Below are 57,003 nucleotides of genomic sequence, written 5' to 3'. Positions count from 1 at the left end.
ACGCATCAACGACCCGTTTGGTTTTATAGGCTTTGATAATCAAGTGCGCGATGAATGGCTGACACGCCCCAGCGTGCGGGTACAAGCCGCCTACGCTCTGGCCGAGCAACTGGAAAATTACCGCCCGCCGCATGTAGGCGGCGAAGGCCTGCTGGAAGTGGCCAAGCATTTGCCACGCGAGCGTTCGTTGGTGCTGCTGGTATCGGATTTCCATATGCCGCTGGATGTGATTGAAGAAACCCTGGGCTCCATGATGCGCCACCATGTGGTACCCATCGTGCTGTGGGATGTTGCCGAGTACAAGGCAATTCCCGAATTCGGCCTCACCCACGTCACCGATAGCGAAAGCGGCGAACGCCGCACACTGCTGCTGCGCAAATCCACTCATGCGCGCATCCAACATGCCTTTGCCGAGCGTCATGCCGCCCTGACCGCATTATTCATGCGCTATGACAGACCACCCTTCTTTATAGAACAGGGCTTCGACGCCGATGCCCTGACCGACTACTTCTACCAGTTTGTAACGGCATGACCATGACAAGACACCTGCGATTGATTGCCCTGCTTCTGCCACTCTGGCTCATGCACGGCTACGCCCATGCTGCCGCTGAAGATACCGGCCAGGTCAGCAGCAAGGAGCTCCCGGTAGACATCACTGCCATCAACCCCGAGCGTGAGGTGGGTTACCACGTCGGCGATGTGCTTACGCGTACCCTCATACTCAAGGTCGCGGACAAATATGAACTGCTGCCCACCTCTATCCCCATCCCCGGCAACCAGAAACGCTACCGCAACAAGGAACAAGGCATAGAAATCTATGCCAGCGATCTCAAGCACGAGCATAGTGGTGACCAAAACATCTACACCCTGCGCTTAAGCTATCAGGTCTTCACCTCCAGCATCGTCGCCAAGCCTGCCGCGTTACCACCGGAATTCGTCAAGTTCACTGGCGAGGGCCAGTTGTACCGTGTACGCCTGCCAAGCTGGAACTTCCGTATCTCGCCACTGGCTGTCTATGGCTCAGTGAGGATAGAAAAAGACATGAGCCAGTTCCGTGGCCCCTTGCTGCTGGATGATAAGAGACAGCAACTCACCCTGCGTATTGCCCTGGTGGTGCTGGGCCTCAGCCTGCTGGGCCTGCTGTATATCTTGGGCAATCGTAGCTGGCTGCCGCGCATGGGCGGACCATTTGCCAAGGCAATGCGCATAGTGAGAAAAACCCCGCAGGATGCGGCTGGCGTGCAGTTGGCCGTGAGCAGCCTGCATCAAGCCTTCAACCAGCATGCGGGCCACAGCGTGTTCACTGCCGAGGAAGTGCTGGCCAAGCTGCCGCAATTTGGCGTCATGCAGGCCGAGATTCAGCAGTTCTTCCAGCTATCGCGCGCGGTGTTCTTCGATGCCAAAGCCCCCAGCAGCCTCAATGAACCTGCACACGTCTGGCTGCGCAAATTCAGCCGCCGCTGCCGTGACGTAGAACGAGGGCTAAAGTAATGCAACGAGGACTTAAATAAGTGAATTTCGCGCACTCCTGGCTGCTATTGCTGCTGCCGCTAAGCCTGGTGCCGCTGTTGCTGGAGCGCCAGCACAGCCGCAGCTATTCCTGGCTGGGCCTGCTGCCGCGTGACCGCCTCTCCGATTTACTCGGCCTGCTGCTCAAGATCATGGCTGCGCTAGCGCTGGGCTTGATGCTGGTTGGTGCTGCAGGCCCAGCCACCGATGCGCAATTCATAGAGCGCGTTGGCCAGGGCGCACAGCTGGTGCTGATCATAGACCGCAGCGCCAGCATGGATGAGCCTTTCTCCGGTGCCGAGACCAGTGGCGTTGCGGGTGAATCCAAGGCTGCCGCTGCCGAGCGCCTGATCACGCACTTCGTCAAAGAGCGCAAGAACGATATGTTCGGCATGGTCACCTTCAGTAACTCCGCCATGCATGCCATGCCACTCAACGACAACCGCGAAGCCATACTGGCCGCCATACGCGCTGCCGGCGGCACTGCCCTGTTCCAGACCAATATAGGCAGCGGCCTCACCACTGGCCTTGCCCAGTTCGACAAAACGCCGGATTCTGGCTCGCGTGCGGTGATTTTGCTGTCTGATGGCGGTGGCCGCATGGGTGCCAACACCCAGCAAAAGATACGCGACTGGCTGGAGCGCATGAATGTGACGCTGTACTGGATTGTGCTGCGCCAGCCCGGTGCCACCAGTATCTTTGACACCAGTTATGTGCCGCCCGAGGACAAACCCCTGCCCCCGGCGCTGGAACTCAACGACTTTTTCAAGACCCTGCGCACTGGCTACCAGGCTTACGAGGCAGAAGACCCGAAATCCCTGGCAGCGGCGATTGAAGATATCAACCGCAAGGAAAAGAAACCCATACGCTATCAGGAAGAAATTCCTGGCCGCGATTACGCCCCGCTGTGCTATCTGCTGGCAGCACTATTGCTGGCCGGGCTGCTGGCAGCCAAATTCATAGAGGTAAGAACATGGCACTGAGTGCAAAGAAACTGACCTGGGGACTGCTGACCCTGGCGCTGGCGGCCGCAGGCATTGCCGCCTGGCAGCTAAAGCAAATTCAGGATATCCGTGAATTCAATCAGGCTGTCCAAGAGGCCAAAACGCCGACTACACACAAGGATAGTTTCGAGGCCAAGTTTGCCGTGGCCTACTGGCAAGCCAAGAATGCCCGCTATCAGGAAGCCACGCATTTATTTGGCCAACTGCTGGAACAAGGCAATGCCACGCAGAAATCCGCCGTGCAGTTCAACACCGGCAATATCTTCTTTTTGCGCGGCCTCATCGTCAATGGCAGCAATATCACCGTGCGTGATGAAACCGAATATCTGCTCAACCAGGCCAAGACCGCCTATGAGCAATCCTTGCGCCTGGATCACAGCTTCTGGGATGCGCGCCATAATCTGGACCGTGTGCTGAGCATGCTGCCCGCCACGCCAACACCGGGTTCAGGTGAGTCTGATTCGCCTGGCCTGATCATGGGCAACATTCCGGTTGGTCTGCCTTAAGAGCTGATGATGCCATTGCTGCGCTTTTTAAAACCCTATCTGCACCGCGATACACTGTTGCCACTAGTGGCGCTGCTGTTATTGCTGCTGGCCGCCTTCAAGCCCACCGTGCCCATTCCGCGCAATATCTACAGCTATATGCTGGTCATGGATATCAGCCAGAGCATGAACACCAAGGGCATGCACTGGCGCGGTAACGAAGTCTCGCGGTTGGATTACGCCAAGCATCTGGCGCATGACCTGGTGGCTGGCATGCCATGCGGCACCCGCGTCAGCCTGGCGTTTTTCTCCGGTGTCAGCGTGGCTGCGCTCTATACGCCTATCGAGGTATGCGCTAATTACGCGACCATACAAGATACCATTGCGCGTGCCGAATGGCGTCAGGCCTGGTCCGGCAACAGCCGCCTGCGTGAGGGCGTAGACTCATTAAGCCGCTTGCTGCGCACCATGCCCGAGCAGACCCAGGCCATATTCCTCACCGATGGTGAGGAAGCCCCGCGCCTGCATACCTTTAACACCCGCGATCTGGCCAATTTCCAGGGCGCGGGCGATTGGCTCATGGTCGGCATAGGCAGCAAGGAGCCACAGCCTATCCCCAAGTTTGACGAAAACAACAAGCTGCTGGGCTATTGGTCAGCAGAAAACTTTGTCATGCAGCCGGGTGTGGCGCAGATCTCGCAGCAGAATCTGGGTGCGCGTGATGAACGCACAGCCTCCTCGGCCAATGATCGCTACCAATCCACGATGGATGAGGAATACATGCTCAAGCTCAGCCAGGAGATAGGCGCACGTTACGTCAATGGCGATAGCCTGGAAGATGTGCGTAGCGAGATGGGCAAGCTCAAACCCAGCCGCCGGGATTTCTCACCCATGCATGTAGATTGGATACTGGCGCTGATTGCCGGGGCACTGCTGCTGTCGTCATACGCGCCGCAACGCTTGAAGAAACTACTCAAGCGACTCTCGCATCGACTCTCACATCCCCCCAGCGCCAAATCTTGATCTGGCATAGCAGACCTGGCATTTTTCGCCGTGGCTGCAATGCCCAACAGTTACGCTGACATACATTACAATTCCCAACCTTGTACCAGTTGGGAGTTTGTATGAAGTTGTCTATATTCACCTTATCCGCATTGCTGCTAACGCTCCAGACCCAGGTGATGGCCAGCCCGTTTGCCGACAAAGCCGCATTCGAGCAAGCCGCCAAACAAGAGGTATTGCAAGGCCGCGCCAACCTTAAGCTACAAGGCTTGATCGTGACAGAGTTTGACGACAGCCTGAATCTCTGTGGTGAACTGCAAGAAGACCTTGACGCCCCCTGGACGCGCTTTATCAAGATTTTTGACAAGCAGGCGCAGCGCTTTGATGCCGTGTGGATAGAACCTGCTGAGTCCGCCTATGAGGTGGAAGAGTTCAAGAAAAACCAGTTTGAAAGCTATTGGGATAGACGCTGTTCCAGCATCAGATAGTGCACAGGTATTTTACGTTAGCTCAGTCAGCGATACTTGCTCATTTTCCAAGGGCCCCCAACGCAGCCACACGCGCAAACGCCTGAAAGCATCGGCGTCCACGGCGGACGGCAATATCAGGCAAGTGATCTTGCCCTTGCCCTGCGCCAGGCGGAAATTCAGCAGGCTCAAGCTGGCAAACACCACGCTGTCATGCTGCAAGCGCACAGCCAACTGCCTGCCATCGCGCAGCGTCAGATGATAAGCCCCCTCTCTATCCAGCGCCAACAGCAGCACCGCATCATCAGACTGCCGCCAGGCATGCCTGAGCAGCGCCTGCCAGCCCAGCACCAGCAACACCGGGCATGCCGTCATGACGGCAAAGAAGCGCCACCACCAGGGCCAGGGCATAAGCCAGGCCAGGGTCAACACCGAAGCCAGTGCCATCAGCATGATGACGAGCAAGAGCAGAGCCAGATGCCTGGATGCGCCCAGCTTGAGCGTAATGGGTTTCACCGCTCTGGGTTTAGGCCGCAAGTGAGTTTGCACCGGGGTTTGCCCTGCTGCTTTCAGCGCTATGCTTTTGAATCCAGCGGCTATCCAGGCTGTGCATCTCCTCGCCGCCACCTTCACGCTATAATGCGCTTTGGACGCTGCTAACGACTTGTCTGCGTTCTCAGGTTTATTCATAGGCAATATTCAAGGATTAAGAAAGGTTCTGCATGAGTGCATGGCAAGAATTCCTCAGTAGCCGCACGCCCACCAGCACGGCGGACGATGCCGAGCAGGCCGCTCTGGCGCTGCCCACGGCCGAGGCTGGCGACAGCATAATGGTTGATCTCTCGCATTATGGCCTGCTCAGCCTGGAGGGTGAAGATGCCCAGACTTTTCTGCAGGGTCAGGTGACCAACGACGTAAAACTACTGAATGGCAGCAGCCACTACAGCGGCTACTGCTCGCCCAAGGGCCGCCTGCTGGCACTGTTTCTGGCTTTTGCCCATGACGGCAAACTCTGGCTGCAATTTGATGGTGGGCTGACAGCCGCCATTGCCAAGCGTTTACGCATGTATGTATTACGCTCTAAAGTGGTGATTACCGAGCACAGCGCTGAAACCCTGGTGCGTTTAGGCGTGGCAGGTCAGCAAGCTGAGGCCGCGCTGCGCGCGCAGTTCACCAGCATTCCTGAGACCGAGTACGCCGTGGTTTCCCAGGATGGGCTGGCCTTGATCCGCCTGCCCGGCAGCCTGCCACGTTACGAAATCATCATCCGGCGGCAGAAGCCCCTGCACTATGGGACAAGCTCGCCGCTACGCTCAAACCTGCTACTCAGGCCGATTGGGATAATCGCGAGATTCATGCCGGGATTCCGGAAATTGTCAGCGCCACTCAGGAAACCTGGGTGCCACAAATGGTGAATTTAGACTTGCTCAACGGCATCAATTTCAAGAAGGGTTGCTATACCGGGCAGGAAATTGTCGCCCGCACCCATTACCTGGGCAAGGTCAAGCGCCGTACCCACCTGGCGCACCTACCCCTGCTTGCGCCTATTGCTGCGGGTTCTGAAATCGTCGATGCCGCAGGCAATGTTGCAGGCCAGGTCGTGCGCAGTGCTGCCAACCCCGATGGCGGCCAGGATATCCTCGCCGAACTACGTCTGGAAAGCGTGGAGGCTGGGGCTTTGAGCTGGCAAGGTATGGCGCTGCAATTGCTGCCTATGCCATACGCGCTGGAAAAATAAATCATGCGCATATGGCTTTTACCCCGGCTCAACATCTGGGCATTGCTGGTTAGCATGGTGCTGGCTTGCAGCACAGCCGCCCTGGCTGAAAGCCCCAAGCGCGATCTGGCCAAGGAAGAAGCCAACCGCGCCCTGGTGCTGAAGTTTTACGATCAGTTCTTTAATCAGCACCAGGTGGCCAAAGCCGCCCAGGTAGTTGCTGAGCAATACAAACAGCACAACCCGGAAGTGCCTGATGGCAAAGCGCCATTTGTGAATTTCTTCACGCAGTATTTTCAGGAACATCCGCAGTCACGCGCCCATGTCATCCGCAGTGCCACAGATGGTGATCTGGTGTATCTGCATGTGCACTCGGTAAGCCATGCGCAAGATAGAGGCCAGGCCGTGGTGGATATATTCCGTGTAAAGGGCGGCAAAATCGTCGAGCACTGGGATGTGATACAGGATGTGCCTGCTGCAGCGCAGAATCGCAATACCATGTTTTGATGGGCGCACTGCATGATGAGACTGGGCAAGGCAATCAGCCTGGACAGCCACATCAAGCTAGATCAGGAATAAGTCATTGCCAGCCCGCTTGTTAATGATTACTCTTTACAATTGCCTAGCCCTGAAGCCATCATGCCCCCCAGCCAGACCCGCTCTAATTCCGCCACCTGGCTAGCCGCTCTCTACCCAAGTTTATTCTTCATGGGCACTGCACTGGCGGCCGAAGAACCCCCGCTGCAGATTGAGGAAATCACCATCAAGAGCCGCAGCAATCAGGGCGCTACCCGCCCCGGCGCTTTGCGGGATGAGCTGGTCAAAACCGAATCCATTTCCGAGCGCCGTATAGAACAATCCGGCGCTACCAATCTCACCGAGGCGCTGGAAAAACAGCCTGGCATCGCGGTGCAGGTGGAGTGCTCCATCTGCAATGTGCGCAATGTGCTGCTCAACAATCTGCCCGGGCGTTACACCACCCTGATGATAGACGGCATCCCCATCTATTCCTCGGTGTCTTCCGCCTATGGCCTGGATAGTGTCAGTGTCTGGGGCATAGAGCGCATTGATGTAGCGCGGGGGCGCGGGTGCCAGCCTGATTGCGCCCGAGGCGCTGGCAGGCTCGGTCAATATCGTCAGCAAGCGGCCACAGCAGGATATGGCCAGATTGCGTGTGCAGGGCGGCAGCTATGGCGCCAGGCTTTATGAAGGCTATCTGGCGCAGGCCATGCAAGGCGGCGCATTAACCGCAACCTTCAGCCAGAGCCGTCATGAAACCGTGGATGACAGCGGTGAAGGCGTCTCTGAATACACTGGCTTTGAGCGCAAGATGCTGGGCCTGGGCGCGTTTGTCGATGATATTGGCGGCTTTAAAGTGCGTAGCCGTCTGGATCTGGTGGATGAGCAGCGCAATGGCGGTGCACTCGGCAAGCATTACAGCGCTATCAAGGCGGATCAGTCCGGCAATCCTTTTGATTTCAGCCAGGGCCGTCATGGCTCGCAGTTCAGCAACGGCTGGCTGGCACCAGATGGTGGCAATTTCATGCCTTACAATCTAGGCCGCGCCGGACTGTCCGAGATTATCTTCACCAAGCGTGCGCAATGGGTAGGTTCGGGCGAAAAGCTCATAGGCCCAGGCAAGCTGCGGCTAGCCTTTGGTGCAGCCCAGCACAAGCAGGATAGCTTTTACGAAATCACCACCTACAAGGCCAAGCAGCAGCAATACTATCTCGAGGCCTCTAATCAATGGCCAGTCGCCGATTGGTTGCTGACCACTGGCCTCAATTACCGCTATGAAGATTTACGTAGCGAAGGCTATTCCGCCGCCAATGATCTCTTTACCAAGGGCGTGGATAATTACCGCTACCGCACGCCCGGGCTGTTCTTGCAGGCCTATAGAACGCTGTTGCAAGACAAGCTGGAACTCAATGCTTCCGTGCGTCAGGATCAGCACAATGTGTTTGGCAGCATCACCTCACCACGGTTGAATCTCTTGTATCACCATACCGATGAACTCAGCAGCCGCTTGAGCCTGGGCCGGGGCTTCCGTGCGCCCACCAGCTTCTTTGAGCAGGATCACGGCATTCTTGATGACATCCGTATCGTGCGTCTACTCTCAAAACCGGAGAAATCCGACAATCTCAGCTATGCGCTGAGTTATGCCGATGAACGCCTGGCGGTCACCAGCTCGTACAACTACAACCGTATTCACCATATGGCCATCATGACGCCAGGGGTGCTTGACCCCAGTGGCGGCCCAGGCACGGTGACACTGTTTGAGAATTCTCCTGACAAGGTGGTAGTGCAAGGTGTGGACATCAACCTTTCCTATCAGCTACGCCCCAGCACCGTGCTCAGTGTAGGTGCCGAGCGCTTTCACTATGATTTTGCCCCCGGCACCCTGGTGTTCTCACGTCCGGATGCACGCGCCTTTGTCACGCTGGATTACGAGCAAGGCCCCTGGACTGCTTATGTGCGCCTGAACTGGACAGGCCCGCATGATCTGAAACGCTTTTACGATTACGCCAACAACCCGCGCTATAACTTCGATGGCAGCCGCAAACTCGACCGTAGCCCTTCTTACACCACCACCGATGTACGCGCTGAATACCAGCTCAACAAAACCGTGGCCTTATATGCGGGCGCAGATAATCTGTTCGATTACACCCAGGTCAGTAAAGAAAACTTCTTGTGGATAGATGGCGCAGGCAATATCGATTTCACGCAACTCTGGGGGCCGGGGCGCGGACGCTATCTCTATGCCGGACTTAAATTCAGCCTTTAGCCCGCTCTGCCGCATGCTGCGCTTCATGGGTCAGAAATCCCAATTCAAACCCCGCTGGCAGCATGCACTGCTGACTATACTGCTATTCACGGTCAGCAGCCTACTATTGCGGCCAGCGCTGGCTGAGGATGCCGCATGGAACTTCACACTCCCCAGCCAGGATGGCCAGCGCTTTGTCAGCCTCGCAGAGCTTGCGGGGCCGGCATTGGTGAATTTCTGGGGGGTGGATTGCCCACCTGTGTTGCCGAGCTGCCCATGCTGGGCGCTTATGCGCGCCAGCATGCCGATTGGCAGGTGTTACTGGTCAATACTGACAGTGCCGCTGCGGCGCAGCGTTTTCTGGAAAGTCATGCCTTGAGTGATATGGCCTTGAGCGACATAAATGCCCTGACCCTGCTACGCCCCGGCCTTAATGTCAGCGGGCTGATGCGCAAGGCTGGCAATCTGCATGGCGTGCTGCCTTACAGCGTGGCGGTGGATAGGCGCAAGCACATCTGCTTCCGCAAGGCGGGTGCGCTCAACCAGGATGATTTGGTCAAGATGCGTGAAGTGTGCCGTTAGCTGCAAGTTAGTACGGCTGGGCGATGGCTAGGCTAGGCGATGCTAAGGCTAGGCGATGCTAAGACTAGGCGATGATAAGACTAGGAAAAATGGCCTGGCAGCGACAAAGGCTAACAGCGATCAGACGCGGCCAAAGTGGACCTGATTACGCCCAGCGGCCTTGGCGGCATACATGGCCACATCGGCACGCTCCAGCACCATATGGATATTGTCACCGGGACGCGCTACCGCCACCCCCAGGCTGGCGGTAATGGCAATCTGCTCACTCTTATAGGCAATAAGCTCGTTCTCGATGGCGTGGCGTATCTTTTCCGCGAGTTGCATGGCGTTGTGTTCATCGCAATCCTTGATCACGATGAGAAACTCCTCGCCACCCCAGCGGCAGACAAAGTCCGCAGCACGCGTGCAGGATTTCAGCATACGCGCAGTCACCGCCAGCACATGGTCGCCACCAAAATGCCCCAGCCTGTCGTTGATGGATTTGAAGTGGTCTATATCCAGCACCATTAGCGCCATGCTGCTGTTGGCGCGGCGGTTTTCATTGAGGAATACATCAATGACGATATCAAATGCTCTACGGTTAGGCAGCCCGGTGAGGCTGTCGGTAGTCGCCATGGTTTCCAGCCTGGTCTGGTAACGGCGCAAGGCCAGATGCGTCAGCAGCGCCACCACGGCGGTGACCACCAGGCATAGCAGCAGGTTGAGATAAAGCGCATGGCGGATATCACTGGTGGCCTCGCTCTCGCTCTGACCCACAATCAAATACCAGTTCAGCTCGGGAATATAGCGCGTGTTGACCAGCTGCTGCGCCCCATCCAGCTGGTACTCAAAACTCACCTTGTCCTGCTTGCCCTGCCTGATCTGCTCGAATATGCCATTCAGGCCCGGGGTTTGCCGCACATTGCTGCCCACGGGCTGCGCCTTGCTGCTGGAAAGCTGTACCTGGCCATCGTGATCAACAAACACCACTTCACGCTTGAAGCGGCGCTGATAATGGCTGATGAGCTTCTGTACCGAATCCACGGTAAGACCCACGCCCACAGCACCCAGATACTCACCCTGATAATCCAGCACGCGGTAATTGATAAAGATAGTGAGCGCATCGGCATGCGCCATGTCACGGTCTACATTGATCTCATAAGGCTGGGCCATGGCGCGCACACGGTAATACCAGGTGTCACGTTCTTCATCAGGCGCACCTGCTTGAGCAGGCCTTGGCCATAGTAGTAATTCAGGCTGTGCTCAGACACCAGAAAACTGGCAAAAGCGCCGTAATGCGTTTGCACTTCCTGCAGGTAGCGGCTGATTTTGTTGATGTCATTTTCGCCATCTATCATCCAGTCGCGCAGGAAAGTGTCGGACGCCATCATGGACGAGACAAAGATGGGGCGTACCAGGTCTTTCTGGATTTCAGAATAGATATTGTCAGAACTGAGCGGCAGCGAACTCTCGACAATGGCATTGTGGATGGAGGTACGCGAGACGTGGTAACTCACCAGCGACGTGGCTATAAAGCCGGTGCTGAGAATCGCAATAATCAGGAAGATGAGTCTATATCTGCTCATGGTTTAAACACTTGTAGTGTACAAAGCAGACTAATGAGGCTTGGTATTGGTTCCTGGCGCCACAGGCTGGGGATTGGGCGTAGACGGAACTTGATCTATGACCTGGTAAAACACTTCATCCTGTTTCACCATGCCTAGCTCACTGCGGGCACGTTCTTCAATGGCGGTATTCCCCTGCTTGAGGTCACGCACTTCGGCATCCAGGGTATCGTTGCGCAGCTTGAGCTTGCTGTTGGACTCCTTCTCCGCAACGATTTTCTGGTTGAGATCCCAGACCCTCAGCCAGCTACCTTTGCCCAGCCACAGTGGATACTGCAGCAAGGCAATCACGGCAACAAAGATAAGGGTGAGGAATTTCACTTCAGGTTATAGAAAGCGTCTTTACCGGCGTAGCTGGTAGCATCGCCCAGCTCTTCTTCAATGCGCAACAGCTGGTTGTACTTGGCAATACGCTCAGAACGGGACAAAGAACCTGTCTTGATCTGCAAAGCATTGGTGGCGACGGAGATATCAGCAATCGTGGTATCTTCGGTTTCACCGGAGCGGTGCGAGATCACGGCGGTGTAACCCGCACGCTTGGCAGTTTCAATGGTAGTGAAAGTCTCGGTCAGGGTACCAATCTGGTTAACCTTGATCAGCACGGAGTTACCCACGCCCTTCTTGATGCCTTCACGCAGAATCTTGGCATTGGTCACAAACAAATCGTCACCGACCAACTGCACGTTACGGCCCAGACGGTCGGTCAGCAGCTTCCAGCCATCCCAGTCATGCTCGCTCATGCCATCTTCAATGCTGATGATGGGGTATTTGTCTACCCAGGCAGCCAGGTAGTCAGTGAACTGCGCAGAGTTGAGGCTGCGGTTTTCTGAAGTCAGGTGGTAGAGACCATCCTTGTAGAACTCGGAGCTGGCGCAATCCAGACCCAGCAGAATGTCACGGCCTGGCTCATAGCCAGCAGCGGAAATCGCTTCCAGAATGTATTGAATCGCGGCTTCGTTGGAAGGCAGGTCAGGCGCAAAACCACCTTCATCACCTACGGTAGTGGCTAGGCCTTGCTTGTGCAAAATCTTCTTCAGCGCGTGGAACACTTCAGCACCAGCACGCACAGCTTCACGGAAGGTAGGCAGGCCAGCGGGGATAATCATGAACTCTTGCATGTCCACGCTGTTTTCAGCGTGCGCGCCACCGTTGATGATGTTCATCATGGGGGTAGGCAGTTGCATGAAACCGGAGCCACCGAGGTAACGGTACAAAGGCAGGCCGGATTCTTCAGCAGCAGCACGCGCACACGCCATGGAGACGGCCAGAATGGCATTGGCACCCAGACGGCTCTTGTTTTCAGTGCCATCAAGCTCAATCAGGGTATTGTCGATAAAGCTTTGCTCTTCAACATCCAGGCCGATAATGGCTTCGGTGATTTCCGTATTGACGTTCTCAACTGCTTGCAGCACGCCCTTGCCCAGGTAACGTGCGGCATCGCCGTCACGCAGTTCCACGGCTTCCTTGGTACCGGTAGAGGCACCGGAGGGGACAGCAGCACGGCCAATCACGCCGGATTCCAGCAAAACATCAGCTTCTACGGTAGGGTTGCCGCGTGAATCAATAATCTCGCGGGCAATGATATCGACAATTGCGCTCATGCTTTTATTTCCTCAGTTTTGATTTGATTTGTCAGGCCGACGCTATAAACACGCCAGCTTAAAGGGCTCAGTTAACAAGCCAGTTTAAAAAAATACTAAAGGGTATGTTCAATAAACCCAGCTTTTTTAACCACGCGGTCAAGATCGACCAATACTTCCAGTAACGCTTTCATCTTGGGCAAGGGCCAGGCATTGGGGCCATCAGACAAGGCCAGCGCCGGGTCGGGATGGGTTTCCATAAACAGGCCCGCAATACCACTAGCCACGGCTGCACGTGCCAGCACAGGCACAAATTCACGCTGACCGCCGCTCTTGTCACCCTGACCACCAGGCTGCTGCACTGAATGCGTGGCGTCAAACACCACCGGGCAATGCGTCTCGCGCATGATGGCCAGGCCACGCATATCGGAAACCAGGGTGTTATAGCCAAAAGAGGCACCACGTTCACAGACCATGATGGTGTCCGCGCCGCCGTTGGCTTCCTTGGCCTTTTGCACCACTTGTCGCATATCGCCCGGTGCCAGGAACTGGCCCTTCTTGATATTGACAGGCTTGCCCGATTTGGCACAGGCAGTGATGAAATCAGTCTGGCGGCAGAGGAAAGCCGGGGTCTGCAACACATCAACCACGGCCGCCACATGCGGCACCTGCTCTTCGGTATGCACATCGGTGAGGATGGGCACGCCTATCTGGCGGCGTACTTCGTCGAGAATCTTCAGGCCTTCGTCCATGCCAAAACCACGGAAGGTCTTGTTGGAGCTGCGATTGGCCTTGTCGTAGGAAGACTTGTAGATAAAGTTGATGCCAAGTTCATCCGCAAGCGCCTTGAGCTGGCCTGCAGTGTCTATGGCCATTTCCTTGGATTCGATCACGCAGGGGCCTGCAATCAGAAACAGCGGCTGGTCTATGCCAACCTCAAAACCGCAGAGTTGCATGGTTTACGACGCCTTTCTAGCGGTCTGGTTATCGCTTGCTGTCTGATGATCCAAGGCTGCCTTGATGTAAGCCTTGAACAAGGGATGGCCAGTACGCGGGTTGGAAGTGAACTCAGGGTGGAACTGGCAGGCGAGGAACCAGGGATGTACATCCGCAGGCAACTCCACCATTTCACACAGCTGCTCAGTAGGCGTACGTGCAGACACCACCAGGCCAGCCTGTTCCAACTGGCTGACATAGTTGTTATTGACTTCGTAACGGTGACGATGACGCTCGTTCACCTCGGCACCGTAAATGGAGAATGCCTTGGTATCCGGCAGGATAGGACACTTCTGCGCGCCCAGGCGCATGGTGCCGCCAAGGTCGGAATCTTCATTGCGCTGTTCCACCTTGCCATCTGCGCTCTTCCACTCGGTGATCAGGCCCACCAGCGGATGCGCGGTTTTAGGGTCAAACTCGGTGCTGTTGGCGTTATCCAGCTTGGCCACATTGCGCGCAAACTCAATCACCGCCAGTTGCATGCCCAGGCAGATGCCAAGGTAAGGGGTCTTGCTTTCACGCGCATATTGAATCGCGGCAATCTTGCCCTCAGTACCACGCTTGCCGAAACCGCCAGGTACCAGAATGGCGTCCATGGCGGCCAGTGCGCCTGTGCCATCTTTCTCAACATCTTCAGAATCAATATAGTGAATCTTGACCTTGGACTCATTGTGTATGCCCGCGTGGATCAAGGCTTCAGTCAGAGACTTGTAGGATTCAGTGAGGTCTACATATTTGCCAACAAAGGCAATATTGACTTCGTGCTTGGGGTTCTTCAGCGCATGAACAATGTGGTTCCAGCTGGAGAGATCGGCAGCACGGGCCAGCAGGTTGAGCTTGTGACAGACGATTTCATCCAGCATCTGGTCGTGCAACATGCGCGGGATGCTATAGATAGTATCGGCGTCTATCACCGAAATTACCGCTTCATGCGGCACATTGGTGAACAGCGCAATCTTGCGGCGTTCATCTTCAGGGATGTCGCGGTCAGCACGGCACAGCAGGATATCGGGCTGAATACCGATTTCACGCAGCTCTTTTACCGAGTGCTGGGTAGGCTTGGTCTTGAGTTCGCCAGCGGTGGGTATCCACGGCAAGAGCGTCAAGTGCAGGAAACAGGTGTTGTTGCGGCCTTCTTCTATGCCCATCTGACGGATGGCTTCAAGGAAAGGCAGGGATTCAATATCGCCTACCGTACCGCCAACTTCAACAATGGCAACATCCGCGCCTTCGGCACCGCGCTTGACGTGGGCCTTGATCTCGTCAGTGATATGCGGGATGACCTGTACGGTCTTGCCCAGGTATTCACCGCGACGTTCTTTCTTGATCACGGTTTCGTAGATCTGGCCGCTGGTGAAGTTGTTGCGCTTGCTCATGCGCGCGCTGATGAAACGTTCGTAATGACCGAGGTCGAGGTCGGTTTCTGCGCCGTCGTCGGTGACAAACACCTCGCCGTGCTGGAAGGGACTCATGGTCCCGGGGTCTACGTTGATGTAGGGATCAAGCTTGAGCATGGTCACCTTGATGCCACGTGACTCTAGAATTGCGCCCAAGCTGGCAGCTGCAATGCCTTTACCTAATGAGGAAACAACCCCGCCGGTAACGAATACAAATTTGGTCATGGAATAAAAACTTTGGGACATTGCGGACGGGGTTAGATTTTACTGCAAACGCCAATTGGCGACAAATGAGAATTCGCCTGCCAGCCCGGTTGCACCAGTACTTTGGCCTGTGCTTTGTTTAGGATTCAAGCACTAAGCTACTACTCTTAACCCAGAGGACTAATGCTTGAGCAGAGGCGGCCAGCAGGCTGCACATCCAACCAAAAAACCCGCCAGCAAACTGCCCCCTCAACGTCCATCATGCCGTAGCCTTGCCCATGACTGCTTGCCCGTCCAGGCATTGAGCACATCCCGCGCCGCATGCGCCACCTCGCCCGCCGTCAGGCCTATGGGCCCCTTGCCCTGCCCCACCAGGGCATCTGCCGCCGCGCCATGCAGATACACCCCCAGCAGCAAGGCATGCTCCAGCGCCATGCCTTGTGCCGCCAGCGCCGCCACTATGCCGCACAGTGTATCGCCCATCCCGGCACTGGCCAGGCCGGGGTTGCCACTGCGGTTGATAAACCAGCGCCCATCGCTCATGGCCATCACACTGCCACAGCCCTTGAGCAGCACCGTGACATTGAAGCGTTGCGCCAGCAGTTGGGCATGGGCAATACGGTCAGCCTGTAGCTCTATAGTGCTGATACCCAGCAGAGTTGCCGCCTCACCCGGATGCGGCGTGATCACCGTGCTGCCAGGTGCGCGCTGCCGTAACAAGGTTTGTAACTCCGCATGTGCCGCCAGCAGGTTGAGCGCGTCGGCATCCAGCACCAGCGGCTGTGCCAGTATCAAGGCCTGTTGCAGCAATGCCTTGGCGGCAGGGGTAGACCCCATGCCCGGCCCCACCACCAGCACGGTGGCAAATTCGGCTACCTGATCTGCTGCGCGCAGCATCAGCTCGGGCTGGGCTGCATCCAGCGCGGGGGCGTCTGGCGCCAGCAAACCTATATAGATGCGTCCGGCCCCAGTGAGCAAAGCCGCGCGCCCTGCCAGCAAGGCCGCCCCCACCATATGCTCGGCGCCGCCTATTACCCCCACGCTGCCATGGCTGCCTTTGTGACTGTTCAGACGGCGCGGGGGAGGCAAAATCGGTGGCTCATCCAGCAGCCAGCCTTGCTGGGGTTCGGGTATGTGCTCTGATATCTGCGCTGATATCTGCGCTGGCGTCACTGCCCCAGATGCAGGCTGACCCTGGCTTTCATGCTGCAAGGGTGTGTTTTCATGCGGCAAAGACTGATGCTCACAGGCACAAGCTGCCACACCCAAAGCCTGAGCCTGCGCATCCGCATAAGCCCCCAAATGATTGAGTTGCAAAGCCTCAAGATGAATTTCCCCGGCATGGTCCGGGCCATCCAGCGTGTACAAGCCGGGCTTGAGCGCAAGAAAAGTCAGCGTGTGCCGCGCGCGTATCGCCGCACCCAGCACCCGCCCGCTGTGCATGCATAATCCACTGGGGATATCGAGCGCCAGCACGGTCAAAGCCAGTTGATTCACCTGTTGGATCAAGTCCTGATGCCGTTGATCCAATGGTCGTGACAGCCCTATGCCAAACAGGCCGTCTACCACCAATTGCCAGTTGCCGCGCTCGGGCAAGGCACTTTGCACCTCGCCGCCTGCATCCACCCAGGCGTCATATGCCGCAGCGGCATCTGGCGGCAGCTTGGCCCGCTCTCCGGTAAACACCACTGTCACCTGATGCCAGCTGGCCTTGAGATGCCGCGCAGCGACAAAGGCATCACCGCCATTATTGCCCGGCCCGGCCAGCACCAGCACCGCGTATTCATGCCCGCGCAATAGCTTGCGCACAAACTGCGCCGCTGCCTGCCCGGCCTTTTCCATCAGCCCGGCGGTGGCATATTGCTGCTCCAGTTCGCGCAGTTGCGTCAGGCTATATAAAGGTTTCATGAGTGGCGGCTCCATGGTGCGTTATGCATAACGGGGGTTGAATCTTTGCTAGCTTATAAGCTTTATTAAGCCTTGAGAGCCTGTATGGCTACTTTAAGTTGCCCATAAATAAAGTTACCTGAAAGCCAAACTCAGCAGAATGTAAGTTGATCATGGCAAAAGCAGCTGCTGGATCAAACAACCAGACCCAAGCCCGCCATTATTCCGCCGCTGCATCCAGATGTAGCTTGGCAACCAGCCCTGCAAGTTCTTGCGTACGATAGCAGCCATGCTCGGTAATGATGCCTGTGACCAGACGCGCGGGTGTGACATCAAACGCCGGGTTAGCCACTGGCGTATTGAGAGGCGTCAGGCGCACTGTTTGCCTGCTGCCATCGGCAGCCAGCCCGCTGATAAAACTCACCTCATCACCATCACGCTCTTCTATGGGAATCTCACGCAGACCATCGGCAATGCGGCCATCTATGGTGGGACTGGGCACGGCCACATAAAACGGCAGTTGATTGTCCACAGCCGCCAGCGCCTTGAGATAAGTGCCTATCTTGTTGCAGACATCACCGCTGCGCGTCACGCGGTCAGCGCCAACAATCACGCAATCCACCAGCCCGTGCTGCATAAGGTGGCCCCCGGCATTATCAGAGATCACGGTATGCGGCACCCCATGCTGGCCCAACTCCCAGGCGGTGAGGCTGGCACCCTGGTTGCGCGGCCGGGTTTCATCCACCCACACATGCAGCGGCAAGCCAGCCTCATGCGCCAGATAAATCGGCGCCAGCGCGGTGCCCCAGTCCACCGTGGCCAGCAGCCCGCATTGCAGTGGGTCAATATATTCAGCCTGTGGCTGGCCTGGGCTTGGCCTTCACTGGCTGTTGCCTCTGGCAAAGTGGCTGCTATCGGCTTTTCAGCCATAAGCCCTGCAACAGCGCCAGCCCATGCTGGCCTATGGCCCGGTTGATAGCCACATCTTCATCCGCCATCTTCGCGGCCTCATGCCAGGCGGCAAGGGCACGTTCAGGCTCAGGTAATGCCAGCAGATGTTTAAGCATGCGCTCCACTGCCCAGCGCAGGTTAACCGCTGTCGGGCGGCTGGCGAGCAATTGCGCTGCCGCCTGCTGCAAGGCAGCTGTGCTTACATCTGTGAGCGTAGCGAGCGCCATGCCATAAGCCGCAGCCACGCCTATCAAGGGCGCGCCACGCACTTGCATTTGCTTGATGGCCTGAATCATCTGCGGCAGATTGCCCAGCTCTGCAATCTGCAAGTCGTGCGGCAGCAAAGTCTGGTCTATCACCGCCACTTTGTGAGGCAAAGCCTGGCCTGCGGCAAAAACTGGCCAGATAGTACGAAATTGTTGTTGACCTATATTCATATTTCAGGATGAAAACAAGAGGAATTCCTATCCACAAAATCTGTGGATAATTTTGTGGATAGCTGTGACTTGAAAATGTAACTATTGTAATTCAAAGGGATTTTTCCATTTGCCCAAATTTTATACCATAAAATATGTAATTGATTTTAAACGATAAATTCATATGTCCTTGGATTACTTGAATTTCCCGTGAAAAGCTCATGTACTACATTAGATCGTGTGCACAATATGGGTTTGTCAACATAAAAATATTGCCTGGTTTAAAGTTGGTGGTTGTAAACAACCAGCTGGTTACTTACAACCACCAACATGGTTCAGCTAGCGTCGGGATTTCTTCCCGTCACCCTCCCGCAAAAGTTGAATAAATCGCAAAATCGTCCTCCCTGACAAGTGTCTGACAATATGGCCTGCTTATTGCTACTCATTCCCGTGACAACACTTATGATGGTAGAACAGCATGAGCCTCTCCCCCACCTGGCACGGCGTAGACCTGAAATGGGCCTATGCAGATTTACTTTCCAGCATCTATCGCCACACTGGCTATAGCCGCACGGCTTACGATGTGCTGCATGATGCCTTGATACGCTTTGCGATTTCGAGCAACCCCAATCGCATGCTGCAACCCCAGGCTTATCTGCACACCATAGTGCGCAACCTGTTGATTGATGGACATAAAGAGCAAGCGCGCTTTGTGCCCTTGATCAGCGAAGATGCTGAGTCCGAGCTGATGGCAGATTACGATCAACCGCTAGTACCCTCGGCTGAGCATTTGGTGGATATCCAGCAGCGCCTGGCGATATTGCAGAACATCATTGACTTGCTGCCACCTCGCTGCAAAGAAACCTTCTGGCTGTTCCGCATTGAAGGCTTGTCGCAGCAGGAAATCGCCGATAAGCTCGGCATCTCCCTCAATATGGTACAAAAACACATCATGCGGGCGATGCTGGATCTGCTGGAAGCCAAGGACCTGCTGGCTTAAACTGCTGAGGCCAGCGCCTGCCACACTTCATCACCCATGAGCAACCTCACCCTCAAACGTACTGCCAGACAAGCCGCCATCCGCTGGTTTGTGCTGATGCAGGATGCCGATATCGAGCATCCGCAACGCAGCACGTTTGAACACTGGCTGCTGTCAGACCCGGCCCACCAGCAAGCTATAACGAAGTCTGCTCACTCTGGGAGGATCTCGATTCCCCCGCCCAGCTGGCGCATCTTGAAAGCGCCATGCAGCAAAAAACCTTTATCGAGAAAACCGAACGCAGCCAGAAAATCCGCAGCACCATCAACCGCACAATTAGCGTCATCTTTGTGGCTGTAATCGGCACACTGGGCTACCTGGGGTATGAACACGTGCAAGCCGAACCTACCATGCACCTGGTAGCCAGCGCCGAGATAGGCCAAATCCGCTCGCAGATACTGGAAGATGGCAGCAAAATCATGGTCAACGCCAATAGCGATGTTGAGGTGACCTATTACCGCAAGCAACGCATCGTCAAACTCAACCGTGGTGAAGTCAGCTTTGATGTCACCAAAAACCCGGATCGGCCCTTTATTGTGGATAGCGGCCTGGCCAAGGTCACGGTGCTGGGCACGCGCTTTGCGGTCAACCGCTTCAAGAGCAAGGTCAGAGTGAGCGTGGATCACGGCACCGTGCGGGTAGAACCGCAACAGCCTGGCACCACCATCACCGAGACTGCCAACCCCACACCTACCGCCGCCAACAAGCATGCAGACCAGGTATTAACCCTGCGCAATAACGAAGTGGCAGAAATCAACCAGCACGGCCAGGCCAGCCGCGTCAAACGCGCCGCGGCCGATGCCTTCAGCTTTGAATATGGCACCATCACCTTTGATGGCGCCGGGCTGGAAGAAATTGCCGAAACCCTCTCGCGCTATCGCCAGCCCCCTATCAGCGCCCAGGTAGTCACGGCGCAAGATGCCAGCGTCACCGCCGTGATTCAGGCAAAAAATGTAGAACGCTTTATCAAAGAACTACCCATCATTGCCCCGGTGCAAGTCAAACGCAGCGGGCAAGATATTGTTCTGCTCAGCCAGGCCACTGGTAAAAAGAAGTAAATCCCCTAGCACTGCTCTCTCACGCTGCTCTGCTGCCTGCACCTTCCCCGCGCTCTACCAGGCAAAAAAATCTCACTCCTTAAAAATCAACAACCCATTGATTTAATGAACATTTCTTCACCCATGAAAAATAATTGTAACTTTTTGTAAAAAAATCTGCGTTTAGACGTCAGGGTTTTGGTTTGCCAAAAGTTATATGGGTATAAGAAAGCAAGATTTACCCAGGGAGAAGTAAGTTGGATTTATTCAAGACCATGTACAGCATGACGATTGCGTCGGTTGCCCTGCTGTTAATAGCGGTACTCGGCCTAGCGTCTTATTCGCTAGAAGCTGCCGAACTCAACACCCAGTTACCTGCGGCCAACACCAGCAGCGGCACCCTGACACCAGTGAATATAGACCTGCCCAGCCAACCCCTGGATGCCTCGCTCAAGCAACTGGCCCGCACCACAGGCATCAGCGTGGCCTTTGACAGCAAACTCGCCACTGGCAAAACCGCACCAGCAGTAAAAGGCCGCATGAAAGCCGATGAAGCACTGAAAATGCTGCTGGCTGGCAGTGGGCTGGAATCGAGTATTGATAAAGACAGCGCAGTGATCAACCAGCAGTGGAAAAGCAGGCGATTGATTTCAAGGTGGATGCGATTGAAGTGCGCTCCAAGCGTTTTTATGAGATCGGTCCATTGCCTGGTTTGGGGCTTACCAAGGAAGAAATTCCAGGCAATGTGCAGAGCTTGACAGCCAAAGACATCAAGGAAGCACATTCTCTGAGCATTACCGATCTCATGAATTCCAAGCTGCAATCAGTGAATGTCAATGACTATCAGGGCAACCCATTCCAGATGGATTTGCAGTACCGTGGTTTTACCGCAGGCCCACAGATTGGTACACCACAAGGTCTATCAGTATTTTTTGATGGTATACGCGTCAATGAACCGTTTGGCGATGTGGTGAACTGGGACATGATTCCGCTGAATGCATTATCGAGCTTTGATGTTTTCCCAGGCTCTAATCCTATTTTCGGCTTGGGTACCTAGGTGGTGCATTGTCGATGAAAACCAAGGATGGTTTCAGTAACCCAGGTGTGGATGCTGAGATACTCACTGGCTCATTTGGCCGTAAGCAGCTGCAAGCAACAGGTGGTTGGAACAATGGAACAATTGCAGGTTTTGCAGCAGCCAATATTTTTCTAGAGGATGGTTGGCGCGAAAACTCACCAAGTAGAGTCAATCAAGTTTTCGGCAAAGCAAGTTATCGCGGTGAGAAGCTTGATCTCAATCTAAGCACACTTGCTGTTTGGAATGACTTAACAGGCAATGGCATGTTGCCCAGCGAAATGTATAACCAAAATCGGAATGGTGTCTTCACCTCTCCCGATACTACAGACAATACACTTTGGCAAGCTCAGCTTTCGGGTAGTTATTTCGTCAACGATAATTTCACGATCACAGCGCAAGCTTATCGCAGAAACAGCAAGCGAAAAACCAATGGTGCTGATGTATATACTGAGTATGGCAATCAGCAGGTAAGGCGTAATCTTAATAGTGGTGAGCAATACACGTGTCTATTTACCAGCACAAATGAGTATGGGCTTCCGGATTACTACCTCATTCCTATCCAGAACGGGGACTACTGGAGTGATAGTGACGCGCTTAATTTTGCATTTTCTGGAACGATTGAAGATGCTTTTGCCACCCTACCATCCAGCTATTTAAATCAAAAATTGCCAGAATTTGCGGGAAATTTTTTGAAATATGCGCAATACAATTTCAATTATCGTAAAAATTTCCAGCAGTCTCAGATATTCGTTCCTGGTACCAACATAAGTGAAAATCTACTACCAGGAGAGGTCACCTCATATTCGGGTGGAATGCAAGAATATTTTTATGAAACAGAATCATCATTGAGTTCTTTGAAGTATAAAAATGCATTCGAAACTTTAGAATTTGCAGACCAATCTTTTTATTTTTATACACCTGATACAGCAGAGTACGGGGATCTAACACCTGGCGACGGTGTGGGTGTGAAACATCTTCTATTGATTCTACCACCCACTAATGCAGACACTTGCCAGGGCGATATAAACAATGACGGTTTAAAGGTACTTGGTCCAGATGGCCGATGGTTAACCGTAGATGGTGCAGCCCAAAATAGTACCGGCACTGGCACTGGCTATGTTGAAGGCACTCCGACTGCCATCTTAACCGAAACTCAAATAGATCAAGAAACAGATGGCGCATCTATTCAATTCAACTGGAATTTCGAAAAACATAAATTCATGGTGGGTGCTTCTGTGGATATCCCATCTGCTAATTATGTCAGTAGTCAAATGCTTGGAATGATGGATGCAGAACGCCGTGCCTATCTTTCCCCTGATGAAATCCGTGATCAATATGCCGCGGCAAGCACATCCATTAACAACAACGATTTTACTGGTCATCAAGTTACTAAAAGCCTTTACATCAGTGAGACTTGGAGCCCTATCGAAACATTGCATTTCACAGGCGCACTGCGTTATAACGATACGCGCGGCAAAAACAAGGTTGCATCAAGAACCTATGGCTCCAGAGTGTGGGATCTAGCACAGTTGGAAGCATTCCCTGATTACTACGATATTTGCCGTCCTGGAGAAGAATGCCCTACCGGTTATACAGTTCCAAATTCCTCAAATCTACTTAACAAACCTGAAACAGAAAAATTCAACTATTACTCATTAAATCCTTCACTGGGTACAAGCTGGCAAGCCACAAAAAATCTAAATATTTATGGCAATTGGTCTCAAGGAACCCGAGTCCCATCGGTTGTGGAGCTAGGTTGTGCCTTTGACAAGACACCAATGTACTCCACAGTGACAGGTGCCTACATTGGCCCAAAAAGTCTAATTGAAAATCGATTTTGCTCCTTACCAACCACTCTTTCTGGTGATCCTTATTTACCCCAGATCAAAGCTCAATCTTGGGATATGGGTTTACGTGGAAGAATCAATGAAAATATAGAGTGGAACTTTGGCGTTTACCGCACCAATCTCAAAGATGATATCTACATGATAGGTTATCCGGGCAATCGTAACTTCTTCGATACGATAGGTGAAACTCGAAGACAAGGGATTGAAGCGGGGATTGTCGCGGCCTTTGATAAATGGCGTTTAAGAATGAATTACGCGCTCACAGATGCAACATTCCAGAATAGCTTCTATATGCCAGCCAATGACAATAGCAGCGCTACGGAAGAGTTTTATGGTAATCAGGACTACAGTCGGCGAATTCAGGTTAAACCAGGCGACAGAATGCCAGGCGTACCACTGCACAACCTGAACGCAACCTTGACTTATGAAGTAACACCTAAGTGGCAAATTGGATTGACCGCTGTTAGTCATTCATTTGCTTATGTTCGTGGCAATGAAAATAACGAACATAGAAAAGGGGTTGTTATTTATGACACGATAATTGAAGGACAAAATGGTACGGCCATTCAAGTGCCGCGCCGTACCACTAACAATCCCGGGACAACACCAGGTTATTTACTACTAAACCTGCAAACAAGTTACAAACTCAACTCGGAGTGGACGCTGGGTTTCCGCGTTAACAACATTCTCGATAAAGAATATTTCTCTGCAGGAAGATTGGGTAGAAACCCCTTCTCACCCTCTATCTATGGTGCCATTGGACCAGATGGCTACAACCATAACTCTACAGATTGGCTATCTACAAACTTTTTAGCACCAGGTGCGCCTCGTGCCGCATGGATCAGTCTTAGCTATGAATTTAACCCAAATAAATAATGCTTAGCTTTTATCTAACAGGGCATTTGTGGCTTGCCCTGAAAAAATTCAACCGGAATCAAGTTAAGGCCTCTCAAAGACTTGAATAGATTCAGGTGAATTGGTGTTGCAGGCAGCCACAAATGCCTGCTTATTCTATATGAATGGAGCAATTGATGAAAAACATTAAGCTGAAACTGGCATTGGTGGGCGTGTTCGGTCTGACTTCATACCAAGCATTGGCTACAGGTTTTGTTGCTTTGCCTAGCACGGGGTTCCCGGTGACTGGTGGTACCAGCGCCTATACATTGTGCAACACCACAGGTAACTTTGGTTCTGGCGCTCCGGTAAATCCCACAACAACAGCCAACAATACTTGCGCTGTTTTCCCCACAACTGAACTTCGCTCTCCCGGTGATTCAACAAGATATACTGGGACGCGGGTCAACCCAGTCGCAGGTACCACTTCCAATATCACGGTGAATAACATCTACACAGGTGGAAGCAAAACCATTGGTACTGTCCGGGATTATGTATGGCGCAGTGACGATGATGCTGAGTGCATTTATGGCGTTAAGGTATCCCTGAACAGCACTGATTATCATAGTGCAACAGGTGCTCAGAACTTTGAGGTCAATGATGTTGCGCGTGGTGGTTGGTCAGGCTTAAGCGTTTCCGCAGCCTATTCCACCATCCCAGCAATTGCTTCTCCTGTATATCGCGTTGGTTTGGCATACACGGCAGTACAACACAGGGCAAGCGGCTATGCTGATCAACCCTTGACAGGTCTGGGTTCTAGCCCATCCATAAATGGTTTGAACTCTTTCCCAGGAACAGCTTCTGCTGCTCAACAAAGAGCTGATATCAATACAAATTGGGTGACATTTACCACTGATGCCAACAATTTGGATGATGATGGCAGCAGCACAGCGAACTCGGGTATGTACTACGTTAAAACCAATGCTTGCCCTGCAACGCCTTATACCCAAACTCCGAATGCAATTCGCCTGCGTCAAACCTTCCAAGAGTTGGCAGGTGATGGGGTAACACCAAACAGTTTCATTGAAATATCTTTACCTGGTTACGCACCTTCCGGTGCAAGCGTAGCCCCAGCACATACCGATCCATTCTAAAAGTACCTGCTTCTACAAAGCGGAGTTCACTTGAATTTCGCTTTGAAGACACTTTTATTTCTTTGAGTAAAGGATAGAGAAATGGCGACAAAAATATTTAACTCCACAGAAACATCTTATACCGGGACCTCCGTCGGTGACTTTGTTGTTGGTAACGATCTCGGTAATTTTATTGATGGTGGTGCTGGTAATGACACCATAGTAGGTGGCAATGGTAGCGATTTTATTTATGGTGGCAGTGGCAACAATACGATTTATGGAGGTGGTGGAGATGATTTTATCTTTACTGAATCCGGTAATAACTTGATCTTTGGTGGTAGTGGCAACGACGCTATCGAAGTCGGTGATGGTAATGACACTGTCTTTGGTGGGTCTGGTGATGACATTATTTTTGGCCAAGGTGGCAATGATGTGATTTTCGGTGGAAGCGGCAATGATGTCATCTATGGTGGCGATGGCGACGATATCCTCAGTGGCGGCTCAGGCGCGGATATTATCGAAGGCCAAGGCAGCACTTTAGGCAACGAGACCGTCACTGGTAATCTTTACTTGGTAACTTCAGATGACATTTTGATTGGCGGTAACGGCAACGATACTTTCCGTATCGGCGAAGAATTTGAAACCCGTACCTATATTCAAGGTGGTGCATCAGGCTTGAATAACTCAGGCGATGCTGCCCGCTATATCAATGTCACTGAGCTTGAAGGCGAAGAAGAAGAGGAAGGTGGAGAGGAGGAGGAAGAACTCGTTGTCTTCGATACCGTTACTGGCGAGTATGTCGAAATCGAAGATCAAGAAATGTCGGAAGAAATCGAAACCGACGTTCGCCTGAATCTACAAACACGTCCAGGATCCAGCGCTCTCAGCACCTATGCCACAACGATTGCTGGCTACAATGCTGTCGATACACTGGAATTCACCAAATCTGGCGATTTCTCCGAGTCCCTGCTGTTCAGCGGCATAGAACGCATAGAACTCGCCAGCGGTGTCAACATCACCCTGTCTGCCGAGCAGCTGGAAGCCAATGGCGAATCCCTCAGCCTGGGCTTCCTTAACCCTGGCACCCATATCTACGGTGTGGCTGGCGGCCCGACAGAGTCTGTCACCATCAAGCTGGAATTTGAAGAAACCGAATTCGAGCCTGCTGTTGCTGGTGCTGATGAAGTCGAATACCAGTCTGCCGTATTCGAAGTAGACGACTACTCCGTCGCTGAACTGTTCCACAACGTTGATATCATCTATGACGCCACCGAAGGCGAGGCAGGTAGTTATGTCCGCATCGATGGTGCCAATGAAACTGCTGGCGCGCGCGAAATTGTGCACGGTAGCGATGGTGTGGATTACGTCACAGCCCGCCTGGGTGATGACGTGGTTTACGGCAACGGCGGCAATGACCTCTTGGTTGGTCATGGCGGTGCTGATTACCTGGACGGTGGTGAAGGCAATGACATCTTCCTGATCGGTGGTTTCGGCAGCGGTGTGCAAGGTACAACTTCCAAGGCTGATGATGGCCAGAAGGAGTGGATTGCTACTGGTGCCAAGCATGACGTGATTGTGGGTGGCGATGGCGTGGATACCCTGCGTATCACCACTGGTATTGGTGCTAACACCAAAGCCAACGGCACTATCGTGCTCAACAACGATAACTTCAAGAGCATGGAAGTAGTGCAAGTGGGTGGCACAGTTGGCCGCCTCAACGTTGAAAACACTGCCCTGCAGTTGCTGAACGACCACTACTACTTCAATGCCAACGGCACGGTTGCTAACCTGTCCAACACCCTGGGCAATAACGGCGGCACCATCAACAACGTAGTCGTTGACGCTTCCGGCCTCACCACCAACGGCCTGACCTTTGAAGGTAACGCTAACAACCAAACCTTCATCGGCACCAGCCAGGCTGACCGCTTTATTGGTAACGGTGGCAACGACACCCTCACGGGTGGCGGTGGTGCAGATACCTTTGTCTTCGGCAAGGTGTGGACGCAAGTGGTGACTGGCGCTGCTGACACAGAGCAAACCTATGTCAACACTGCCTTCAACCTGACTGGTGTAGACACCATCACTGACTTCCTGCGCGGTACTGACAAGCTGGAGCTGCACACAGACCAGTTTGCCTCCCTGACTGGCGGCATTACCAATGCCAACATCAAGGTGGGTGCAGGTGCTGTGGCGGGTGACAGCAATGACTACCTGATCTTCGACACCACCACCAAGACGCTGAAGTATGACGCGGATGGTAACGGTGCCGGTGCTGCGGTGGATATTGCAGTACTGACAGGTGTGACCACACTGACAGCTTCTGATTTCGTGATTGTTTAAGTGAGTTTGCCGGGCTGGCACCGCCTGCCCGGCAAAACCCATAAATCAACCGGAATTCTGCTTAACGTGGCAAACAAAAATAATACAGTGGTACTGAAGCAAGCCTTGCTGGCGGCGCTGCCGCATTACCGCAAGGTGGTGTGCTTCGGCTTGTTCACCAACCTCATGGTGTTGGCCCCATCGTGGTACATGCTTGAAGTCTATGATCGCGTGATTTTCAGCCGCAATCTTGGCACTTTGCTCATGCTCACCACGATGGTGGTTTTTATTTATTTCATCATGGAAAGCCTGGAACGCGTGCGCAGGCAGCTGATGCTGCAAGCCGCGACAGAGCTAGACCATGCGCTGGAACCTGCCCTATTTCATGCTGCTGCCAGCGCCAAGCTGGGGGCGGAGAATTTCCCCGCTGAACGTGCCTTCAGCGATTACCGCAATCTGCGCGAGCTGCTGGTGTCACCTGCTGCTCGGGCTGATTGATATCCCCTTTGTTGCCATCTTTCTCACGGCAATTTTCATGATACACAGCAGTCTGGGTTATCTGGCGCTGCTGGGTCTGGTGATACAAACCGTAATTACCGTGCTCAACCAGTGGCGCGTGCAGCCCCTGCTGCAAGAGGCCAATCAGTTTGCGCTTGCCGCGCAGCAGGCCTACGGCAATATCCAGCAACATGCCGAAGTGGTCAGCGCCATGGGCATGCAAACCCGGCTGGAGCAACGCTGGCAACAGCAGCAACAGGCGTTTCTCGCGCAGCAGGCGCAAGCCTCAGACATCGCGGGCAAGTACGCTGCCTATGCCAAGATGTTGCAGGTTTCTCAGGCTTCGCTGGTGCTGGGTCTAGCTTGCTATCTCTTGATCAACCAATCACTCGCCAATGGCGCGGCCATGATGATAGTGGCCTCGATATTGGCTGCCCGTGTGCTGGCACCATTCAGCCAAGTGCTGGGTCAGTGGCGTACGCTGGCACTGGCCTGGCAGGCTTATGCCAGGCTGGATGAACTGCTGGCGCAGCACCCGCTGCCCGCCTCCGCCATGGCCCTGCCGCGCGCCACTGGTGCCATCACGGTAGAAAACCTCAGCTATGCGCTGACAGACAACCCGCGCGAACCCCTGCTACGCAATCTGAATTTCCAGCTGACGCCGGGCGAGGTGCTGCTGGTCACCGGGCCTTCGGCATCAGGCAAAACCACACTCACCCGTTTGCTGGTTGGCCTGCTGCCCACCAGCACGGGCAAGGTAAGGTTTGATGGCGTGGATGCCTATCGCTGGGACAAGGCCGAGCTTGGCCCTTCCCTGGGTTATCTGCCGCAAGAGATAGAACTGCTGGATGGCAGCATAGCCGACAATATCTGCCGCTTTGGCGACCTGGATGCCAGCAAGCTGGCCAACGTCATACACCTGCTGCAAATGCAGCCCTGGCTGGACAGCCTGCCCGATGGACTCAACACGCGCATAGGCAGCGCAGGCTTGCGCCTGCCTGGTGGCCGTCGTCAACTCATAGGCTTGGCACGGGCGTTTTATGGCGAGCCAGCCATTGTGGTGCTGGATGAACCCAATGCCAATCTCGATGAAGCCAGCGAGCAAGTGCTGCTGCAAGCCGTGCTCACCCTGAAATCACGCAAGACCACGGTGGTCATCGTCAGCCATCTGCAAAACGTCATGCAGGTGGCAGATAGCATGCTGCTGCTGGTGCGCGGGCAAATGCTGCGCTATGGCAAGCCACAAGAGGTGCTGGCCTCCTTGCAACAAACCTCCGCACAAGCCCCAGGGAGAGCCGCATGAAACCGCATGGCCTGAGTTATGTGCCCCCTGCTGCCAGCGCTGTGGAGCCTAGCCGCGCTGCTGCCAAAGATGCATCGATAAACATGGGCAGCGCAGCGCTGGCAGCCACCACATCCGCTCCGCTTGCTGCTGCCTCTCCCCCTGGCCGCCTGCGCGCTTATCTGGCGCAATTCAAGTCTGAACTGGGGGCGATAGCATCTACAGCATGCTGACCAATCTGCTGATGCTGGCCCCCACTTTGTATCTGCTGCAACTGTACGACCGCATCATACAAAGCCGCAGTGAGATGACCTTGCTGGCCGTGACCCTGATTACGCTGATGCTGTTTGGCGTGATGGCGCTGGCAGACTGGCTGCGCTCGCGCGTGGCCATCAAGGCAGGCACGCGCCTGGATACCCTGCTCACCACCAGGCTCTTTGCTCTGGGGCTATCGTCACAGGGGGCATCCGGCGCCAGCCAGCAGGCACTGCAGGATTTAACCCTGCTACGCCAGTTTGTCACTGGCAGCGGCATGTTTGCCTTTTTTGACCTGCCCTGGACCCTGCTTTATATCGCAGTGCTGTTTGTCTTGAGTCCAATTTTGGGCTGGCTGGCCATAGGCCTGTGCCTGCTGCAATTTGCGCTGGCAGTGTGGAACCAGCGCAGCAGCGAGCAGCCGCTGGCCGACAGCAGCGCTGCACGCCTGCAAGTGGCGCAGTTTCTGGAAAGTAAACTACGCAACCTCTCCACCCTGCATGTGCTGGGCATGTTGCCCAGCCTGAAACAGCGCTGGCAGCAACTGCAAAGCGGCTGGAACCAGCACGATGCCACAGCACAGCAGATACAGCAGCGCAATCAGTTGCTCAACAAGTTTGCGCGTTACAGCATGCAGTCGGGCATGCTGGGCATCGCCGCCTGGCTGGCGGTGCGCGGCGATATTTCCATAGGCGCCATGATTGCCTCCAATGTGCTGATTGCCCGTGCGCTGCAACCTTTTGACGTTATTGTCAGCACCTGGAAGCCCTTTATGCAGGCCCGGGCCTGCGCTGCCAATCTGGACGTGCTGCTGGCTGACGCCCCCGCAGCCCTGCAAGCGCCAACCGTTGCTCAAGAGAGCAACATCAATGCCTTAAGTCAGAGTAGCGCCTTAAGTCAGAGCACTACCCTAAACCTGACTGGTCATTTAAGCCTGCGCGGCCTTGAAGTCACCACCCCTGCTGGCCAGGCCTTGCTGCGCAATATCACGCTGGAAATCCGCCCCGGCGAAATTCTGGGCATACTCGGCGCTTCCGGCTCGGGCAAAACCACGCTGCTGCGCTGCCTGGTCAACACCTGCCCCTGGCAGCAGGGAGATATCCTGGTGGATGGCCTTTCCCGCGCGCAATTACCCGCGGGGCTTTATGCCCAGGCCATAGGCTATCTACCGCAAGAGGTTGCGCTGCTGGATGGCAGCATTGCCGGCAATATCGCGCGCTTCCAGACCCCAGACCCAGAGGCTATTTTGCAGGCGGCGCAGGCCGCAGGCATACACGAGGCCATACTGCGCTTGCCGCAGGGTTATGACACACCGCTGAATGCCGAGAGCAAGGTGCTTTCCGGCGGCCAGCGCCAATTGCTTGGGTTGGCACGCGCCCTCTATCAACAGCCCGCCATCATTGTGCTGGATGAACCCAATGCCCATCTCGACGAGCATGGCGAAGCAGCCTGCTTGCCGCCCTGCTGCTGCTGAAGAACCAGGGCAAGACCATTGTCATGGTCTCGCACCGCCAGCACAGCCTGCGTATCACCGACCAGTTACTGGTGCTGGAGCAAGGCGCCATGCGCCTGTATGGCCCCAGAGACCAAGTGCTGGCCACCCTGGATCAAGCCCGGCAACAAGCCGTCAGCAAAGTTGCCTGAGGAGTCACTGCATGTCTGTATCTGAAAACACTTTGCCACACGTCCCCCCACACACTTCAGCCGCTGCTGAGGCCAAGTCGGCGGCAGCTACTGCTGACGCCAAGGTTATCCCGCTGCACCCCGGAGAAAGCGCCCGCAATGATAAGCGCGCAGCGCGCAACGGCCTGCTGCTGTTGCTGCTGGGCCTGGGCGGCTTTTTGCTATGGGCCGCGCTGGCGCCGCTGGATGAAGGGGTGCCCACCGATGCCTGGTGACGGTAGAAGGTAATCACAAAACCGTGCAACACCTCACAGGCGGCATTATCAAGGAGCTCAAGGTGCATGAAGGCCAGAGCGTGCAGGCTGGCGATGTGCTGTTTACCCTGGACGATACCGCCAGCAAAGCCAGGTTTGACGAAGTGCGCCAGCGCTACCTCGGCCTGCGCGCGCAGGAAAGCCGCTTGGTGGCTGAGAACCAGGGCTTGAGCCAGGTGAGCTATCACGCAGACCTGTTGCAGCAGTCCAGTGACCCCTATGTGGCGCAGCTGATGCTCAATCAATCGCAATTGCTGCGCGCGCGTTTGCAAGCCTTGACCGCCGATATCGCAGCCTTGCAGGAATCGATACAAGGTCAGGTGGTGCAGATTGAAGGCTATGAAGGCGTAAGGCAGAGCTATCAATCGCAAATTGCACTCTTGCAGCAACAGCTAGGCGGCATACGCCAACTGGTGAGCGAGGGCTATGCACCACGCAACCAGCAGAATGAGCTGGAGCAAAAACTGGCCCAGGCTTACGGCCAGCTCGCCAGCAACGATTCCAGCCTGCTGCGCAGCCAGAAAGCCATACTCGAACTCAAGCAGCGCATCACCGCGCGGCAGCAGGCCGAGCATAAAGAGGTTGAAACCGAACTGGCCCAGGTCAGGCTGGCAGTGCAGGCCGATGCCGAGAAATACAAGCCGCTCAAAGATGAGTGGCAGCGCGTCACCGTCACTGCCCCGGTCAGCGGTCAGGTAGTAGGCTTGCAAGTGCATACCCTGGGCGCGGTGATTCAGCCTGGGCAAAAGATCATGGACATTGTGCCTGCTGATGAACCGCTGATTCTCGATGCCAAGATTCCACCGCACCTGATAGACAAAATCCATGTCGGTCAGGATGCCGATGTGCGCTTCTCCAGCTTCTCCAACACACCGCAACTGCTGCTGGAAGGCAAGGTCAAGACCGTCTCCACCGACCTGCTGCTGGAACCCGGCAGCGGCAATCAATCGCCCTATAGCTATTATCTGGCGCGCATCAACATCACTGAGCAAGGCATGCAGACCCTGGGTCAACGCCGCCTGCAACCCGGCATGCCAGTGCAGATTGTGATACGCACCGGGGAGCGTACCTTGCTGACCTATCTGCTGCATCCGCTGGTCAAGCGCATCGCCGCATCCATGAAGGAGGAATAAGCTTGTTGCGCTTTGCCCCCCTCCCCGCACTCATGCTGAGCCTGACTTTAGGCTGCACCAGCCCGGCCCAGGCTGCCGAAAGCCTGCTCAGCCTGTACCAGAAAGCCGTGCAATATGACGCGCAGTACCGCGCTGCCGAAGCCACTACCGAGGCCGAGCGCGAAGAAATCAACAAAAGCCGTGCGCTGTTTCTGCCGCGCGTGCAGCTAGGTGCCAGCCGTGGTCATGGTGTCACCGACAGAACCACGCAAACCGCATTAGGCGCGCTGGAATCGCGGCTTAATTACGATATCCAGAACTACTCGCTCAGCCTGCGCCAAACCCTGTTCAATCAGGAAAGCCTGGCCACCTGGCGCGGCGCAGAAGCGGGCGTCAAAAGCAAGGAAGCCTTGCTGCTGAAGGAAAACTCCACCCTGATCACGCGTTTATCCTCGGCCTATTTCGAGGCCTTGTACGCGCAGGAAAAAGTACAGATGCTGCAGGGCAAGATCAGCGCCACGCGCCAGCAGCGTGAGCAGGCGCAAAGACGCTATGACCATGGCGAGGGCACCATCACCGAGGTGAATGAAGCCGATGCCGCATTGGGGCTGGCCGAGGCCGAGCTAATTGCCAGCGACAATATGCTGGCCGTGCACAAGCAAAATCTCAGCACCATCAGCGGCATAGAAGTGCAAGCCCTGGCACCGCTGGATATTGAACATATACAACTGGATTTGCCAGATGCAGAGCGTACTCAGTTTTGGCTGGATGAAGCCCTGGGCCACAACCCCGAGATTGAGGCCGCCCGCATGACGCTGGAAGTGGCGCGGCAGGAAGTGGAAAAGAAAAGGGCCGGGCATTACCCGACGCTGGATCTGGTAGGTGTGCGCTCTTATAGCGAGAACGACAGCAATAACACCCTGGGCTCGCGCTTTGACACCACCACCGTGGCGCTGCAACTCAATATGCCCTTGTTTACTGGTGGTTACACCAGCGCCAGCGTGCGCCAGGCTGCCAGCCGCCTGGAAGCCGCGCAGGAAATGCTTAACCTGCGCACGCGTGATGTAGAAGCCAACACCCGCAAGACCCTCAACAGCATACGCAGTGGCTGGCTGGCGCTGGCCGCTTACCGTCAGGCGGTCAAGGCCAGCGAGATTGCGCTGGAAGGCACACAAAAAGGCTTTCAGGCTGGCACGCGCACCAATATTGAAGTACTCAACGCCCAGCAAAAGCTCTACAACAGCAAGCTAGAGCTAAGCCGTGTGCACTACATACTGGTTAACGACATCATCAACCTGCGCCAACTGTCTGGTGCGCTTAACGAAGCCATGCTGGTGAAGATTAACCAGTATTTTGCGGTGAACTAGCATGATGCCGCTCACCCGTCAGGCTCATGGCACCCAAGGTCGCAACACCTGCAAGCAGGTCTCTGCGCTGGCTCTCGTTTATACGCTGGCGCTGACTACTATATGGCTGCCCACTGCCGCCGCCACCGGATTTGTGGCTTTGCCGCTGCAAGGCTTTAGCCTGGAAGATGGCAGCCGCAGCGCCTATACCTTGTGCAATGACACTGGAAAATATAGTGCAAAGTTCAGTGCCAAATATAGTGAAAAATCCAGCGCAAAACTCAGTACAACATCCATTCCCGTGCCTGCCAGTGCGGATGCCGCCAACACCTGCGCCATTTTCGTAGGCAGCGAATTGCAAGCCCCGCTGCCCGGCTATGAACTGCTGGCTCATGCCATGCGCCAGGCCATCATGAACAACGCCCACACTGGCTTTCAGGATAAAAAAATCGCCACCGTGAGTGAACTGGTCTGGCGCAATGATGAGCAAGGGCAATGCCTGTTTGGCAGCCGTGTGATTACGCTTTCCAGCGCCGATGCCGATTACGACAGCCAGACCCCGGGCAAGCAGTATTTCCGCATCAGTGATGTGGCCCATGGCGGTTTTGGCCATGACGCTGCTGACGGCAAGCTGCTGGAAGTGGCGTACGCCCAGCATGCCAGCAAGGCCAGGCCAGTCTATCGCGTGGGGCGTAGTTTCAGCGCTGTGAGCTATCAGGCTGGCAATAGCTTGAGACTGCCGCCGCTGGCCGCACAGGCCACACCAGCCATCAATACAGAGCAGCTTGCCGCACTGGATAGCAACTGGGTCAACTTCACTACCGAGATCGGCCTGCCCAAGCACCCGGTCTCACCCATGTTGTATATCAAAACCGCTTGCGCGGCGGGTAAGCCACAAACCCTGCCTGACCTGATCCGCCTGCGTCAGGCTGATAGAGCACCCTTGATTGAACTCAGCCTGCCCGGCTTTGCGCCGCCAGAGGCCAGTGGACTTAAAGAAATCAGCGCGGCTAAAGAAGTCAGTGCGCCTAAAACCAAGATTGCCGCACAACCATGAGTCACGCAGCACAGATTATGTTTTTTCCAACCATGTTAGACGGAGGCCATATGCCCTATTTTACTCACCGCCATCATGGCTCAAGCTCCAAGCAGGCTACTGAGCAAGCAAGTGACCAAACTAGTGCCCAAACTAGTTTCCAAGCTCTGCGCCAGACTGGCTTCACCCTGCTGGAGTTATTGGTGGTCATGGTCATTATCGGCCTGCTCGCGGGTTATGTAGGCCCCAAGTATTTTGCCCAGATAGGCAAATCCGAAAGCAAGACTGCCAAGGCGCAGGTAGAGGCGCTGGGCAAGGCGCTGGATCAATACCGTCTGGATACCGGGCGTTACCCCAGCAGCGAGCAGGGCCTGACCTCGCTCAATGTGGCCCCGGCTGACGAATCACGCTGGCACGGCCCTTATCTGCAAAAAGCGCTGCCCGTAGACCCCTGGGGCAAGCCTTACCAATACCGCTCGCCGGGCGAACATGGCGATTACGACCTGTGGTCGTTTGGCAAGGACGGTCAGGCTGGCGGCCAGGACGATGCCGCCGATATTGTCAGCTGGCAATAGCGCTGCTGCAGTGGTCGCCAAGCAAAACCGGTAGAGCAAGGATGGACAGGGGTAGCGCATGAAATTTGAGTTAAAAGTAGCCAGGGGTAACGAGGTCGGCTCATTGACGCTGGAGGCAGGCGATGGCTTGCAGGCCCAGCTACAGGCCGAAGCCCAGGGTTACAGCGTTTTGGCCACGCGCAGCCTGGGCGGGGTGTCGGCCATGGCGGGCGGCTTACGCAAATCACGCTTCAACCTGATGTTGTTCAGCCAAGAGCTGGTCGCGCTGCTGGATTCAGGCTTGAGCCTGGTTGAGGCCATAGAAGCGCTGGCCGAGAAAGAAGCCCATGCCGAATCACGCACGCTGTTGAACCAGATCATGGCCCTGCTTTATGAAGGCTTGCCTTTATCCAGCGCGCTGGAACGCTTTCCTGCGGCATTCCCTCCCTTGTACGTCGCGTTGATTCGTAGCAGCGAGCGTACTGGTGACATGGTGCAGGCACTGGGGCGGCATGTGACTTATCAGGGCCAGCTGGATACGGTGAAGAAAAAGATCGTCACTGCCTCTATCTACCCCGTGCTGCTGATTGCCGTGGGCGGGCTGGTGATGCTGTTTCTGCTGGGTTATGTGGTGCCGCGCTTCAGTGTGATTTACGAGAGTGCGGGCGATGACCTGCCCTGGATGTCGCAAATGCTGCTGGCCTGGGGACGCTTGCTGCATGACCATGGCCAGGCTGCACTGATGGTATCGCTTGTAGTAGCGGTGACCCTGGGCGTAGTGCTCAGCCGCCCCGCCGTGCGGCGTTTACTGCTGCGCCAATTGTGGAAAATTCCCGCCCTGGGCGAGACCATGCGTATTTATCAATTGGCGCGTTTTTACCGCACGCTGGGCATGCTGTTGCAGGGTGGCATACCGCTGGTGACTGGCATGCAGATGGTCAGCTCGCTGTTGCAGCCTGCGCTGCGTCACAGTCTGGGGCTGGCCGAGCATGACATCCGTGAGGGCAAGCCTTTGTCCAGCGCCATGGAAACGCATGGCATGACCACCTCCATCGCCCTGCGCATGCTGCGCGTGGGCGAGCGCACCGGGCGTATGGGCGAAATGATGGAACGCATAGGCAGTTTTTATGACGAGGAAATTGCCAGGGCCGTGGACTGGTTCACGCGCCTGCTGGAACCGCTATTGATGGTGGTGATAGGCCTGATCATAGGCATTGTGGTGGTGCTGATGTATATGCCTATTTTTGACCTGGCCGGGAGCCTGCAATGAATCAGGCGGTGGATCAAGTGGTAGGGCAATTGGTGGGGCAATCGGTAGATCCCATGCTTGATCAAGCACCCGGCCTTGGACAGGCGCCCACGCTTACCCCTAACCCTACTCTTTCTCTAGCGCAGGTGCAGCAGGCACGCCAATTGGCGCAGCAAGGTCAGCAACATCTGCTGGATGTGCTGGAAAACCTTTCCGGCCTGGAGGCAGAAAGCTTTAGCACGGCGCTGGGCGCACTGCTGCGTTACCCGGTGTTCAATATCCTGACGCTGTATGAAATGCAGCCGGATTTCAAGCTGTTACCGTTTGCCGAAGCCAGCAAGCAGGAGTGCATCATCTTGCTCAATGACCAAGGGCAGACTTATGTGGTGCTGGCCAACCCGTTTGACACTGCGCTGGTGAGCCGCATGCAACAGCGTTTGCAGCAGGCTGGCTTGCAGGCTCAATCTGCATTACCCATTTGGGGGCTGGCGCATCGCAAGGATATTGCCGCCTTCCTCACCCGCTTTGAGCAGGGCATGCGTGCCATGGATGGTCTGGAAGCCGGGGATGGCAGCGAGCAAGGTGCCAGCAGCGGCATAGAGGATATCTCGCTGCGCTCAATTGCCGAGGACACTTCGCCTGTGGTGCGGCTGGTGCGCTCCACGCTGTATGACGCACTCAAGCTGGGGCCAGTGATATCCATATGGAATCCGATGCCCAGGGCCTCAATATCAAATACCGCATAGATGGCGTGCTCAGCCATGTTGGTGGCATCAGTGGCGTGGCGCAGGCAGAACAAGCCATCTCTCGTATAAAAGTCATGTCTGAGCTGGATATTGCCGAGCGCCGCATTCCGCAGGATGGTCGCTTCAAGGTCATGGCGCTGGGGCGCGAGATTGATCTGCGCGTTTCCATCATGCCCAGCGTTTATGGCGAGGATGCCGTGCTGCGTATCCTAGACCGCAAGGCTTTATCTGATCAGGCGCAGGGCCTGAGCCTGGATGTGATGGGTTTTGAGCCAGAGATCATGGAACGCTTCCGCCTGCTGGCCGAGGAGCCTTACGGCATGTTGCTGGTAACCGGGCCGACTGGTTCAGGCAAGACCACCACGCTCTACGGCATTATTTCTGAGATCAATAACGGCCAGGACAAGATTGTCACCATAGAAGACCCGGTGGAATACCAGCTGCCTGGAGTGTTGCAGATTCCGGTTAACGAGAAAAAAGGCCTGACCTTTGCGCGCGGCCTGCGCTCCATTTTGCGCCATGACCCGGACAAGATCATGGTGGGCGAAATCCGCGATGCTGAAACCGCACAGATTGCCGTGCAATCGGCGCTGACTGGGCATTTGGTGCTGACGACTGTGCATGCCAACAATGTATTCGACGTCATAGGCCGCTTCACCAATATGAATGTAGACCCTTACAGCTTTGTTTCGGCCATCAACGGCATCATGGCGCAGCGTCTGGTGCGCACCCTGTGCCCGCACTGCGCGATTGACGATCAGCCGAGCCTGCCCTGCTGCACAAATCCGGCATTAGCGCGGAAAGCGCCCATGAATACCGTTTCCGCCGCGGCCAGGGCTGTGGTCAGTGCCATGGCACTGGCTATAAAGCCGCAAAGCAATTGCCGAGTTATTAGTGTTCAACGACCTGATTCGTGAACTGATTATTACCCGGGAGCCAGTGCGCAAAGTCAAGGAAGCCGCCCGCGCCAATGGCACCCGCACCATGCGCGAGGCTGCGCTGGCCATGGTGAAACGCGGCGAAACCACTCTACAGGAGATCAATCGTGTTACCTCGCTTGTTTGAACGGTTCAGTCCCGGCTTGCCGCCCTGGTTGCCCGGCTTGCCCTGGTTACCAGTGGGCCGCGATGAACTACGCATCTTTTTGCAACCACACAAGCTCAGCCTGCTCAAGTTCAAGCGCGGCATACGCACTAGCCCGCTACTGATGGAGGAATACCCGCTATTGCCGCAGCCGGGTCAGGCTGCCGCCTATGGCGAATTCTGGCAGCCCGCTGTCGCCAGCCTCAGCCAGTTGCTGCAACAGCCGCAGTGGCAAGGCTGCCGCCCTGAGGTGGTGATCTCCAATCATTTTGCGCATTACGCCATCATCCCCTGGAATGAGGGCATCAGCAGCCGGGATGAGCAAGGCGGCTTTGTGCGCCACTGCTTTACCCAGGCCTATGGTGATTTTGCGCGCCACTGGGACCTGCGCTTTGACACCCCGCGCCACGGCAAGCCCACCCTCGCCAGCGCCATTGATGAACGCCTGCTGCAATCACTGCGGCTGACCTTTGAGCAGGCCAATATGCCAGTGCGCCATATCCACCCGCACCTGATGCTGGCCGTGAACTCCATGCGGCGTCAGCTCAAGCGCATACCCGGGCTGAAAGCACTGGCGCTGGAGTCATTGATTATGGTGATGCTGGAAGATGGCAAGCTGATTATTGCGCTGATTGAACAGGGCGAATGGCTAAGCCTGCAGAGCTATGCCGCCGAAGCTGATATCGACAACCAGTTGCTGGCCTTGCTGGAGCGTGAATCCGTGCTGGCCGGGCTGGACACCAGCGCCTGGCCAGTGGTGTTTTATGCGGCTGAAACCCGCCCGGCACTGCAACTGGCCGGACGTGATATTTACAACATCCAGCACAACCCTCTCAACAATACGCCCCCCCTGGCTGAACCTTTGGCAGCAACCCCCACCATCAACAACCCGGCTATGCATAAAAAGGAGTGGCATTGATGCTACGCGCTCTGACCCTGAACCACGCCCCCTCCAGCCCCGCTACCCCTGTGCTCAGCTATAGCTTGCTGGTGCTGGGCATCTGCGCCGCACTTGGCCTGGGCTTGACCCTGCAAAAGCTGGCACAGCAACGTCAGCGCCTGGAGACTGACCTCAGCCAGATGCGCGCGCCCGCAGGCCAGGCCCGCAGCACTGAGTTTGCTGGCAAATCTGCCAATAAATCCAGTAGCAAGGACAGCCAGGCCAAGCAGGCAGAAATCAGCGCAGTGCAAAGTGCCATGCACGAGCTGGCCCTGCCCTGGCCCCAGCTGTTCCAGGCGCTGGAAAGCCTGCGCGTGCCAGATGTACGCCTGGCCTCCATCGAACCCAACCCACGCCAGCGCAAGCTGCGCATCAGCGCCGATACTGGCGAGGTGGTCAATATGTTTACCTATGTGCACCAATTGGCAGAACAGCCTATTTTCAACGACGTGCTGCTGGTATCGCATGAACTGCATACCGGGCAGGAAACTCCAGTACGTTTCATCGTGGAGGCTGTATGGGTACAACGCTGAATCCGGATGAAGCTCCTATGCGCGATAACGTCAAACCTCAAGCAGGACAACAGGCAAAACCACAGGCCAAACACCATGTCAGCCGTCTGGCCTGGGTATTGCGCTGGCATCTGGGCTGGGCGGGCAATGCCGGGCTGGCGCTGCTGCTGCTGAGCTTGTTGCTGGCGCTGGGCCTGGCCTGGCCGCGCTCCATGGCATTGCAGCAGTTGCAACGTGATGTGGCCGCCATGCACAAGGCCATGCCCCAGCACCAGGGCCAGTGGATAGACCGCTCACCGCAGGCCTCGCTTAATACCTTTTACCAATTTCTACCCGCAGAGCAGGAGGCCAACGCCTTGCTGAGCCAGCTACTGCAACTGGCCGAACACCATGGGCTGGCACCGGAAAAAGTCGATTACAGCCTGCAACGTGAGACGGCTGCGCATTTCTCGCGCTACCAGCTCAATATTCCCTTGCGTGGCAGTTACCGCGACATACGCCGTTTTATGGCGGCCGCCCTCAACAGCACGCCAGCGCTGGCGCTCAACGAGATCAATTTCAAGCGCTTGGAAGATGAGGTCAATGCAGGCCCAGGCCAGGCCCAGGCAGAAGTTGAAGCAAAACTCAGGCTGACGCTGTACCTGGACTCTGGCCAGAAAGCAGGCTTGAACAATAACTTGCAAACTGGCGCGCAACCAACCTCGCAACCAACCTCGCAAACTAGCGCCAAGGCCGAGAGGCTATGAAATCTGGCTTTAATTCGCGCCAGCTTGTGCTCTGGTCGGTGCTGGCGCTGAGCGTGCTGGCCACGATCTGGACTGCGCTGACTGAGGATGAAGATCAGGACATCGCCGTGGCGGCGGTAGGCAATGATGCGGCTGTTGCGCGTCCGGCTGCCAGTACCCCAGATAGCACCCTAGCCAATGCCCCCGCACAGCAGCGCATACAGCTGGCTGCACTGACCCTGCCCGACCACCATAGCGCCGCAGACAACCCGCTGGATACCCGCCAGTTGCAGCGGCCGCGCTGGGAAGGTGTTGAGGCGAATGACGCGAGCAATCAACTGCATGATCCCTTCCAGGGCAACAAGCCACTGGCTGCGGCAGAAGCCGCGCCCTTGCAAGCGGCCCAGCAGGTAATGGAAATCCCGCCCCTGCCTTTCAGCTATGCCGGCAAGCTCATGGATAACGGCCAGTACACCGTGTTTATTTCTGCTGGCGAACAGAACTACAGCGTCAAGCGTGGCGATGTAGTGCAGGCTGGCAGGTGAAAAGCATATCCCCCACCACCATGGTCATGCGCTACCAGGCCATGCAGATGGATGTGCCCTTGATGATAGGAGAACAGAATTGAAGATGAATCCCATGCGCCAGGCCAGCCTGCCATTGCTGCTGACTCTGCTGATGACGGCCTGCGCCGCGCAACAGGCACGCGAGGCTGAATCCAGCCAGCAGTTTCAGCAAGCGCGGCAGCTGCTTGCAGACGGTCAATATGCGCAAGGCATGGCTGCGCTAGAGTCACTGGTGCAAGCCTACCCGGCCAATCCGGAATACCGCGCCTTGCTCAAGCAGCAGCAGGATGTGCATCTGGCAAGCGCACTGCGGGAAGCTGACCAGCTCAAGCAACTCAAGCGCTGGGGCGAGGCTGACGCGGCCTACAGGCGAGTGCTGGAGCTGGATGGACAAAATCAGCGCGCACTCAATGACATACAGCAGATGCGCGTGGAGAGCAGCCACCAGGCCAGCATGCAGCGCGCACAGGAGTTGTATGAGCACAACGACAGCGAAGGTGCGCAAAACCTGGCGCGTGCGGTGCTGGCAGAAGATGCCAGCAACAGCAGCGCACGCGCGCTGTTTGAGCAGATTGAGCGTCAGCGTCTGGACAAGGTCAGCAATCCGCCGCAGTTACGCGCCGCCTTCAAGCGGCCGATTTCAATTGAGTTCAAGGATGTGGCGCTGAAATCGGTATTTGAGTTTATTGCCCAGGCCGCAGGCATCAATTTCACTTATGACCAGGAATTGCGCAACGAGCAACGCACCAGTGTTTTTCTGCGCAATACGCCTATCAATGAAGCCATCGATGTGATTCTGGCCAGTAACCAGTTGGGCAAGAAAATCCTCAATGACAATACTTTGCTGATTTACCCCCTGAGCCGCAGCCAGGAATATCAGGAAACCTTTGTGCGCAGCTTTTATCTGGCCAATGGTGATGCCAAGAAGCTGATGGCCATGATCAAGACCGTGGTCAAGACCAAGGACATTTATATAGACGAGAAGCTCAACACCCTGGTGATGCGCGATAGCGCCGAGGCCATACGCACGGCCGAAAAGCTGATTGTGTCGCAGGACATGGCAGAACCCGAGGTAGTGTTACAGGTGGAGGTGCTGGAGATCAACCGCCGTAGTCTGGAGAACATAGGCATACGCTACCCCACCTCGGTGAGCCTGGGCGTGCAAGGGCGTGATACGGTCAATGGCACGACTACGCTGTCGCCGGGCAAGCTGACGGTGAATGAGCTGAAGAACTTCAATTCCAACCTGGGCGTGTTCAGCATCAGCGACCCGGTGCTGGCGCTGAACCTATTGCAGCAGGATACCGATACCAATCTGCTCGCCAACCCGCATATCCGCGTCAAAAACCGCGAGAAAGCCAAGATCCATGTGGGTGACCGCATCCCGGTGCTGACCAGTGTGGCCAACTCCACGGGTTTTGTCTCGCAGACGGTTAACTATATTGAAGTCGGCATCAAGCTGGATGTGGAACCTACCATACTGCTCAGGGATGAAGTCTCGATCAAGGTCGGTCTGGAGGTCAGCAACCAGACTGATAGGTTGACCTCCAGCTCGGGCACGGTGACTTACACCATAGGCACGCGCAACGCCAACACCATACTGCGGCTGAAGAACGGCGAGACGCAGATACTTGCCGGGCTGCTGCGCGAGGATGAGCAGAAGGTCAGCAATGGCGTACCTGGGCTTTCCAAGCTGCCGCTGGTTGGCAAGCTGTTCAAGGACCGCAACAATGATAAAAGCAAGAAGGAAATCGCCCTCCTGATCACGCCGCATATCATCAACAACCTCACGCCTGCCGATGCCATCTACACCACGTTTTCTGCGGGCATAGACCGTAGCAGCAATACTCGCAGCGGCCGCAGCAGTGAGCCTGCGAGCAGCGTGGCGCAAGTTGCGCCACCAGCCAGAAGCCCTCAGGAAATTCAGGCTGAGCGTGCCGATGCTGACCGTGCTTTTGCCGGTTCTGTGATGCGCCCGGTGGATGAAATTGCCAGCCCGGATAGCCCACGATGAAAGCTCTGCGCCTGAGCCATGGCTTTACCTTGATTGAGTTGATGGTCACGCTGGTGCTGCTGGCCTTAATTTTGAGCTCGGCCGCGCCCGTGATGCAAATCCAGGCCAAACGCAACAAGGAGCAGGAGCTGAAGCGCAATCTCTGGCAATTGCGCGATGCGATTGATGCCTACAAGAAAGCGGTGGATGACGGCCTGATCAAGAAAAGCCCGGGGCAATCGGGTTATCCGCCCAATCTGCAGATTCTGGTCAAGGGGGTGGAAAACCCGCGCTCGCAGACCAAGGCCAAAATCTATTTTTTACGCAGCATTCCGCGCGACCCTTTTGCCGATGACCCCGAGCTTTCCAACGAGGCCAGCTGGGGCAAGCGCAGCTATGCCAGCTCGTTTGAAGAACCCGCCGAGGGCGATGATGTGTATGACGTTTACTCACGCTCTGGCGAGAGCGGGCTTAACCAGCAGCCCTATCGTGAATGGTGAAGACGATGAAAACTAGTCTAGACCACAAGCTAACAACCAAGGGCTTCACGCTGATTGAGGTATTGGTGGTGCTGGCAATTATTGCCACGCTGCTGAGCCTGGTGACGCCGCGCTATTTCTCCAGCATAGACCGCGCGCGCGAACAATCGCTCAAACATGACCTGATTGTGATGCGCGATGCCATAGACAAGTTTTATAGCGACAGAGGCCGCTATCCGGATGCGCTGGAAGACCTGGTGCAAGCGCGTTATCTGCGTCAGGTGCCGGAAGACCCCATCACCGAGCGTCAGGACACCTGGCTGCTATTGCCGCCGCCCGACCCCAATGCCAAAGGCACGGTTTACGACATACGCAGTGGCTCGGAAGACATGGCGGCTGACGGCAGCTTTTTCTCCGAATGGTAGGGTCATGATGATGGCGGCAGACATATGCAATCAGGCTTGATCAATCTATCTGCCAGAGGCAGCCAGCAAGGTGGCATGAGCCTGATAGGTGCGCTGCTGGTCATCATGCTGGTGGGCTTTGGCCTGGCTGAAGCGGGCAATCGCTGGAGTGATGCGCGCCAGCGTGAGCGCGAGCAGGAGTTGCTCAAGGTCGGCGACACCATACGCCGCGCCATAGGCAATTACTACAATCAATCTCCAGGCATGGTGAAACAGTTTCCGCCCACGCTACAGGCCTTGCTCAAGGATGAGCGCTTTCCTGTGCCACAGCGCTATCTGCGCAAGCTGTATATAGACCCGGTCACCGGGCGTGAGGGCTGGGGCATACTGGAAGCGCCCAGTGGCGGCATCATGGGGGTTTACAGCCTCTCGGACCAGGCGCCGTTCAAGACCAGCAACTTTGCCCCGCCCTATGAAGACTTTGCCAAGAAGAAATATTACGGTGAATGGATGTTTGCCTATCTGCCAGAAACCGATAACAGCGCAGCCGTCAATCAATAAATCGCCACATGACAGCTTGACAAGCTCAGGAGTTCCCGGGTGGCTGTAGAGCTATCCACAAAATCTGTGGATAAAAGTGTGGATAGCTGTGACTTAAAAATGTAACTTCCCATTTTGTAAGGTTTTTTTACAAACGCCCAATATTTAACCTGTTTTTTATTTATTTAAAATCAATGACTTACTATATGTCATTGGATTGTTGACGTTTTTTAACACAACTTAATGTGACACATTAGCTGGTGTGTATAACTCAGATAAAAAAGGCAGGATGTCAAGGGCATTCTTGCTAGTGGCACAGGCGATTTCAGCGGTTTCTACGCCACGTAACTCAGCCAGAACCTCAGCGATTTTGGGCAGTTGATCTGGACTGTTGCGGCCATGATGCCCCAGCCATTGAGGTGGAATATCCGGCGCATCGGTCTCCAGCACAATGGCCTCCAACGGCAGTTCCCGCGCCAGGCTACGTAGCTTGAGGGCGCGCTCCCAGGTCATAGCACCACCAAAACCCAGCTTGAAACCCAGCTTAATCAAGGCCTCTGCCTGCTGCAGGCTGCCATTGTAGGCATGGGCAATGCCTTTGACGCCAAAGCGCCTGACCTGCTTGATTACCTGATCCACAGAACGTCGCACATGCAATAACACGGGCAGGTCAAACTCCCGCGCCAGCTTGAGTTGTTCTATGAAATAAAACTCCTGCTTGGCCTGATCATAGCCTTCAACAAAAAAATCCAGACCGATCTCACCTACGGCAACAATGCGCGGTGTTTTACCCACAGCACTTTCATCCTGAATGCCAGGGGGAAGTTTCCCCTCGGCATTAGCGCGCAGCCATTGTGCCAAATGCTGGATATCCTCAGGCTGCGATTGATCCACGAATAAGGGGTGTATGCCCAAGGCCATGGCGCAGTGTGCATGCTGCTGGCTCAGCGCCAGCACATCGGTGAAATTGGCGCGCATGACGCCAGGCACGACAATGGCGCGTACGCCTGCATCCCAGGCAGATTGCGCCACATCAGCACGATCAGCGTCAAATTCAGAGGCATCCAGATGGCAATGGGTATCGATCAGCATAGAGGTATCGATGAGTATAGAGCTAGCAGGCTATCAATCAGCAGTTGTGGCTAATAAGGGCCGCGCACGCAGGAACTGGTCAACACCGACTTGGCGCCTGTCGAGTATTTCCAGTTGCAGCTTGTCTTGCATGCTGGTGAGCGCGGGCATGGCAAACATATCCCTGGCCTGCCCTCCCAACAATAGCGGAGCTTGGTACAGCAAGAGTTCGTCTATCAGCCCTGCAGCCAACAGGCTGCCATTGAGTATGGCCCCTGCCTCTACCATGATTTCGTTATGCTGGCGCTGCGCCAGGGCTTGCATCAAGCCTGGCAGATCGACGCTGTGATGATGGGGACTGCCCTGGGCGGCTGGCAAATAAATCAATTCTGCACCTGCCTGCTGCAAGCGCTGTTGCCGCAGCTCATCTTCACGGGCATGGGCAATCAGCACTCGTCCCCCGTGCAGGATTTGGGCGTCTGGCGGTGTACGCAGCGCACTATCCACAATCACCCGCCAGGGTTGCACGCCATGGCGCGCTTGCAGCAGGGCTGCATCACGCACGGTAAGTTGAGGGTTATCGGCCAGCACTGTGCCTACGCCAGTGAGCATGACGCAGGATTGCGCGCGCCACTGCTGTATGTGTTGCCTGGCCTCCGGGCCAGTGATCCATTGACTCTGGCCGTTCAACAGTCCGGTCTTGCCATCTAGGCTACAAGCCACCTTGCTGCGCAGCCAGGGCCTGCCCAGTGTCATGCGTGCGATAAACCCAGGGTTGAGCGCTTCAGCCTGGGCTTGCAACAAGCCATGCGCCACCGCTATGCCATGCTCAGCCAGGCGTTTGAGGCCATTGCCTGCCACCAGGGGGTTAGGGTCTTGCATGGCAGCCACCACGCGTTTGACGCCAGCCTGCACCAGGGCATCGGCACAAGGCGGTGTACGGCCAAAATGGCTGCAAGGTTCCAGCGTGACGTAGGCGGTTGCGCCTTGCGCCTCGCTGCCTGCCATGCGCAGTGCATGCACCTCGGCATGCGGTTCGCCCGCTTTGAGATGGGCACCATGGCCTATGATGCGGCCTTGTTTGACAATGACGCAGCCTACCCTGGGGTTGGGCGTGGTGCCATATAGCCCACGCGCAGCCTCGCGCAGGGCCAGGGTCATATAGCGATGATCATCGCCGCTAAAGTCGGGAGTTTGATTCATGATGGCTGCATGATAAGGCGGGGATAGCCCTGACACAAGCCAGGCGCGGCTTGCAGCGCTGGCGCACAGAACTTGTGAGCAGCCAGAAGGCTGCTAAGGGGAATGTCAAAATCTAGAGAGTGATAAAACCGTAACGCGGTACAGGCTGGCCTGTTTTAATCCAGATCGCGGATAACGTCACTGAAATCGGTGACATCCTGGAAGCTACGGTAAACCGAGGCAAAGCGTATATAAGCCACCTTGTCTATGGCCTTGAGCTCCTGCATCACTATCTCACCGAGATCGCGCGCAATAATTTCGCGCTCGCCCTTGGCTAGCAGCTTTTGCACGATGTGCTCCAGGGCACGGTCTACATATTCGGTAGGCACCGGGCGCTTGTGCAGCGCACGGGTAAAGGAAAGCAGCAGTTTGTCGCGATTGAATTCCTCACGATTGCCGTTTTGCTTGACCACTTGTGGCAAATGCAATTCTGCGGTTTCGTAGGTGGTAAAACGCTTGTCGCAGGCCGAGCAGCGGCGTCTACGGCGTATGGAATTGCCTTCCTCGTTAACGCGAGAATCAATTACCTGCGTATCGTCTGCACCACAGAATGGACACTTCATGGTCTGGTTCTGACTTTGGCCTGCTGATTAACTGGGGATCAAGTTGAGCAGGCGCACATGGTGACAGGTGCGCCTGCTGGCAGCAATTAAGCGCCGTAGACCGGGAAGCGCGAGGTCAGGGCATGCACCTTGGCCTTGGTCGCCGCAATCACGGACTCATCAGTCGGATTGTCGAGGATATCGGCAATCAGGTTGGCTACTTCTACCGCTTCGGCTTCCTTGAAACCACGGGTGGTGATTGCAGGTGAGCCTATGCGGATACCGGAAGTCACAAATGGGCTTTCCGGGTCGTTAGGGATGGCGTTCTTGTTGACGGTAATGTGCGCCTGGCCCAGGTAAGCATCTGCCGCCTTGCCAGTCAGGCCCTTGGGACGCAGATCGACCAGGAACACGTGTGACTGGGTGCCACCGGAAATAATGCGCAGACCACGTGCGGCCAAAGTCTTGGCCATGGTGTCCGCGTTCTTCAGCACTTGCTCCTGATACGCCTTGAACTCAGGCTGGGCTGCTTCGAGGAAGGCTACGGCCTTACCTGCGATCACGTGCATAAGCGGGCCGCCCTGCAAGCTGGGGAAGACGCTGGAGTTGAGGGATTTCTCAAACTCGGCCTTGGCCATGATCAAACCACCACGTGGGCCACGTAGGGTCTTGTGGGTGGTAGAGGTCACAAAGTCAGCATGCGGCACTGGGTTGGGGTATACACCTGCGGCAATCAGGCCAGCGTAGTGCGCCATGTCTACCATGAAATACGCGCCTACCTTTTTGGCGATCTCGGCCATACGTGCCCAGTCAAAGCGCAGCGCATAGGCAGAAGCACCACCAATCAGCAGTTTGGGCTTGGTTTCGACGGCGATACGTTCCATTTCGTCGTAATCAATTTCTTCTTTGTCATTGAGGCCGTAAGCCACAATGTTGAACAGCTTGCCCGATAGGTTGGCAGGCGAGCCATGGGTCAAGTGACCACCATGACCGAGGTTCATGCCCATGACGGTGTCACCAGGCTTGAGGATGGAGAAATACACGGCCTGATTGGCCTGGGAGCCGGAGTGCGGCTGCACGTTGGCATACTCGGCACCGAACAGCTTTTTGAGACGATCTATCGCCAGTTGCTCGATTTCGTCAACAAACTCACAGCCACCGTAGAAGCGCTTGCCAGGATAACCCTCGGCATATTTGTTGGTCAGTTGCGAACCTTGCGCCTGCATGACCGCAGGGCTGGTGTAGTTTTCAGAGGCGATCAGCTCGATGTGCTCATCCTGGCGATTGCGCTCTGCTTCTACGTACTTCCACAAATCTGGATCAACAACACTGAGGTTTTTGGCCGTGCTAAACATGTTCGATATCTCGGAATGATGATGAATGGGCAGGATTTTAACATGTTCAGCCCGCCTCAGCTTTGAAACAGTTTCAACGCCCATGAAAATGATTCATGCCACAACCAGCAGCCAAAGGTACAACCACCAAAGTGGTCACTTGCAGCCAGGCCGCGATACACACCTAAAAATAAGCCATTGAATTTAAAACAAGTAACCAATTGGCATGACAGTTGCTCAGGGTTTATATTGAGATGGTTACCATCTCTTGTAGCAGACTCTCTCCCGCCTGCCACCGCCGCTGGAATGATGGTGGCTGGCGGTCTTTTCCGCTTTTGCGCTGTTTTCCTCTGTCATCCCTACCGTCAGGCCTGGCGGCGCGGGGTATAATTATCCCCTAATCAATTACCGCACTGCTCAGCATGGCCCGCATCCGCCAGGAAGATTTCATCTCCAGTATTCACCAGGCATTGCAATACATTGCCTGCTATCACTCGCCCGATTTTCTTGCGGCCATGCACCAAGCCTGGCAGCGCGAACCCTCCCCTGCTGCGCGTGATGCCATAGGCCAAATTCTGATCAATTCTTTCCTTTGCGCTCAGGGCCAACGCCCTTTGTGCCAGGACACAGGGATTGTGGTGGCCTTTATCTCCGTAGGTATGGACGTGCAGTGGCAGGCGGATTTGAGCCTGCAAGCCATGGTGGATGAAGGCGTGCGCCGCGCTTACACCGACAGCAGCAACCGCCTGCGTGCTTCTATAGTGAGTGACCCCGCAGGCAAGCGCCTCAATACGCGCGACAACACGCCTTCTGTAGTGCATGTGGAAATAGTGCCCGGCAACACGGTGGAAATTCATATCGCCGCCAAGGGGGGTGGCTCAGAAAACAAATCCAAACTGGCCATGCTAGAGCCCTCAGACAGCATAGTGGATTGGGTGCTGCAAACCGTGCCGGAAATGGGCGCTGGCTGGTGCCCGCCCGGTGTGCTGGGCATAGGAATAGGCGGCACGGCAGAAAAAGCCATGCTGCTGGCCAAGCAGTCCTTGTTTGCGCCTATTGATATTCAGCTACTTAAGGCCAGGGGTGCGCAAAGCCGCGCCGAGGAACTGCGGCTGGAAATTTACGAGAAAGTGAACCGCCTGGGTATAGGCGCGCAAGGCCTGGGTGGCCTGACCACGGTGCTGGATGTGAAGATTCTGGAAGCGCCCACTCATGCCACCTCGCTGCCAGTCGCCATCATCCCCAATTGCGCTGCCACACGCCATGTGCACTTTACGCTGGATGGCAGCGGCCCTGCCCAATTGCCCGTGCCGCGTCTGCAAGACTGGCCTGAGATAGTGCTGGACGCCAGCACGCCTATGCGCAGGGTGAACCTTGATACGCTCAGCCGTGAAGACATTACCAGCTTCCAGCCCGGTGAAAAGCTCTTGCTTTCCGGCAAGCTGCTCACCGGGCGCGATGCCGCGCACAAGCGCATTATCGATTTGATTGCACGCGGCGAACCCATGCCAGAAGGCTTGGATTTCACCAACCGCTTTATTTACTACGTAGGCCCGGTAGACCCGGTGGGCGATGAAATCATAGGCCCGGCCGGCCCGACTACAGCCACGCGCATGGACAGGTTTACCGACACCATGCTGACCAAGACCGGGCTGCTGGGCATGATAGGCAAGGCCGAACGCGGCGAGGCCACGGTGGCAGCAATCCGCGAACACAAATCGGTATATCTGATTGCGATAGGCGGTGCGGCTTATTTGATCTCGCAGGCGATCAAAGCCTCACGCGTGGTGGCTTTCCCCGAACTGGGGATGGAGGCGATTTATGAATTCACCGTGGAAGATATGCCAGTGACGGTGGCCGTGGATAGCCAGGGTCATTCAGTACATGAATCCGGACCCGCTCTCTGGCAGCCGCGCATTGCCGACATCCCTATTTTCAGTGAATAAGGCATGATTAAACCGCTTTAACGCTTAGGCTTAGCTACTACCCCCCAGGAAACCAGGAATCAACATCATGGCCCAGTTGTTCACCCCCATATGCCTGCGCGGCACCGAGATCAAAAACCGGATTTTCGTTGCACCTATGTGCCAGTACTCTGCCGAAAATGGCCTGGCCAACCACTGGCACTTGGTGCATCTAGGCGGCCTGGCCGTGGGTGGTGCGGGGCTAGTGATGGTGGAAGCGACCGCAGTTTCGCCTGAAGGCAGGATTACGCCAAAGTGCCTGGGCTTGTGGTCGCCCCAACATGCTGAGGCGCTCAAACCCGTGGTGGACTTTATCCGTAGCCAGGGTGCCACTCCAGCAATACAGATAGGCCATGCCGGACGCAAGGCATCTTGCGATGTGCCCTGGCGCGATAGCCATTTTCTCAGTGCAGATCAAGGCGGCTGGCAGACGGTAGCGCCTTCGGCCATCCCTGTTACCCCGCAGCACGCGGTGCCTATTGCCCTGGATAAAGACGGTATCAAGGAAATCAGCGCGCAGTTCCATGCTGCCGCCGAGCGCGCGCTGGCCATAGGCTTTGAGGTGCTGGAACTGCATTGTGCCCATGGCTACCTCTTGCATGAGTTTCTTTCGCCACTCTCCAACCAGCGTACAGATGAATATGGCGGCAGCCTGGAAAACCGTTGTCGTCTGGTGCTGGAAATTGCGCGCGATCTGCGCGCGCTTTGGCCAGCGGACAAGCCCATGCTGGTGCGCATCTCGGCCACAGACTGGGTAGAAGGCGGCTGGGATATAGAACAATCCATACAGCTCTCACGCTGGCTTAAAGACCTAGGCATAGACCTGATCGATTGCTCCAGCGGTGGCCTGGTGCTGGACGCCAAAATTCCCGCCGGGCCGGGTTACCAGACCGTATTTGCCGAGCGGATACGTAAGGAAGCGGGCATTGCCAGCGGTGCGGTGGGCATTATTACCTCAGCTCTGCAAGCCGAGCATATTCTTGCTACGGGTCAGGCCGATGTGATTCTGCTGGCACGCGTATTGCTGAGTGATCCACACTGGCCCATGCGTGCCGCCAAGGAATTACATGTCGATTTACCCTGGCCGGATCAGTATGTCCGTGCCAAGCATCTTTAAAGTTTCTCAAAAATCAGTTAAAACGTCAGGCTGAGCCTGCAATAAGGAAATCCCATGAAATGGACTGACAGTCAACGCATAGCCGAGGAGCTCTACGATCAATATCCAGACGTGGATCCCAAAACCGTACGCTTTACCGACCTGATGGCCTGGATACTTGCGCTGGATGGCTTTAACGATGACCCAAACAAGTGCGGTGAGCGCATCCTCGAGGCCATACAACTGGCCTGGATAGAAGAAGCAGAATAAGCGCACAGCGCAAGAAGCACACACATTACTAAAAACTCTAGATAAGGACTCTCATGATTGCGCCGAAAGAAATCTTCAAGGCTTACGATATACGCGGCATCGTAGGCAAGACATTAACGCCTGAAATCGTTGAGGCCATTGGTCAGGCCATAGGTTCTGAAGCGGTAGAGAAGCAGCAGCGCAGCATCTGCGTAGGCTATGATGGCCGCCTTTCTGGCCCTGAGCTGGCCGCAGCGCTGGCACGTGGCATCATGAAGAGCGGTATTGATGTGATCAACCTGGGCCTGGTGGCTACCCCCATGGTGTACTTCGCCGCCTACCATCTGGAAACGGGTTCAGGCGTAATGGTCACTGGCAGCCACAATCCGCCTGATTACAACGGCCTAAAAATGGTGGTAGCGGGCGAAACCCTGTCTGGCGACACCATACAGCGTCTGCGCGCGCGCATAGACAATAATGACTTTGTGCACGGCCAGGGCCAGGAAAGCAGCTTTGACATTGCCCCCGCCTACATTGAGCGCATTGCCTCTGATATCAAGCTCAAGCGCCCACTCAAGCTGACCGTGGATTGCGGCAATGGTGTGCCTGGTGCGTTTGCTGGCACGCTATATCGCGCCCTGGGCTGCGAGGTGGAAGAATTGTTCTGCGAGGTGGATGGCAACTTCCCAAACCATCACCCAGACCCTTCCGTGCCGGAAAACCTCACCGACCTGATTGCCAACCTGATAGATGGCAACTCCGAGTTGGGCTTTGCCTTTGACGGTGACGGTGACCGCCTGGGTGTGGTGACCAAGGATGGCAGCATTATTTACCCTGACCGCCAGCTGCTGCTGTTTGCCGAAGATGTGCTGAAGCGCAATGCGGGTGCCACCATCATCTACGATGTGAAATCCACACGTAATCTCGCGCCCTGGATCAAGCAACGCGGCGGCAATCCGCTGATGTGGAAAACGGGTCACTCTCTGGTCAAGGCTAAGATGAAGGAAACTGGCGCCGCGCTGGCGGGCGAAATGTCCGGCCATGTGTTCTTTAAGGAGCGCTGGTATGGCTTTGATGATGGCTTGTATGCAGGTGCACGCCTGCTGGAAATCCTCAGCCAATTCGACAACCCCTCCGAGGTATTGAATGCCCTGCCAGACAGCGTCAGCACGCCTGAGCAGCACATCAATATGAAGGAAGGCGAGCCGCATGCGCTGATCAGCCAGCTGCAAGCCACCGCCAAGTTTGATGATGCTGACGATGTGCTGACCATAGACGGTTTGCGTGTGGAATACGCCGATGGCTTTGGTTTGATGCGCCCATCCAACACCACCCCGGTGATTGTGCTGCGCTTTGAGGCGGACAATGTAGAAGCGCTCAAGCGCATACAGAACAGCTTCCGCGAGGTTATTCTGGCTGCAGCACCAGAGGCCAAGTTGCCCTTCTGATGCTCAAGGCAATATGAACGTCAGCAAACTGGTGTGGGTGATTGTCTGGCTGGCACTGGCCAGCGGACTCTATGTACTCGCAGATAGCGCCCTCAACCCTAACAAGATTGCGGTGCTGGGCAACGACCATAACGTGACCCTGCAACGCGGTCGTGACGGGCATTATCGTGCCGAGGCCTTGATCAATGGCATCAAGGTCGATGTGCTGGTAGATACGGGTGCCACAGGCGTGGCTATTTCACAGCGTGTGGCCGACCAGTTGCAGATCAAGAGCCAGCAGGCCATACGCACCTCTACCGCCAATGGCAATACTGTGCCTATATGACGCGTCTGGACACCGTGCAAATTGGCGGCGTCAAGGCGCGCAATGTTTCTGCCGTGATCGCGCCTGGGCTGGATGGCGATGTGTTGCTGGGCATGTCTTTCCTCGGACGCATGGATGTGCGGCTGTTTCAGGGCAAAATGACAATTACCCAGCTGGAAGAATGAGGCTGTAAACACTCAGCCTAGCACTTTAAGGCAATAAAACAGGCCGCTGCATCAGCAAGATGTCAGCGGCCATTTTTTGCCCCGACTCAAGCCGGGCAGCGTTATTACAAACGGCTTAGGTAATCACAGTCGGCTGTTCGCGCCCAGTGCGTTGCTTCAGCCCGGTAATCTGGTCGGCGATAGTAATCATCTCCGCCAGCGCATCCTGGGCATCCAGATCATGCTTGGTTCTATCGGTTTCATAGGCTTCCAGGTAAATACGCAGGGTAGCACCCTCAGTACCCGTGCCCGAGAGGCGGAACACAATGCGTGAGCCATCTACAAACAGAATGCGCACGCCCTGCTTGTGGCTAACGCTACCATCCACCGGGTCGGTATAGCTGAAATCATCACAGGTTTTCACCTCGTAATTGCCAAAGCGCTGGCCCACCAGCGTAGTGAAACTGTCACGCACATGCGTGATCAGCGCATTGGCGACATCGCTAGGCAATTCTTCATAATCATGACGTGAATAAACATTGCGGCCAAACTGCGCCCAGTGGCGCTTGACCAGCGTTTCCACAGGCTGGCGCTTGATGGCCAGAATATTGAGCCAGAACAGTACCGCCCACAGCCCGTCTTTCTCGCGCACATGGTCAGAGCCTGTGCCAAAGCTTTCCTCGCCGCACAGCGTTACCTTGCCTGCATCCATCAGATTGCCAAAGAACTTCCAGCCCGTGGGTGTTTCGTAGCAGGGTATATCCAACTCTTCCGCTACCCTATCTACAGCAGCGCTGGTAGGCATGGAGCGCGCCACGCCCGCAATGCCCTTGGCATAAGCGGGCACCAGGCGCGCATTGGCTGCCATCAAGGCCAGGCTGTCAGAAGGCGTGACAAAGAAACGCTGACCCAGAATCATATTGCGGTCACCATCACCATCAGAAGCCGCACCAAAGTCAGGCGCATCTGCGCCATACATAATCTCCACCAGATCATGCGCATAAGTCAGGTTAGGGTCGGGGTGACCACCACCAAAATCTGGCAGCGGTGTGGCGTTCAACACCGCATCCGCCTCTGCCCCCAGCTTATCCACCAGAATGGCACGCGCATAAGGGCCAGTCACTGCATGCATAGCATCAAAACGTATGCGGAAGCCCGATGCCAGCAATTGGCGTATAGCAGCAAAATCAAACAGGCTTTCCATCAGCTCGGCGTAATCCGCCACCGCATCTATCACCTGCACCTGCATGCCCGCCAGTTCTGTTGTACCCAGCACATCCAGCGCTACATCCGCGGCATCCACAATCTTGTATGCACTAATACTCTTGCTGCGCGCAAAAATACCCTCGGTCACCTTCTCCGGTGCCGGGCCACCATTGGCGGTGTTGTACTTGATGCCAAAATCACCCTCTGGCCCACCTGGGTTGTGGCTGGCAGAAAGAATAATGCCGCCATAGGTTTGGTACTTGCGAATCACACAAGAGGCGGCAGGTGTGGAGAGAATACCGTCCTGACCCACTAGCACCTTGCCAAAGCCGTTGGCGGCTGCCATTTTGAGAATGACTTGAATTGCCTCACGGTTGTAATAGCGGCCATCGCCACCCACTACCAGCGTGGCACCAGCAGGTGCGGCAATCGCATCAAAAATGCTTTGTACAAAGTTTTCGAGATAATGTGCGGCCTGAAAAACAGTCACGCGTTTGCGTAGCCCAGAAGTGCCAGGCTTCTGGTCCTGAAAGGGCTTTGTGGAAATTGTTTGTATAGACATGTGCTCTTTCGGGGGAGGATTTTGAAAAAAAGTTAACTTACTCGATATATTTTACAGTTTCAAGTTGACACTGGGGGCCAATCTCAGCATAATTGCGCCTCTCGATTGGGGGCATTAGCTCAGTTGGTAGAGCAGCGGACTCTTAATCCGTTTGTCGTAGGTTCGACCCCTACATGCCCCACCAGACAAAACAAAGGGTTACGTAATTCACGTAACCCTTTGTCATTTCTACTAGTCTGATAGTAGCCCCTAGAATTATCCTGACTTCACATAGATGAGCACTAATTGCCATCAACCACGCCCTAACCTCCCCTGCCGTGCCCTTATATACAGCAACTCTTCTGCCATACAATCAACAACCTCTCTACTTAGACGGCGCTTGACTCGACTTTGTTTTTCTAACTTTCTTAAAATCACCACACAAAACGCGTAAGAGCAACACCATATGGATTGTCCGCGTTTTATTTTGCAGACATTTGTTTTCGGTGAGTACTTTTAAACATCCAAATTTCGGTAAAAATGCTCGCGGTGATAACGGATATGGTCAACTGATACAGGATGTTTAACATGGGTTTTGAGCTTTCCATCAACACCCAATAAACTTAGGTCATCATTGATGGCAAATAGACCTAAATCAAACATCACATGATGATTCGGGCAAAGGCAAATGATGTTGTCGCTAGTGTCTGGGCCGTTATGTGGGGCGCCTAGC

At 55.4% G+C, this 57,003-nt stretch carries 57 protein-coding genes, 1 tRNA gene and 3 pseudogenes (1 of these 61 only partly in view); 46 read left to right on the top strand and 15 right to left on the bottom strand.

The genetic code is table 11. The annotated features are described in order from the left end of the window. From JCM2850_RS06320 to JCM2850_RS06295, 6 genes are all read left to right on the top strand, one after another. Window positions 1-532, top strand: the 3' portion of a protein-coding gene (locus tag JCM2850_RS06320) for a DUF58 domain-containing protein (protein ID WP_025870583.1). 332 nt of this gene lie to the left of the window's left edge; only the last 532 of its 864 coding nucleotides appear in the window; its start codon lies beyond the left edge, outside the window; its stop codon occupies window positions 530-532. Window positions 533-534: 2 nt separating this feature from the next. After that, the gene (locus JCM2850_RS06315) at window positions 535-1,491 is read left to right on the top strand and encodes a hypothetical protein (RefSeq protein ID WP_025870582.1); all 957 of its coding nucleotides are present in this window, start codon (window positions 535-537) and stop codon (window positions 1,489-1,491) included. Between the two features lie 20 nt (window positions 1,492-1,511). Further along, the gene (locus JCM2850_RS06310) at window positions 1,512-2,492 is read left to right on the top strand and encodes a vWA domain-containing protein (protein ID WP_025870581.1); all 981 of its coding nucleotides are present in this window, start codon (window positions 1,512-1,514) and stop codon (window positions 2,490-2,492) included. Further along, entirely contained in the window at window positions 2,483-3,019 is a 537-nt protein-coding gene (locus JCM2850_RS06305; RefSeq protein WP_025870580.1) for a hypothetical protein, read from the top strand. The genes JCM2850_RS06310 and JCM2850_RS06305 overlap by 10 nt, the downstream gene beginning before the upstream one ends. Window positions 3,020-3,025: 6 nt before the next feature. Continuing rightward, window positions 3,026-4,021, top strand: a complete 996-nt coding sequence (locus JCM2850_RS06300) for a vWA domain-containing protein (protein WP_025870578.1) — start codon at window positions 3,026-3,028, stop codon at window positions 4,019-4,021. 101 nt (window positions 4,022-4,122) lie between these two features. Continuing rightward, window positions 4,123-4,488 (top strand): hypothetical protein, encoded by a 366-nt coding sequence (locus JCM2850_RS06295; protein WP_025870576.1) that lies wholly within the window; start codon window positions 4,123-4,125, stop codon window positions 4,486-4,488. 12 nt (window positions 4,489-4,500) lie between these two features. On the opposite strand, the gene JCM2850_RS06290 is transcribed toward JCM2850_RS06295, so the two are convergent. After that, a complete protein-coding gene (locus JCM2850_RS06290; protein ID WP_148301207.1) occupies window positions 4,501-5,016 on the bottom strand; it encodes a protein YgfX in 516 nt (171 codons plus the stop codon). Between the two features lie 173 nt (window positions 5,017-5,189). Here JCM2850_RS06290 and JCM2850_RS17585 point away from each other — a divergent pair, with 173 nt between their 5' ends. The 6 genes from JCM2850_RS17585 to JCM2850_RS21285 all read left to right on the top strand — a co-directional run bounded on the left by JCM2850_RS17585 (window position 5,190) and on the right by JCM2850_RS21285 (window position 9,530). Further along, a complete protein-coding gene (locus JCM2850_RS17585; RefSeq protein WP_234406135.1) occupies window positions 5,190-5,882 on the top strand; it encodes a YgfZ/GcvT domain-containing protein in 693 nt (230 codons plus the stop codon). After that, on the top strand, window positions 5,819-6,205 hold the full coding sequence (gene ygfZ, locus JCM2850_RS22535; protein ID WP_369384851.1) for a CAF17-like 4Fe-4S cluster assembly/insertion protein YgfZ: 387 nt from the start codon (window positions 5,819-5,821) through the stop codon (window positions 6,203-6,205). Before JCM2850_RS17585 ends, ygfZ begins: the two co-directional genes overlap by 64 nt. A 3-nt stretch (window positions 6,206-6,208) precedes the next feature. Beyond that, complete coding sequence (locus JCM2850_RS06280) at window positions 6,209-6,691, top strand: nuclear transport factor 2 family protein (protein WP_025870572.1); 483 nt, start codon at window positions 6,209-6,211, stop codon at window positions 6,689-6,691. A 132-nt stretch (window positions 6,692-6,823) separates the two neighbouring features. Next, a complete protein-coding gene (locus JCM2850_RS21805; protein WP_199898267.1) occupies window positions 6,824-7,393 on the top strand; it encodes a TonB-dependent receptor plug domain-containing protein in 570 nt (189 codons plus the stop codon). Next, a complete protein-coding gene (locus JCM2850_RS17580) occupies window positions 7,344-8,969 on the top strand; it encodes a TonB-dependent receptor plug domain-containing protein (protein ID WP_199898266.1) in 1,626 nt (541 codons plus the stop codon). The genes JCM2850_RS21805 and JCM2850_RS17580 overlap by 50 nt, the downstream gene beginning before the upstream one ends. A gap of 228 nt (window positions 8,970-9,197) precedes the next feature. Beyond that, window positions 9,198-9,530, top strand: coding sequence for a TlpA family protein disulfide reductase (locus JCM2850_RS21285; RefSeq protein WP_051525296.1), 333 nt, complete (start codon window positions 9,198-9,200; stop codon window positions 9,528-9,530). 120 nt (window positions 9,531-9,650) lie between these two features. Here JCM2850_RS21285 and JCM2850_RS17570 read toward each other — a convergent pair whose 3' ends face one another. From JCM2850_RS17570 to mtnA, 8 genes and pseudogenes are all read right to left on the bottom strand, one after another. Beyond that, complete coding sequence (locus JCM2850_RS17570) at window positions 9,651-10,682, bottom strand: sensor domain-containing diguanylate cyclase (RefSeq protein WP_234406134.1); 1,032 nt, start codon at window positions 10,680-10,682, stop codon at window positions 9,651-9,653. After that, window positions 10,655-11,095, bottom strand: a complete 441-nt coding sequence (locus tag JCM2850_RS22530; RefSeq protein WP_234406133.1) for a hypothetical protein — start codon at window positions 11,093-11,095, stop codon at window positions 10,655-10,657. The genes JCM2850_RS17570 and JCM2850_RS22530 overlap by 28 nt, the downstream gene beginning before the upstream one ends. A gap of 30 nt (window positions 11,096-11,125) precedes the next feature. Then, window positions 11,126-11,455, bottom strand: a complete 330-nt coding sequence (gene ftsB, locus JCM2850_RS06260) for a cell division protein FtsB (RefSeq protein WP_025870569.1) — start codon at window positions 11,453-11,455, stop codon at window positions 11,126-11,128. Further along, a complete protein-coding gene (eno, locus tag JCM2850_RS06255; protein ID WP_025870568.1) occupies window positions 11,452-12,735 on the bottom strand; it encodes a phosphopyruvate hydratase in 1,284 nt (427 codons plus the stop codon). The genes ftsB and eno overlap by 4 nt, the downstream gene beginning before the upstream one ends. Before the next feature lie 95 nt (window positions 12,736-12,830). Continuing rightward, a complete protein-coding gene (kdsA, locus tag JCM2850_RS06250) occupies window positions 12,831-13,670 on the bottom strand; it encodes a 3-deoxy-8-phosphooctulonate synthase (protein ID WP_025870566.1) in 840 nt (279 codons plus the stop codon). 3 nt (window positions 13,671-13,673) lie between these two features. After that, window positions 13,674-15,332 carry a CTP synthase gene (gene pyrG, locus JCM2850_RS06245; protein WP_025870564.1) on the bottom strand — a complete coding sequence of 553 codons (1,659 nt, stop codon included), beginning with the start codon at window positions 15,330-15,332 and terminating at the stop codon, window positions 13,674-13,676. A gap of 228 nt (window positions 15,333-15,560) precedes the next feature. After that, a complete protein-coding gene (locus JCM2850_RS20930) occupies window positions 15,561-17,219 on the bottom strand; it encodes a bifunctional ADP-dependent NAD(P)H-hydrate dehydratase/NAD(P)H-hydrate epimerase (protein ID WP_025870562.1) in 1,659 nt (552 codons plus the stop codon). A gap of 199 nt (window positions 17,220-17,418) precedes the next feature. Beyond that, a pseudogene (gene mtnA, locus JCM2850_RS24250) lies at window positions 17,419-18,586 on the bottom strand (S-methyl-5-thioribose-1-phosphate isomerase). A 457-nt stretch (window positions 18,587-19,043) separates the two neighbouring features. Between mtnA and JCM2850_RS06230 the strand changes: the two are divergent. The 28 genes and pseudogenes from JCM2850_RS06230 (at window position 19,044) to JCM2850_RS06125 (ending at window position 45,130) form a co-directional block, all read left to right on the top strand. After that, window positions 19,044-19,565, top strand: a complete 522-nt coding sequence (locus tag JCM2850_RS06230) for a sigma-70 family RNA polymerase sigma factor (RefSeq protein ID WP_025870560.1) — start codon at window positions 19,044-19,046, stop codon at window positions 19,563-19,565. 36 nt (window positions 19,566-19,601) lie between these two features. Beyond that, window positions 19,602-19,904, top strand: coding sequence for a FecR/PupR family sigma factor regulator (locus tag JCM2850_RS23860; protein ID WP_081774979.1), 303 nt, complete (start codon window positions 19,602-19,604; stop codon window positions 19,902-19,904). Beyond that, window positions 19,811-20,662: a FecR family protein gene (locus tag JCM2850_RS06225; RefSeq protein WP_025870559.1), complete on the top strand. Its 852-nt coding sequence runs from the start codon at window positions 19,811-19,813 to the stop codon at window positions 20,660-20,662. Before JCM2850_RS23860 ends, JCM2850_RS06225 begins: the two co-directional genes overlap by 94 nt. A gap of 236 nt (window positions 20,663-20,898) precedes the next feature. Further along, on the top strand, window positions 20,899-21,399 hold the full coding sequence (locus JCM2850_RS23855; RefSeq protein WP_369384846.1) for an STN domain-containing protein: 501 nt from the start codon (window positions 20,899-20,901) through the stop codon (window positions 21,397-21,399). Continuing rightward, window positions 21,396-21,698, top strand: a complete 303-nt coding sequence (locus tag JCM2850_RS23850) for a TonB-dependent receptor plug domain-containing protein (protein ID WP_369384845.1) — start codon at window positions 21,396-21,398, stop codon at window positions 21,696-21,698. Before JCM2850_RS23855 ends, JCM2850_RS23850 begins: the two co-directional genes overlap by 4 nt. Window positions 21,699-21,712: 14 nt before the next feature. Continuing rightward, complete coding sequence (locus JCM2850_RS17560; protein WP_369384844.1) at window positions 21,713-24,442, top strand: TonB-dependent receptor domain-containing protein; 2,730 nt, start codon at window positions 21,713-21,715, stop codon at window positions 24,440-24,442. 155 nt (window positions 24,443-24,597) lie between these two features. Beyond that, window positions 24,598-25,554, top strand: a complete 957-nt coding sequence (locus tag JCM2850_RS20390; RefSeq protein ID WP_025870558.1) for a hypothetical protein — start codon at window positions 24,598-24,600, stop codon at window positions 25,552-25,554. A gap of 81 nt (window positions 25,555-25,635) precedes the next feature. Further along, window positions 25,636-27,873, top strand: a complete 2,238-nt coding sequence (locus tag JCM2850_RS06210) for a calcium-binding protein (protein WP_025870556.1) — start codon at window positions 25,636-25,638, stop codon at window positions 27,871-27,873. Between the two features lie 66 nt (window positions 27,874-27,939). Further along, window positions 27,940-28,350, top strand: coding sequence for a type I secretion system permease/ATPase (locus JCM2850_RS22525; RefSeq protein WP_234406132.1), 411 nt, complete (start codon window positions 27,940-27,942; stop codon window positions 28,348-28,350). Between the two features lie 37 nt (window positions 28,351-28,387). Beyond that, on the top strand, window positions 28,388-29,653 hold the full coding sequence (locus JCM2850_RS17550) for a type I secretion system permease/ATPase (protein ID WP_234406131.1): 1,266 nt from the start codon (window positions 28,388-28,390) through the stop codon (window positions 29,651-29,653). Continuing rightward, entirely contained in the window at window positions 29,650-29,865 is a 216-nt protein-coding gene (locus JCM2850_RS22520; RefSeq protein ID WP_234406130.1) for a hypothetical protein, read from the top strand. Before JCM2850_RS17550 ends, JCM2850_RS22520 begins: the two co-directional genes overlap by 4 nt. Next, the gene (locus JCM2850_RS17545) at window positions 29,859-31,361 is read left to right on the top strand and encodes a type I secretion system permease/ATPase (protein ID WP_234406129.1); all 1,503 of its coding nucleotides are present in this window, start codon (window positions 29,859-29,861) and stop codon (window positions 31,359-31,361) included. The genes JCM2850_RS22520 and JCM2850_RS17545 overlap by 7 nt, the downstream gene beginning before the upstream one ends. A gap of 23 nt (window positions 31,362-31,384) precedes the next feature. Then, a complete protein-coding gene (locus tag JCM2850_RS22515; protein WP_234406128.1) occupies window positions 31,385-31,531 on the top strand; it encodes a hypothetical protein in 147 nt (48 codons plus the stop codon). Window positions 31,532-31,542: 11 nt separating this feature from the next. Next, window positions 31,543-31,785 (top strand): hypothetical protein, encoded by a 243-nt coding sequence (locus JCM2850_RS22510; protein WP_234406127.1) that lies wholly within the window; start codon window positions 31,543-31,545, stop codon window positions 31,783-31,785. Continuing rightward, complete coding sequence (locus JCM2850_RS17540) at window positions 31,782-32,957, top strand: HlyD family type I secretion periplasmic adaptor subunit (RefSeq protein WP_234406126.1); 1,176 nt, start codon at window positions 31,782-31,784, stop codon at window positions 32,955-32,957. Before JCM2850_RS22510 ends, JCM2850_RS17540 begins: the two co-directional genes overlap by 4 nt. Before the next feature lie 2 nt (window positions 32,958-32,959). Further along, the gene (locus tag JCM2850_RS06190; RefSeq protein ID WP_234406125.1) at window positions 32,960-34,303 is read left to right on the top strand and encodes a TolC family outer membrane protein; all 1,344 of its coding nucleotides are present in this window, start codon (window positions 32,960-32,962) and stop codon (window positions 34,301-34,303) included. A 1-nt stretch (window position 34,304) separates the two neighbouring features. Then, the gene (locus JCM2850_RS06185; protein ID WP_036265674.1) at window positions 34,305-35,339 is read left to right on the top strand and encodes a hypothetical protein; all 1,035 of its coding nucleotides are present in this window, start codon (window positions 34,305-34,307) and stop codon (window positions 35,337-35,339) included. Between the two features lie 50 nt (window positions 35,340-35,389). Next, complete coding sequence (gspG, locus tag JCM2850_RS17535; protein WP_081774992.1) at window positions 35,390-35,893, top strand: type II secretion system major pseudopilin GspG; 504 nt, start codon at window positions 35,390-35,392, stop codon at window positions 35,891-35,893. A gap of 58 nt (window positions 35,894-35,951) precedes the next feature. Beyond that, a complete protein-coding gene (locus JCM2850_RS06175) occupies window positions 35,952-37,142 on the top strand; it encodes a type II secretion system F family protein (protein ID WP_025870552.1) in 1,191 nt (396 codons plus the stop codon). Window positions 37,143-37,195: 53 nt separating this feature from the next. Next, window positions 37,196-38,932: pseudogene (locus tag JCM2850_RS17530) on the top strand (GspE/PulE family protein). Further along, a complete protein-coding gene (locus JCM2850_RS17525; RefSeq protein ID WP_159105130.1) occupies window positions 38,913-39,869 on the top strand; it encodes a hypothetical protein in 957 nt (318 codons plus the stop codon). Before JCM2850_RS17530 ends, JCM2850_RS17525 begins: the two are co-directional and overlap by 20 nt. Continuing rightward, on the top strand, window positions 39,869-40,423 hold the full coding sequence (locus JCM2850_RS06160; RefSeq protein ID WP_025870550.1) for a PilN family protein: 555 nt from the start codon (window positions 39,869-39,871) through the stop codon (window positions 40,421-40,423). The genes JCM2850_RS17525 and JCM2850_RS06160 overlap by 1 nt, the downstream gene beginning before the upstream one ends. Further along, window positions 40,408-41,148, top strand: coding sequence for a GspMb/PilO family protein (locus JCM2850_RS17520; RefSeq protein WP_025870549.1), 741 nt, complete (start codon window positions 40,408-40,410; stop codon window positions 41,146-41,148). Before JCM2850_RS06160 ends, JCM2850_RS17520 begins: the two co-directional genes overlap by 16 nt. Further along, entirely contained in the window at window positions 41,145-41,672 is a 528-nt protein-coding gene (locus JCM2850_RS06150) for a hypothetical protein (RefSeq protein WP_025870547.1), read from the top strand. The genes JCM2850_RS17520 and JCM2850_RS06150 overlap by 4 nt, the downstream gene beginning before the upstream one ends. An 85-nt stretch (window positions 41,673-41,757) precedes the next feature. Then, window positions 41,758-43,707 carry a secretin GspD/PilQ domain-containing protein gene (locus JCM2850_RS06140; RefSeq protein ID WP_025870545.1) on the top strand — a complete coding sequence of 650 codons (1,950 nt, stop codon included), beginning with the start codon at window positions 41,758-41,760 and terminating at the stop codon, window positions 43,705-43,707. Next, window positions 43,704-44,186 carry a type II secretion system protein gene (locus JCM2850_RS06135; protein ID WP_025870544.1) on the top strand — a complete coding sequence of 161 codons (483 nt, stop codon included), beginning with the start codon at window positions 43,704-43,706 and terminating at the stop codon, window positions 44,184-44,186. The genes JCM2850_RS06140 and JCM2850_RS06135 overlap by 4 nt, the downstream gene beginning before the upstream one ends. Before the next feature lie 5 nt (window positions 44,187-44,191). Further along, on the top strand, window positions 44,192-44,590 hold the full coding sequence (locus JCM2850_RS06130; protein WP_199898265.1) for a type II secretion system protein: 399 nt from the start codon (window positions 44,192-44,194) through the stop codon (window positions 44,588-44,590). A gap of 24 nt (window positions 44,591-44,614) precedes the next feature. Further along, window positions 44,615-45,130, top strand: a complete 516-nt coding sequence (locus tag JCM2850_RS06125; protein WP_025870538.1) for a type II secretion system protein — start codon at window positions 44,615-44,617, stop codon at window positions 45,128-45,130. 219 nt (window positions 45,131-45,349) lie between these two features. Here the strand turns inward: JCM2850_RS06125 and JCM2850_RS06120 are convergent, their stop codons facing one another. The 4 genes from JCM2850_RS06120 to glyA all read right to left on the bottom strand — a co-directional run bounded on the left by JCM2850_RS06120 (window position 45,350) and on the right by glyA (window position 49,319). Continuing rightward, the gene (locus tag JCM2850_RS06120) at window positions 45,350-46,201 is read right to left on the bottom strand and encodes a TatD family hydrolase (RefSeq protein ID WP_025870535.1); all 852 of its coding nucleotides are present in this window, start codon (window positions 46,199-46,201) and stop codon (window positions 45,350-45,352) included. A 33-nt stretch (window positions 46,202-46,234) separates the two neighbouring features. Beyond that, window positions 46,235-47,383, bottom strand: coding sequence for a bifunctional diaminohydroxyphosphoribosylaminopyrimidine deaminase/5-amino-6-(5-phosphoribosylamino)uracil reductase RibD (gene ribD / locus JCM2850_RS06115; RefSeq protein WP_025870533.1), 1,149 nt, complete (start codon window positions 47,381-47,383; stop codon window positions 46,235-46,237). Window positions 47,384-47,538: 155 nt separating this feature from the next. Continuing rightward, complete coding sequence (gene nrdR / locus JCM2850_RS06110) at window positions 47,539-47,985, bottom strand: transcriptional regulator NrdR (RefSeq protein WP_025870531.1); 447 nt, start codon at window positions 47,983-47,985, stop codon at window positions 47,539-47,541. Window positions 47,986-48,071: 86 nt separating this feature from the next. Then, window positions 48,072-49,319: a serine hydroxymethyltransferase gene (gene glyA, locus JCM2850_RS06105; RefSeq protein WP_025870529.1), complete on the bottom strand. Its 1,248-nt coding sequence runs from the start codon at window positions 49,317-49,319 to the stop codon at window positions 48,072-48,074. A gap of 401 nt (window positions 49,320-49,720) precedes the next feature. Here glyA and JCM2850_RS06100 point away from each other — a divergent pair, with 401 nt between their 5' ends. The 5 genes and pseudogenes from JCM2850_RS06100 to JCM2850_RS17515 all read left to right on the top strand — a co-directional run bounded on the left by JCM2850_RS06100 (window position 49,721) and on the right by JCM2850_RS17515 (window position 54,544). After that, on the top strand, window positions 49,721-51,244 hold the full coding sequence (locus JCM2850_RS06100; RefSeq protein ID WP_025870528.1) for a fumarate hydratase: 1,524 nt from the start codon (window positions 49,721-49,723) through the stop codon (window positions 51,242-51,244). Window positions 51,245-51,311: 67 nt separating this feature from the next. Further along, entirely contained in the window at window positions 51,312-52,379 is a 1,068-nt protein-coding gene (locus tag JCM2850_RS06095; protein ID WP_025870527.1) for an NADH:flavin oxidoreductase/NADH oxidase, read from the top strand. A 54-nt stretch (window positions 52,380-52,433) separates the two neighbouring features. Continuing rightward, entirely contained in the window at window positions 52,434-52,628 is a 195-nt protein-coding gene (gene iscX / locus JCM2850_RS06090) for a Fe-S cluster assembly protein IscX (RefSeq protein WP_025870524.1), read from the top strand. Window positions 52,629-52,681: 53 nt separating this feature from the next. Further along, complete coding sequence (locus JCM2850_RS06085) at window positions 52,682-54,055, top strand: phosphomannomutase/phosphoglucomutase (RefSeq protein WP_025870523.1); 1,374 nt, start codon at window positions 52,682-52,684, stop codon at window positions 54,053-54,055. 13 nt (window positions 54,056-54,068) lie between these two features. After that, window positions 54,069-54,544, top strand: a pseudogene (locus JCM2850_RS17515) (retropepsin-like aspartic protease family protein). Window positions 54,545-54,659: 115 nt separating this feature from the next. On the opposite strand, the gene JCM2850_RS06075 reads toward JCM2850_RS17515, so the two are convergent. Further along, entirely contained in the window at window positions 54,660-56,291 is a 1,632-nt protein-coding gene (locus JCM2850_RS06075; protein WP_025870521.1) for an alpha-D-glucose phosphate-specific phosphoglucomutase, read from the bottom strand. A 108-nt stretch (window positions 56,292-56,399) separates the two neighbouring features. Between JCM2850_RS06075 and JCM2850_RS06070 the strand changes: the two genes are divergently transcribed. Beyond that, window positions 56,400-56,475 (top strand) — tRNA-Lys (locus JCM2850_RS06070). A gap of 311 nt (window positions 56,476-56,786) precedes the next feature. On the opposite strand, the gene JCM2850_RS20915 is transcribed toward JCM2850_RS06070, so the two are convergent. Then, the coding region (locus tag JCM2850_RS20915) for an HNH endonuclease (RefSeq protein WP_199898264.1) at window positions 56,787-57,003 on the bottom strand (217 nt) is incomplete at its 5' end.

The organism is Methylobacillus glycogenes JCM 2850, assembly GCF_000617925.1.
In the GTDB taxonomy this organism is placed as follows: domain Bacteria; phylum Pseudomonadota; class Gammaproteobacteria; order Burkholderiales; family Methylophilaceae; genus Methylobacillus; species Methylobacillus glycogenes.
Note: the sequence above shows the minus strand (reverse complement) of the source record. Positions and strands in the feature narration are given on the sequence as shown.

What these genes read in the sequence shown, in the direction of transcription:
- JCM2850_RS06315 (WP_025870582.1), top strand. Translation starts at nt 535, where the DNA reads ATGACAAGACACCTGCGATTGATTGCCCTGCTTCTGCCACTCTGGCTC.
- JCM2850_RS06305 (WP_025870580.1), top strand. Translation starts at nt 2,483, where the DNA reads ATGGCACTGAGTGCAAAGAAACTGACCTGGGGACTGCTGACCCTGGCG.
- JCM2850_RS06300 (WP_025870578.1), top strand. Translation starts at nt 3,026, where the DNA reads ATGATGCCATTGCTGCGCTTTTTAAAACCCTATCTGCACCGCGATACA.
- JCM2850_RS06295 (WP_025870576.1), top strand. Translation starts at nt 4,123, where the DNA reads ATGAAGTTGTCTATATTCACCTTATCCGCATTGCTGCTAACGCTCCAG.
- JCM2850_RS17585 (WP_234406135.1), top strand. Translation starts at nt 5,190, where the DNA reads ATGAGTGCATGGCAAGAATTCCTCAGTAGCCGCACGCCCACCAGCACG.
- JCM2850_RS06280 (WP_025870572.1), top strand. Translation starts at nt 6,209, where the DNA reads ATGCGCATATGGCTTTTACCCCGGCTCAACATCTGGGCATTGCTGGTT.
- JCM2850_RS21805 (WP_199898267.1), top strand. Translation starts at nt 6,824, where the DNA reads ATGCCCCCCAGCCAGACCCGCTCTAATTCCGCCACCTGGCTAGCCGCT.
- JCM2850_RS17580 (WP_199898266.1), top strand. Translation starts at nt 7,344, where the DNA reads ATGGCCAGATTGCGTGTGCAGGGCGGCAGCTATGGCGCCAGGCTTTAT.
- JCM2850_RS17570 (WP_234406134.1), bottom strand. Translation starts at nt 10,682, where the DNA reads ATGGCCCAGCCTTATGAGATCAATGTAGACCGTGACATGGCGCATGCC.
- JCM2850_RS22530 (WP_234406133.1), bottom strand. Translation starts at nt 11,095, where the DNA reads ATGAGCAGATATAGACTCATCTTCCTGATTATTGCGATTCTCAGCACC.
- eno (WP_025870568.1), bottom strand. Translation starts at nt 12,735, where the DNA reads ATGAGCGCAATTGTCGATATCATTGCCCGCGAGATTATTGATTCACGC.
- kdsA (WP_025870566.1), bottom strand. Translation starts at nt 13,670, where the DNA reads ATGCAACTCTGCGGTTTTGAGGTTGGCATAGACCAGCCGCTGTTTCTG.
- pyrG (WP_025870564.1), bottom strand. Translation starts at nt 15,332, where the DNA reads ATGACCAAATTTGTATTCGTTACCGGCGGGGTTGTTTCCTCATTAGGT.
- JCM2850_RS20930 (WP_025870562.1), bottom strand. Translation starts at nt 17,219, where the DNA reads ATGAAACCTTTATATAGCCTGACGCAACTGCGCGAACTGGAGCAGCAA.
- JCM2850_RS06230 (WP_025870560.1), top strand. Translation starts at nt 19,044, where the DNA reads ATGAGCCTCTCCCCCACCTGGCACGGCGTAGACCTGAAATGGGCCTAT.
- JCM2850_RS23860 (WP_081774979.1), top strand. Translation starts at nt 19,602, where the DNA reads ATGAGCAACCTCACCCTCAAACGTACTGCCAGACAAGCCGCCATCCGC.
- JCM2850_RS06225 (WP_025870559.1), top strand. Translation starts at nt 19,811, where the DNA reads ATGCAGCAAAAAACCTTTATCGAGAAAACCGAACGCAGCCAGAAAATC.
- JCM2850_RS17560 (WP_369384844.1), top strand. Translation starts at nt 21,713, where the DNA reads ATGAAAACCAAGGATGGTTTCAGTAACCCAGGTGTGGATGCTGAGATA.
- JCM2850_RS20390 (WP_025870558.1), top strand. Translation starts at nt 24,598, where the DNA reads ATGAAAAACATTAAGCTGAAACTGGCATTGGTGGGCGTGTTCGGTCTG.
- JCM2850_RS06210 (WP_025870556.1), top strand. Translation starts at nt 25,636, where the DNA reads ATGGCGACAAAAATATTTAACTCCACAGAAACATCTTATACCGGGACC.
- JCM2850_RS17550 (WP_234406131.1), top strand. Translation starts at nt 28,388, where the DNA reads ATGATACACAGCAGTCTGGGTTATCTGGCGCTGCTGGGTCTGGTGATA.
- JCM2850_RS22520 (WP_234406130.1), top strand. Translation starts at nt 29,650, where the DNA reads ATGAAACCGCATGGCCTGAGTTATGTGCCCCCTGCTGCCAGCGCTGTG.
- JCM2850_RS17545 (WP_234406129.1), top strand. Translation starts at nt 29,859, where the DNA reads ATGCTGACCAATCTGCTGATGCTGGCCCCCACTTTGTATCTGCTGCAA.
- JCM2850_RS22515 (WP_234406128.1), top strand. Translation starts at nt 31,385, where the DNA reads ATGGTCTCGCACCGCCAGCACAGCCTGCGTATCACCGACCAGTTACTG.
- JCM2850_RS22510 (WP_234406127.1), top strand. Translation starts at nt 31,543, where the DNA reads ATGTCTGTATCTGAAAACACTTTGCCACACGTCCCCCCACACACTTCA.
- JCM2850_RS06185 (WP_036265674.1), top strand. Translation starts at nt 34,305, where the DNA reads ATGATGCCGCTCACCCGTCAGGCTCATGGCACCCAAGGTCGCAACACC.
- gspG (WP_081774992.1), top strand. Translation starts at nt 35,390, where the DNA reads ATGCCCTATTTTACTCACCGCCATCATGGCTCAAGCTCCAAGCAGGCT.
- JCM2850_RS06175 (WP_025870552.1), top strand. Translation starts at nt 35,952, where the DNA reads ATGAAATTTGAGTTAAAAGTAGCCAGGGGTAACGAGGTCGGCTCATTG.
- JCM2850_RS06160 (WP_025870550.1), top strand. Translation starts at nt 39,869, where the DNA reads ATGCTACGCGCTCTGACCCTGAACCACGCCCCCTCCAGCCCCGCTACC.
- JCM2850_RS17520 (WP_025870549.1), top strand. Translation starts at nt 40,408, where the DNA reads ATGGGTACAACGCTGAATCCGGATGAAGCTCCTATGCGCGATAACGTC.
- JCM2850_RS06150 (WP_025870547.1), top strand. Translation starts at nt 41,145, where the DNA reads ATGAAATCTGGCTTTAATTCGCGCCAGCTTGTGCTCTGGTCGGTGCTG.
- JCM2850_RS06140 (WP_025870545.1), top strand. Translation starts at nt 41,758, where the DNA reads ATGAATCCCATGCGCCAGGCCAGCCTGCCATTGCTGCTGACTCTGCTG.
- JCM2850_RS06135 (WP_025870544.1), top strand. Translation starts at nt 43,704, where the DNA reads ATGAAAGCTCTGCGCCTGAGCCATGGCTTTACCTTGATTGAGTTGATG.
- JCM2850_RS06130 (WP_199898265.1), top strand. Translation starts at nt 44,192, where the DNA reads ATGAAAACTAGTCTAGACCACAAGCTAACAACCAAGGGCTTCACGCTG.
- JCM2850_RS06125 (WP_025870538.1), top strand. Translation starts at nt 44,615, where the DNA reads ATGCAATCAGGCTTGATCAATCTATCTGCCAGAGGCAGCCAGCAAGGT.
- JCM2850_RS06120 (WP_025870535.1), bottom strand. Translation starts at nt 46,201, where the DNA reads ATGCTGATCGATACCCATTGCCATCTGGATGCCTCTGAATTTGACGCT.
- ribD (WP_025870533.1), bottom strand. Translation starts at nt 47,383, where the DNA reads ATGAATCAAACTCCCGACTTTAGCGGCGATGATCATCGCTATATGACC.
- nrdR (WP_025870531.1), bottom strand. Translation starts at nt 47,985, where the DNA reads ATGAAGTGTCCATTCTGTGGTGCAGACGATACGCAGGTAATTGATTCT.
- glyA (WP_025870529.1), bottom strand. Translation starts at nt 49,319, where the DNA reads ATGTTTAGCACGGCCAAAAACCTCAGTGTTGTTGATCCAGATTTGTGG.
- JCM2850_RS06100 (WP_025870528.1), top strand. Translation starts at nt 49,721, where the DNA reads ATGGCCCGCATCCGCCAGGAAGATTTCATCTCCAGTATTCACCAGGCA.
- JCM2850_RS06095 (WP_025870527.1), top strand. Translation starts at nt 51,312, where the DNA reads ATGGCCCAGTTGTTCACCCCCATATGCCTGCGCGGCACCGAGATCAAA.
- iscX (WP_025870524.1), top strand. Translation starts at nt 52,434, where the DNA reads ATGAAATGGACTGACAGTCAACGCATAGCCGAGGAGCTCTACGATCAA.
- JCM2850_RS06085 (WP_025870523.1), top strand. Translation starts at nt 52,682, where the DNA reads ATGATTGCGCCGAAAGAAATCTTCAAGGCTTACGATATACGCGGCATC.
- JCM2850_RS06075 (WP_025870521.1), bottom strand. Translation starts at nt 56,291, where the DNA reads ATGTCTATACAAACAATTTCCACAAAGCCCTTTCAGGACCAGAAGCCT.